Source organism: Mycoplana azooxidifex, assembly GCF_014196765.1.
GTDB lineage: Bacteria > Pseudomonadota > Alphaproteobacteria > Rhizobiales > Rhizobiaceae > Mycoplana > Mycoplana azooxidifex.
The window spans coordinates 223,293-279,943 of record NZ_JACIEE010000001.1; the positions used below are offsets into that span (position 1 = coordinate 223,293).

A 56,651-nucleotide genomic window follows, 5' to 3' on the forward strand; every position below is an offset into this window, starting at 1 on the left:
GTTCTTCGTCCTTGGCGAACTTGGCTTCGAAGGCCTTTTCGCGATCCTGCATGGCGGTCATGTCGAGACTCCCGTATATTTGAATCTGTTCCCAATGGGACTGCCGACCCATAAAACAAATGCGTGTCGAAAGTGCAACGTGAAGTTTGAGGCATGACTTGCGGAATGCCAAGGCCCTGAAATAAGGGGATCGGACGACTGGCCGATTGTGAAACCGGTACAATTCGTTTATGGACCCGGAAAGAATTGATACTGCGCTACCCAAGGGCGCCAACTACAGAGAAAAATCCATGAACCGTCGCCGCCGTATTTACGAGGGCAAGGCCAAGATTCTCTACGAGGGTCCTGAGCCGGGCACGCTGATCCAGTTCTTCAAGGACGACGCCACCGCCTTCAACAAGAAGAAGCATGACGTCATCGACGGCAAGGGCGTGCTCAACAACCGCATCTCCGAGTACCTCTTCACCCATCTGAACAAGATGGGCATCCCGACCCATTTCATCCGCCGCCTCAACATGCGCGAGCAGCTGATCAAGGAAGTCGAGATCATCCCGCTCGAAGTGGTGGTGCGCAACGTCGCAGCCGGCTCGCTGTCCAAGCGCCTCGGCATCGAGGAAGGCACCGTGCTGCCGCGCTCGATCATCGAGTTCTACTTCAAGGCCGACAACCTCGAGGACCCGCTGGTCTCCGAGGAACACATCACTGCCTTCGGCTGGGCCAGCCCGCAGGAACTCGACGACATCATGGCGCTCGCCATCCGCGTCAACGACTTCCTCTCCGGCCTGTTCCTCGGCGTCGGCATCCAGCTGGTCGATTTCAAGATCGAATGCGGCCGGCTCTACGAGGGCGACATGATGCGCATCATCATCGCCGACGAGATCTCGCCGGACAGCTGCCGCCTCTGGGACGTCAACACCCAGGAGAAGATGGACAAGGACCGCTTCCGCCGCGACATGGGCGGACTGCTGGAAGCCTACCAGGAAGTGGCAAGGCGCCTCGGCATCATCAACGAGAACGAGCCGATCCGCGGTACGGGTCCCGTTCTGGTCAAGTAGTTGTGGCGGAAATTCCCGCCGGCCCGTCAGGGCCGCATATGGACGCGTTTGAAGAGGAACACATGATCAAGGCACGCGTAACGGTCACGCTGAAGAACGGCGTCCTCGACCCGCAGGGCAAGGCGATCGAAGGCGCGCTCGGCAGCCTCGGCTTCGACGGCGTCGGCCATATCCGCCAGGGCAAGGTCTTTGACCTCGAGCTGCAGACCGCCGACCGCGCCAAGGCCGAAGCCGACTTGAAGGACATGTGCGAGAAGCTTCTGGCCAACACGGTAATCGAGAACTATACTATCGCCCTCGCCTGATGGTTGAAGGAGCGGACGAATGGCCGAGATTGACGGTGATCTGATTTATGAACTGCTGAAGAAGATGCATGTTCGGATGGACAAGCTGGATGGCAGCATGTCCGATCTTCGAAGCGAAATGATCAACATGCGCGGCGTAATGGTCTCCATGCAGCAGGACGTTCATCAGATCTACATGCGCCTCGACCGCGTTGACCAACGCCTAGACCGTATCGACAACCGCCTCGAATTGCGTGAACTCGCAGAGGCCCAGGCAAAGTTTGAGCCACACCCATGAAGTCAGCCGTCGTCCAGCTTCCAGGCCTGAACCGTGACCGCGACATGATCGCGGCGCTGACCAAGATCGGCGGCAAGGCGCCCGTGACCGTCTGGCAGACGGAGACGGAGATCCCGGCCGGCGTCGACCTGATCGTCATCCCCGGCGGCTTCTCCTATGGCGACTACCTGCGCTGCGGCGCGATCGCGGCCCGGATGCCGGTGATGCAGGCGATCAAGGCCAAGGCGGATGCGGGCGTGAAGGTCCTCGGCGTCTGCAACGGCTTCCAGATCCTGCTCGAGGCCGGCATGCTGCCAGGCGCGCTGATGCGCAATGCCTCGCTGAAGTTCGTCTGCCGGGAGATCAGGCTGGAGGTGGCGAACGCCGATACGGCCTTCACCAGCGCCTACGCCCAGGGCCAGGTCCTGCGCTGCCCGGTCGCCCATCACGACGGCAACTATTTTGCCGACCCCGAGACGATGGCGAAGATCGAGGGCAACGGACAGGTCGTGTTCCGCTATGCCGAGGGCACCAACCCGAACGGTTCGATGAACGACATCGCCGGCGTGATCAACGAGAAGGGCAACGTGCTCGGCATGATGCCGCACCCGGAAAACCTGATCGAGGCCGCTCATGGCGGTTCCGACGGACGCGGCCTGTTCGCCTCCGCCCTCGACGTCATCGCCGCTTAACCATCAGCCTCTATCAAGGGCGCCTGTCCCGTCTGAAAGTCCCTTCATGCGCCCCTTTTCCCTCTCCGCGGCCCTCAATGCGGCTGCCGTTACGACCGTCTCCGTCCTCGTCGTCGCCTGCCAATCAGCCCCGCCCGCGCCCAAGGCGAATTCGGCAGCACTTCCGACGATGGAACGGATCGCGCTCGGCGCCAATTCCTGCTGGTTCAAGTCGGGCGATGCCGCCTTCAAGACCTATCGCCTCGCGCCGGAACTGAACTCCTTCTCCGGCAAGCCGCGCATCCTCGTCGTCCCTCGCCGTTCGCCCGAATCCCGCCCGCTCCTCGTCGTGCAGGCGGAAGGCCACCCGGCAAAACTCAGCGCCTTCGGCCCGCTGATGGACGAACCGGTATCCGGCCGCGTTGCCGCCGACGTCAAGCGCTGGGCGGCAGGCGGCACCGGCTGCAGCTGATCCGGCGCCCCGCCTCCGTATCCACCCATCTTCCTTCACAACAGTAGCCCGGCGCCGGGAACCTTTCCCGACGCGATCTCGTTTACCGCCTTCATGACCATTCAGATTCTGCACAATCCCCGCTGCTCCATCTCCCGAAACGTCCTGGCCAGGATCCGCGACACCGGCCAGGAGCCGGAGATCGTCGAGTACCTGAAGAACCCGCCGACACGGGAGGAACTGCTCGGCATCCTGATGGCGATGGAGGCCGAACCGCGCGACATCCTGCGGACGAAGGAGCCGCTGGCCCGCGCGCTCGGCCTGCTCGACCCGCAGCGTTCCGACCGCGAGATCATGGACGCCATGCTGGCCAACCCGATCCTGATCGAGCGGCCGATCGTCATGACGAGGAAGGGTGCCCGCCTCTGCCGCCCGGTAGAGAAGCTGGACGAGATCCTCTGAGCTTTCCCGCTACGCCACCTTGTTGAAGCGGGCATTTTCCTGTCGCGCCGTGCTGCCGCTTGCGCTAAAGAAACCGCAAAGCCCTCACCTCACGGACAAGACGAGAGACGATGACCATCTCCAACAGCCGCCCTATCACCCCGGAGCTTATCGCCGCCCACGGGCTGAAGCCGGATGAGTATGAGCGCATCCTGTCACTGATCGGCCGCGAACCGACGTTTACCGAACTCGGTATCTTCTCGGCCATGTGGAACGAGCATTGCTCCTACAAGTCGTCCAAGAAATGGCTGCGCACGCTGCCGACGAAGGGCCCGCGCGTCATCCAGGGTCCGGGCGAGAATGCCGGCGTGGTCGACATCGACGATGGCGACGTCGTCGTCTTCAAGATGGAGAGCCACAACCACCCCTCCTATATCGAGCCCTACCAGGGTGCTGCCACCGGCGTCGGCGGCATCCTGCGCGACGTCTTCACCATGGGCGCGCGTCCGATCGCCGCCATGAACGCACTCCGCTTCGGCGCGCCTGACCATCCCAAGACCCGCCACCTGGTATCCGGCGTCGTCGCCGGCGTCGGCGGCTACGGCAACTCCTTCGGCGTTCCCACTGTCGGCGGCGAGGTCGAGTTCGATCCGCGCTACAACGGCAACATCCTCGTCAACGCCTTTGCCGCAGGCCTCGCCAAGTCCGACGCGATCTTCCTGTCCGAGGCCAAGGGCGTCGGCTTGCCCGTCGTCTATCTCGGCGCCAAGACCGGCCGTGACGGCGTCGGCGGCGCGACCATGGCGTCGGCCGAGTTCGACGAATCCATCGAGGAGAAGCGCCCGACCGTTCAGGTCGGCGACCCCTTCACCGAGAAGTGCCTGCTGGAAGCCTGCCTGGAACTGATGAAGACCGGCGCGGTCATCGCCATCCAGGATATGGGGGCTGCCGGGCTGACCTGTTCGGCCGTCGAGATGGGCGCCAAGGGCGACCTCGGCATCGAGCTCAACCTCGACCTCGTGCCGGTCCGCGAAGACCGTATGACGGCCTACGAGATGATGCTGTCGGAAAGCCAGGAGCGCATGCTCATGGTCCTGGAGCCGGAGAGGGAAGAGGTTGCCAAGGCAATCTTCGTCAAGTGGGGCCTCGATTTTGCGATCGTCGGCCATACCACCGACGACCTGCGTTTCCGCATCCTCCATCAGGGCGAGGAAGTGGCGAACCTGCCGATCAAGGATCTGGGCGACCAGGCCCCCGAATACGACCGTCCGTGGCGCGAGCCCGGCAAGCCGGCGCCCCTGCCCGCTTCTCTCGTCGCCGAGCCCAACGACTACGGCCTGGCGCTGCTGAAGCTCGTCGGCTCGCCGAACCAGTCCAGCCGCCGCTGGGTCTACGAGCAGTACGACACGCTGATCCAGGGCAATTCGCTGCAGATCCCCGGCGGCGACGCCGGTGTCGTCCGCGTCGAGGGCCATCCGACCAAGGCGCTCGCCTTCTCCTCAGACGTCACCCCGCGCTACGTCGAGGCCGATCCGTTCGAGGGCGGCAAGCAGGCGGTCGCCGAATGCTGGCGCAACATCACCGCAACCGGCGCCGAGCCGCTGGCGGCCACCGACAACCTCAATTTCGGCAACCCGGAAAAGCCGGACACGATGGGCCAGTTCGTCAAGGCCATCCAGGGCATCGGCGAGGCCTGCCGCGCGCTCGACTTCCCGATCGTCTCCGGCAACGTCTCGCTCTACAACGAGACCAACGGCGTGGCGATCCTGCCGACACCCACGATCGCCGGCGTCGGCCTCCTGCCCGACTGGTCGACCATGGCCAGGATCGGCGGCGCCAACGCGGGCGACCAGATCGTGCTGATCGGCGCGGACGGCAGCCATCTCGGCCAGTCGGTCTACCTGCGCGACGTGCTCGGCATCGTCGATGGCCCGGCGCCGGAAGTCGATCTCGTGATCGAGCGCCGCAACGGCGACTTCGTCCGCTCGGCGATCCGCAACGGCCAGTTCTCCGCCTGCCACGACATATCCTCCGGCGGCCTGGCGGTAGCACTTGCCGAGATGGCAATGGCTTCGGGCAAGGGTATGGAGATCAGCCTGAAGGATTGCAACGGCCCGGCGCATGCGCTGCTCTTCGGCGAGGACCAGGCGCGCTATGTCGTCGCCATGCCCGCCGACATGGCGAACTTCCTCTGCGCCAATACGGAAGGGGCCGGCGTGCCGTTCCGGCGGCTCGGCACGGTCGGCGGCACCGACCTCGTCATCGACGATCTGCTGCGGGTGTCGATTGAACAATTGCGCGACACCCATGAATCGTGGTTCCCTGATTTCATGGATGGCAGCTCGAACGCCGCAGCCGCCGCCGAATAGAACAAGAAAGGGAGCACGCAATATGCCCATGGCACCAGGTGAAATCGAAGACATGATCAAGGCTGGGATCCCCGGAGCCAAGGTCACGATCCGCGATCTGGCAGGCGATGGGGATCACTATGCCGCAGAGGTCGTCGCGGAAGCCTTCCGCGGCAAGACCCGCGTCCAGCAGCACCAGATGGTCTACAACGCGCTCAAGGGAAACATGGGCGGCATCCTGCACGCGCTCGCCCTCCAGACCTCTGCGCCGGAGTGAGACGCCCCCGATGGCCAGCCTGATCGAGGATTTCGTCTCCGGAGTCGTCAGCAGCGCCCTCAAGGAGGTGCTGAAGAAGACCGGCGTGAAGAAGACCACCAGGCGCACGCGCCGCCGCACGACGAAAGCCAAGTCCGGCGGCCTCATCGCCGACATCGTCGAGGCGGCGCTGAAGAAGAAGCCCGCCCGCAAGCAGGTCAGCCGCCGCCGGACCGGCGCCTCCCGCAGCAGACAGCGCCGCACCGGTTGATCCGGCGGCCGATCATCAGCACAATTGATGGAACAATTCAGCGCAGGGTGATGGAAAATCGCCTTGCGCATGCTATCTAGGGGCAACGCAGTCCGGACCTTGAACCCGGACGGGAAAGGAACCGGACTATGAGTGGCATCAACGATTTCATCGACAACGAAGTCAAGAACAACGACGTCGTCGTCTTCATGAAGGGCACCCCGCAGTTCCCGCAGTGTGGGTTCTCCGGCCAGGTGGTGCAGATCCTCGACTATGTCGGCGTCGACTACAAGGGCGTCAACGTTCTGGCAGATGCCGACCTGCGCCAGGGCATCAAGGACTATTCCAACTGGCCGACCATTCCCCAGCTCTACGTCAAGGGCGAGTTCGTCGGCGGCTGCGATATCGTCCGCGAGATGTTCCAGTCCGGCGAGTTGCAGTCGCATCTGCAGGCGCAGGGAATTGCGGTCAAGGGCGCCGCCTGACGCCCCAGCCGCATCACATCATCAAATCGTTACAAGGCGCCGCTACCCACGGCGCCTTCTCTCATTTTTTGGAATTTCATCATGACTGCTATTTCACCCGAGGCGTCCAGACGCCTCAACGGCATGGGCAAAGGTGAGTTCATCGGCCTCATGGCGATGTTGATGGCGCTGAATGCGCTCGCCATCGATATCATGCTGCCAGGCCTGCAGGAGATCGGCGCCAGCCTCGGCGTCGTCAACGAGAACCATCGTCAGTACGTCATCTCAGCCTATCTGATCGGCTTCGCCTGTGCCCAGCTCTTCTACGGACCGGTTTCCGACCGCTTCGGTCGCCGCATACCGATGTTCGTCGGCCTCGGCATCTACATCGTCTCCGCACTTGCAGCCGTCGTCGTGCCCTCCTTCACAGCCCTGCTGGTGCTGCGCTTCGTCCAGGGCATCGGCTCGGCGGCCATGCGCGTGATCACCATCTCGATCGTACGCGACATCTATGGTGGCCGCGCCATGGCCGAGATCATGTCGCTGATCATGATGGTCTTCATGGTCGTTCCGGTGCTGGCACCCGGCACCGGCCAGGTCGTCATGCTCTTCGGCGACTGGCACCTGATCTTCATCTTCATGGGCGTCATCGCCGCTGTGGTCGGCGCCTGGATGTACCTGCGGCTGCCGGAGACGCTGGCGCCGGAAGACGTCCGCCCGTTCACGCCGGCGTCCATCCTGGGAGGGTTCAAGATCGTCCTGACCAACCGGGTGGCTCTCTGTTACACGCTGGCGAGCACCTTCATCTTCGGCGCGCTGTTCGGCTTCATCAATTCCGCCCAGCAGATCTATGTCGGCGTCTACGGACTCGGCGTCTGGTTCCCCGTGGCCTTTGCCGGCGTCGCCGCCTTCATGGCCCTTTCGTCCTTCGTCAACTCCCGCCTCGTCGGCCGCTTCGGCATGCGTCGGCTTTCCCACGGGGCACTGCTCGGCTTTCTCGCCGTCAACGGCCTCTGGCTGGTGCTGACGCTCACCGCGCAAGACCACCACCTGCCCTTCGCCGCCTTCATCGTGCTGTTTGCCGTGTCGATGTTCCAGTTCGGCTGGATCGGCTCCAACTTCAACTCACTCGCCATGGAGCCGCTCGGCCATGTCGCCGGCACCGCCTCCTCCGTGCTCGGCTTCATGGGGACTGCCGGCGGCGCCGTCATCGGCGGCCTCATCGGCCAGTCCTTCAACGGCACTGCCGTGCCGCTGGTCTCCGGCTTCTTCATTCTGTCGATCATCGGCCTGGTCTTCGTGCTGATCGCCGAGCGCGGCAAGCTGTTCCAGCCACACAATCCGGCGATCTGAGCCTTGCGGCAGACAGATATGAAAAGGGCCGGACGATCGCTCGTCCGGCCCTTTGTCTTGCGCATGTCGTAGTCGCAAAACCGCTGCACACTTTTGCGCGACATGCTTTATTCTCGCGCCGCCGCTCAGTCGACGACGAACACCTCGCGCCGCATCATCTCCCAGCTCTCCCGATCCGGCGCCAGCAACAGCCCGCCCTCGACATGGCGGGGCTCGTACGCCGAACCGTCGAAGCGGGCGGCGAAGGCACCGGCCTCCTGGCTGATCAGCGTGCCGGCCAGGTGATCCCAGGGCATCAGCTTGTTGTACATCAGGTAGTGCACGTGGCCGGCGGCGAAGGTGCGGTATTCGTGCGCGGCGCAGCGATAGTTGGAGGCGAAGGCGACCTTGGCGAGGTTCGCCATCACGCCGGCGCGCTTTTCCGGCGAAAGGAAGCCGGTGGAGGCCATGCCGGTCATGTCCTCCAGCGCGACCGGGGCGGCAGCCTTCAGGCGGACGGCGGGACGGTTCCCACCGGTCTGCCAGGCGCCGGCGCCCTTTTCCGCCAGCACGAAGTCGTCGCCCATCGGATCGTAGATGACGCCGGCGATCGTCTCGCCGCCGGCGATCACGGATGCCATCACGCCGAAGAGCGGCACGCCGGCTGCAAAGTTGAAGGTGCCGTCGATCGGATCGACCACGACGGCGAGGTCGGCCTCGGCGAGCTTCGGCAGCAGCGCCGGATCGGCGGCGACGCTTTCCTCGCCGACGAACAGGGCGCCCGGCAGAACCGCGTCCATGCCCGCCTTGATGAAGCGTTCGGCGGCCTCGTCTGCCTCGGTCACGAGGTCGATCGCGCTGGTCTTGATGCGGACGTCGCCGTCGGCGAGCGCGCGGAAGCGCGGGCGGATCTCGACCTCGGCCGCCTGGCTGAGGAGGAAGGCAAGGGCATTGATGTCAAAGCTGGTCGTCATTTGAAGGCACCGTCGTGAGGGAGGAAAAATCGAAGAGTGCGGGATCGAGCAGGTGCGACGGGTTCACATGCGAAAGCGCCCGCAGCATCGTGTCCTTGCGGCCCGGCATGCGCGCCTCGATGTCGGCGAGCATCGCCTTCATCGCATTGCGCTGCAGGCCGTCCTGCGAGCCGCACAGGTCGCACGGGATGATCGGAAACCGCATGGCGGCCGCGAACCTGGCAAGGTCGTCCTCGGCCGCATAGGCGAGCGGGCGCAGCACCATCAGGTCGCCCTCGTCGTTGACGAGCTTCGCCGGCATCGAGGCGAGCCGGCCGCCGTGGAAGAAGTTCATGAAGAAGGTCTCGAGGATATCCTCGCGGTGATGGCCGAGCACCAACGCGTCGCAGCCCTCCTCGCGGGCGATGCGGTAGAGATTGCCGCGCCGGAGCCGCGAGCACAGCGAGCAGTAGGTCGCCCCCGCCGGAACCTTCTCCTTCACCACCGAATAGGTGTCGCGATACTCGATGCGGTGCCTGATCCCGATCGAGGACAGGTAGTCGGGCAGGATGTGCTTCGGAAAATTCGGCTGGCCCTGGTCGAGATTGCAGGCGATCAGTTCCACCGGCAGCAGGCCGCGCCATTGCAGGTCCATCAGCAGCGCCAGCAGGCCGTAGCTGTCCTTGCCGCCCGAGACGCCCACCAGCCAGCGCGTCTGCCCCTTCAGCATGGAAAAGTCCTCGAACGCCTGACGGACCTGCCGCAGCAGCCGCTTGCGCAGCTTGTTGAAGGAGACCGACTGCGGCGCGTCAGTAAACAGCGGATGGCGCTGGCCGCCGTCGTCGGCATCGTCGTCGGTCTTGAGCGCAAGCGTCATCGGAACTTCCGTGGTCACATCGTCGAGGTTGCAATGCCCCGAACGGGCGGCACAATCAAGCACCAAAAACCGACCAGCCGGTGCGGGCAGCCAGCATTTCCAGCGCGATCGTGCCAAGAGCGGAATTGCCGACATCGTTCAGGCCGGGCGACCAGACGGCGATCGAAGCCTTGCCGGGTGCGATCGCCAGGATGCCGCCGCCGACACCGCTCTTGCCCGGCAGACCGACATGGTAGGCGAAATCGCCCGAACCGTCATAGTGCCCGCAGGTCAGCATCAGCGCATTGATGCGCCGCGCCCGCTGGGGTGAGACGACGCGGTGGCCGGTCAGCGGGTTGGTGCCGCCGGCAGCGAGGTAAAGCCCCGCCCTGGCGAGCTGCCGGCTCATGGCGATCGCGCACTGGTGGAAATAGACGCCGAGCACGTGCTCGACCGGATGGATCAGCCGGTCGAAGGAGCGCATGAAATTGGCGAGTGCGGCATTCCTGTAGCCCGTCGCCGCCTCCGAGCGGGCAACCTCGCCGTCGATGACGATCTCCTCCTCGTCGGCAAGATACCGCACGAAGCGCAGGATTTCGCCGATCGCTTCCTTCGGCGGATGGCCGGCAAGCAGGAGGTCGCTGATCGCGATCGCCCCGGCATTGATGAACGGATTGCGCGGAATTCCCTCCTCCCGTTCGAGCTGTACGATGGAGTTGAAGGCAGAGCCCGAAGGCTCGCGTCCCACCCGCTTCCAGATCGCATCGCCATGCTTTCCGAGCGCGATCGTCAGCGTGAACACCTTCGAGATGCTCTGGATGGAAAAGGCGGCATCCGCATCGCCGGCAAGATGGACGGCACCGTCCACGGTCACCACGGCCAGGCCGAACCGGTCGGGCGCCACCCGCGCCAGCTGCGGAATATAGTCGGGCAGCCGCCCCTCGCCGAACCGCGGCGAAAGTTCGCGGTGGATATCGGCCACGATCGTCTGCAGGTCAGGCATGCGCGATCCTCCGGCAACAACTCCCTAAAGACGAAAAAGCCGCCCGTTTCGGGGCGGCTCTCGCAATCGGCAGGCTCGCGCGGAAATCAGCGCGAGTAGAATTCGACGACCAGGTTCGGTTCCATGACGACCGGGTACGGAACGTCGCCCAGGCCCGGGATACGTGCGAAGGTCGCAACCATCTTGTTGTGGTCGACTTCGATGTAGTCCGGAACGTCGCGCTCGGCGAGCTGGACCGATTCCAGAACCGTCACGAGCTGCTTGGACTTCTCGCGCACTTCGATGACGTCGCCGGCCTTGCAGCGGTAGGAACCGATGTTGACGCGGACGCCGTTGACCTTGACGTGGCCGTGGTTGACGAACTGGCGGGCAGCGAAAACCGTCGGAACGAACTTGGAGCGGTAGACGATCGCGTCGAGGCGCGATTCCAGCAGACCGATCAGGTTCTCCGAGGTGTCGCCCTTGCGGCGGTTGGCTTCGTCGTAGATCGAGCGGAACTGCTTCTCGCGCAGGTCGCCGTAGTAGCCCTTCAGCTTCTGCTTGGCGCGCAGCTGCACGCCGAAGTCGGAGAGCTTGGACTTGCGGCGCTGGCCGTGCTGGCCCGGACCGTATTCGCGGCGGTTGACCGGGGACTTCGGACGCCCCCAGATGTTTTCGCCCATGCGGCGGTCGATTTTGTACTTCGATGCAGCGCGCTTGCTCATCGCATTTCCTTTCAGACAGTTACACCGGTCTGTTGCCAGACCGGATCAAGGAAACACGCCCTCCTCTGAATGCCGTTTTCGGCTTTCTGACAGATGTCTCACGATACGCGACCGGAGAAACCACGGGACATGTCAAATGAAACACCGGACATCTCTGCCCGGCGTTGAGCGGGTGAATAGGAGGATTGCCCGGCAAAGTCAATGCGTAATACCAACCCGCGTTGGTGCAAAGGTATAGAAATCGCCTTATTCCGCAGCCGGCCGCAGCGTCTCGGTCAGGTCCGGCCCGTTTGCGTCGCCGGGCGCGGTCTCGCAGGCGAGGTCCGGGAAGGCGACGATCCTCAGCCCGGCCGCATCGCTGTGCACCACGATCAGCCCCTGCTCCTCGAAATAGCCGAGCAGGCGCCGGGCCCGGCGGGCGGAGTGCGTGCCGTAGGCGCGCGCGATCATCGCGTCGGACGGGCACGGCAGGCCGCGGACGGCCGATTGCGCCACGAGCAGGAACACGCCCTGCAGATCCTCCGTGACGGAACGGGAAAGCTCCAGCGCGGTCGTCCAGACCTCAGTAGCGGCAGTCGCGGCATCGACGCCGGAGCGGGCCACCGCCATCTTGCGACGGAAGGCCGGCAGCGACAGCGGTGCGCCGGGCACGCGGCGGATCCGGCAGCGCACGAGGAAATCCTGGAACAGTTCCGCATCCGCCCGGAAGGCAGCACCCGGATTGTCGAGAATCTCGGAGAGCACGTGATCGAGCAGCGCCTCGCGCTCCTCCGCCGGCATTTCCGGCGCCGCCGGCCGCGCGGGTTCCAAGGATAGCGGTTCCGGCCGCGCGCGGGAAAGTTCGGCGAGAATGTCGGTGGTCGGGCGCGGCTGCGGGGCGACGCGGCGCGTAAGCGGGCGCGTGAACTCTTCCGGATCCGGCGTGAAGATCAGGTCCTCGACGTCCTGCGGCGCCTCCGGCAACGGCATCAATTTCGGGCTCGTCGAGCGGGCCGATGTCTCGACTACGCCGATCGTTACCGACAGCGGCCGCCGCGACAGCGCCGGGCCGAGCGCCACGAAGGAGCCGCGCTTCAGATCGCGGAACATCTCCGCCTGCCGGCGGTCCATGCCCAGAAGATCGGCCGCGCGCGCCATGTCGATGTCGAGGAAGGTGCGGCCCATCAGGAAGTTGGAGGCTTCGGCGGCGACGTTCTTGGCGAGCTTGGCGAGCCGCTGCGTGGCGATCACGCCGGCAAGCCCGCGCTTTCGGCCGCGGCACATCAGATTGGTCATCGCGCCGAGCGAAAGCTTACGCGCCTCCTCGCCGACGTCGCCCGCGACCGACGGCGCAAACATCTGCGCCTCGTCGACCACGACGAGCACCGGATACCAGTAGTCGCGGTCGGCGTCGAACATGGCGTTGAGGAAGATGCCGGCCGTGCGCATCTGCTGCTCGACCTCCAGCCCCTCGAGCGACAGCACGCAGGAGACGCGGTGCTGGCGGATGCGGGTGGCGATGCCGACGAGTTCCGCATCGCTACGCTCGCCCTCGACCACGACATGGCCGAACTTGTCGGCGAGCGTGACGAAATCGCCTTCCGGATCGATGATGCACTGCTGCACCCAGGGCGCGGACTGTTCCAAAAGCCGCCGCAGCAGGTGCGACTTGCCCGAACCGGAATTGCCCTGGACGAGAAGACGGGTGGCCAGCAGTTCCTCGATATCGAGCGTGGCCGGCGCGCCGCCCTGCGCCGTTCCCATGTCGATGCCGACCTTCATGCGACCCTCGTGCCCAACCAACCGATTCGTCCGGCAGCAAGGGCCGGGAAATAAGCGCGACACCTAGCACGAAAACGTCACGGCACGGACGTTCGAATTGCGCCTACCCACAGGAAGCTGCGCCTGCCCTGCCCCGCCCCCCTAGGCAAATTCGCCGGAGCCGTACTTCAGCCGGTCGATGTCGAGAATGCCGCCGGATTGAAGCTGGTCCATGCTGGCCTTGACGGAGCGGATGCGATCCTCGTGGTCCGCGATGCCGAACTGCATCAGTGCCCGCTCCGGATTGGACGACTCGATCGCCGCCTTGAGCTTCGGGTAGGCGCCACGACCGGCCCGGCCCTGGTGGAGAACGTCGAAGACCCACATCGCATAGCGAAGCTTCCGGCCGACGATGGGAACGCCGTTCTGCGCTGCCCGCTTCGTCTTCCGCCTGGCGATCTCGATCGTCAATCCGATCTGCAGTTCCCTGTGCTCCTCCGATTCCATCATGCCGAAGATGGCGCGGGCAGCACTGACGACCTCAGCGTTGTCGATGGTGGAAAGGTCCGGATTGAGATAGGCCATGAAGTGCCTGAGTTCGCGATCGGTAACGACCTCCAGGTTTCTGGTGCCACCGGACGGCAGCGTCTGGTGCACCTTGCCGCCGACCAGCGTCAGGTCGGGGAAGTAGCGTCCGGCATCCGGAAGCGCCAGCAGCCGCCGGTACAGGACGATCAGGTTCTCGTCGGGCGTATGCGCCGCCAGTTGCGAGAAGCCGATCGTGAAGCGTGCCCGGTCATAGGTATTGATGCAGGCGAAATGCGCCTTCGATTCGCCGATCGCGGTCGGCCAGATGAAATGCGCCCACTGGCCATGCCGGGTCGCCGCGTCGTTGTTGTCGTAAACGCCTGCCGGCGTCATCGAGAGATCGTAGATATTTGTCAGGCCGATATTGCGTTCATACCTGACCTGCCGGCCGATGAAGACCTTGGTGCCGTTGGCCTTCGCATAGTAACGGGTCTTGCCGCCGTCGACTTCCTTGGAGATCTCGAAGGACAAGGGTGCGCCGTCGTCTTCGGCATCCGGGCGCGGGCGGAGAGGCCCGGATTCGTCGTCGCCGTCATCCACCTCCGCATCGTCGTCTTCCGCCGCGGGTGTTGCGATCGCCGGCACGCCGCCGTCCAGATAGGGAAGATCGATACCGAGCGCGTCAGCCGTCATCGGCCCGACAATGCCGTCCGCATCCTCGGTGCCGAGGACCCGCTTCTGGAATGTCATCAGCGCGTTGAGGCTGTCGAAGCCGAATTCGCCATCGACGTCGCCCGCGTCATATTCAAGCGCGTTCAGCTTTGCCTGCATCGAGCGAACGATCTCTCCCTGCGAGCCGAAGCGAAGGCTCTGGCGCATCTGCTGGCTCCCGACGACGGCCATGCTCTGCGCCTCGTAACCGCTGAAGAGCGCGTAGCGGAAGTTGCCCTGATCCGCCGCGTAGGCATTGTCGAGGAACTGCTTCCAGGGCCCCTCGTCCCGGCTCGCCGCACCTCTCTTCGTGCATTTCGGGAACCCGGCCACCACCTGGCAGCCGACGCTGGAGTAGCTCGGTGACGCCGGTCCGTTGCTCCAGCCGCAATGGAGGTTGTCCCAGGCGATGAAGCCGGAGCGCATGTCCACGAAGTCGGCCGTATCGTAGTCGTCGTCGTCTGCCGTGCGCCACACGGGGAAGAAGCCGTGCTGGCGGAAGGCGCGATGTCCTGTGGGCTTGCCGGGCTTGTGGATGCCCTTCCGGTAGGTGTAGCAGCCGAGCATCAACTGGTTGGCTCCGTAGCCGCCATGCGGAATGCGGCTTCTGACATAGGCCCCATCAGGCACCGTGCTCGCGGGAAAGACGGCAAAGCCGTGGCCGGGCTTCCACTGGCCGAGCGTGCAGCGCATATGCGTGTAATCCACGTCGTGAAGGTTCATTTCGTGGCTGCTGGCGAAGTCGGTTCCGTTATAGTTGACAGGCAGGCAGCCGCGGAGACCGAAAAAGGCCATTCCACCGGAAGGAATGGGATAGTTGCATCGCTTCCACATCAATTCGATCGACGTCTCAGTCAAATTGAACATGACGAACCCCCAATATCGCGCGTGATATAGATTTGACGAAATATAATAGATCATTTATAGAGCATCAATATTGGGTGAATTTGACTTTCTGAAATGAAAACAAAGACTATATCACAAATAATTACGTATGATCCCGCAAAACACCCGAAGTGATTACGGAATACATCGAAAAGATCCGCCAGTAATACTGAATAAAAGATCTGATAGGCGCGTCTCGCGGCGTCAACAGACGCCCAGGCGCCCTACACCCGCAGTCCGAAGCCCTGCATCAGCCGGCGCGTGGCGAAATCGGGGTTGCCGGAGGTGAAGACGGCGATGTCCTCGCCCGCTGCGGTCCCCTCCGACGCGATGCCGTCGAGGGGCGGCACGAGCCGCCGGGCCTGGCGCGCGATCGCCTCCGCCGGGTCCAGCCAGTCGACCGGCCAGGGCGCAAGCCTGCGGAACAGGTTGGCCATGAAGGGATAGTGCGTGCAGGCGAGCACGACGATGTCGGTCTTCCTGCCTTCCTGCTCCAGGAAGCACTGGGCGATCTCCGCCCGCACGTCGTCGTCGGACAGCGCCTCGCCGCGGATATAGGCTTCCGCCATGCGCGCGAGGTTTTCCGACCCGACCAGCCGCACGTGGCACTGGCTGGCAAACGACTGGATCAGGTCGCGCGTATAGGCCCGCTTCACCGTGCCCGGCGTCGCCAACACCGAGACCAGCCCGGATCGCGTGCGCTCCGCCGCCGGCTTGATCGCCGGAACGGTGCCGACGAAACGCATCTGCGGGAAGGCGGCGCGCAGGTCGGCACCGACCAGCGTAAAGGCGGTGTTGCAGGCGATGACGCAGATCTCGGGGTCGTGCTCGGCCAGCAGCCGCTCGAACAGCGCCACGATCCGCACCTTCAGCGCCCCCTCCTCCCAACCGCCATAGGGAAAGCCCGCGTCGTCCGCGACATAGGTGAAATGCCGCTCCGGCATCATCACGCGCGCCTCGCGCAGCACCGTCAGCCCGCCGATGCCGCTGTCGAACACGAGGATGGGCTTGGCACTACTCGTCGTCACGCTCAGCCTTCGGCCTTCTGTTGCGGGTGCGGTTGGGTGAGGGCGTGCCGCGCGGGGATTCGCGCGTAAAACGATCGAGACAGGAGATGATGCCGCGCAAGACCTGGATTTCCGAGCCGGTGAAGGAAGGACGCGTGAGCGCCGAGCGCAGGTTTTCGATCAATTTCGGCTTTTTGGCGGCCGGCCGGAAGTAGCCGCGCGCATCGAGCGCCTCTTCCATATGGTCGAACAGGCCCTGCAACTCGTCCTTCTTGGCCGGGCGCTGCGGCAGGGCGGAAAAGGCGGTCTCCTCGATCGAGCCGGTCCCCGTCTTCATCCACTCGTAGCTCATCAGCAGAACCGCCTGGGCGAGGTTCAGCGAAGCGAAGGCGGGATTGACGGGAAAGGTCACGAGTTCGTCGGCGAGCGCGATCTCCTCGTTGGTCAGCCCCGTGCGCTCGCGCCCGAACAGGATGCCGGTCGCCTCGCCCGCCCGGAAGCGCGTGCGCAGCGTCTCGGCCGCCACCACGGGCGAGCGGACCTCCTTGTAGCCGTAGCGGTCGCGGGCGGTGGTGGCATAGACGAAATTGAGGTCGGCGACGGCCGCCTCAAGCGACGAGTACACCTTTGTTGCGGCGATCACGTGATCGGCCTTGCTCGCAGCCGAGATCGCCTTCTCGCTTGGCCAGCCGTCGCGCGGATTGACGAGGCGCAGTTCGGCCAGCCCGAAATTGGCCATGGCGCGCGCAACCATGCCGATGTTCTCGCCAAGCTGCGGATGGACCAGAATGATCGCCGGCCCCTCCGCTATCAGTTCTCGCTCGCTGTTCGTTCCCGCCATCGCCTTCAGACCGCCACGTTTCTCTCCGGCAGCGACCGGGCTGGCTTGTTGCAGCCCGGGCCTGCCGCCACAAGACGGGTCCCTGCCATATCCCGCACAAAAAGGAAAGGAAGCGCTACTCCGGAGAGACGTCTTCCTCTGTTTCGCCGTCCTGCGGTGTCGGGTTGGCTCCCTCCCTGGCGATCGCCTGCATCTCCGTCTTCAGCGAGCCCGGGTCGCCGTCCTGCGGGCGCAGGATGTCGTCGATCACCGCCTTGCCCTCTTCCTCGACCACGTTGAAGTCGACCTCCGCCGGCTTCCAGTCCGGCTCGCGCTCGCCGAAGCAATGGGTGTTGTCGAAGGTGGTCCTAACGGTCGTCACACCGCCCGCCGGCGGCTGCGCCTCGATCTTGAGGTCCTTGATCGTGCAACCGTCCTGGCCCATGGCGATCACGTCGTAGTCGAACGGCGAACCGCCGTCCTCATAGGCCGGATACTTCGCGGCCTCGCGATACTTGGCGGCGAAGTCCTTGCTGTAGAGCCGCGGCAGGAACTCGTCGTTGAAATAGTCGACATAGGCCGGCGGGTCGTCGTTGTCGTCGGCGACGTCGGCCCAGTTCTTCGTCACCGTCTCCATGATCTCGCGAACGGGCGCGGTGGCGTCTGCGGCAAACGCAAACGACGGCAGGACGACGAGGGTGGCGGCAAGGCACAGGCGTATCATGAAAATCTCCCGAGCAGGTCGGATCAGAGGGCCGGACGGCCGGTAACAGGGAATCACTTCGGCGTGAGACAACACCGGCAATGGGGACAAATTCTGGCGACGCGAATCATGCGCCGACGGTGCAAGGGCAGCGACCACATTCCAGCCCGGCGGGGAAGCGAAAATTATGCCCGCCGGCGCCCGCTCGGCTTTGCCTTCCAGCCCTGCAATGCTATAGGCGCACACGATCCAACCTTCACGAAACGGGGCAATCCGCCCTCATCAGGCAGCGAGGCATTCCATGGCAAAGATCAAGGTCGCAAATCCGGTCGTCGAGCTCGACGGCGACGAGATGACCCGCATCATCTGGCAGTTCATCAAGGACAAGCTGATCCACCCCTACCTCGACGTCGACCTGGAATACTACGATCTCAGCGTCGAGAACCGGGACGCCACCGAGGACCAGGTGACGATCGATGCCGCCAAGGCGATCAAGAAGCACGGCGTCGGCGTGAAGTGCGCGACCATCACCCCGGACGAGGGCCGCGTCGAGGAATTCAAGCTGAAGAAGATGTGGAAGTCGCCGAACGGCACGATCCGCAACATCCTCGGCGGCGTCATCTTCCGCGAGCCGATCATCTGCAAGAACGTGCCCCGCCTCGTGCCCGGCTGGACCAAGCCGATCATCGTCGGCCGCCACGCCTTCGGCGACCAGTACCGCGCCACCGACTTCAAGTTCCCCGGCAAGGGCAAGCTGACGATGAAGTTTGTCGGCGAGGACGGCAAGGAGATCGAATATGACGTGTTCGACGCCCCGTCGGCCGGCGTCGCCATGGGCATGTACAACCTCGACGATTCGATCACCGAATTCGCCCGCGCCTCGCTGAACTACGGCCTGCAGCGTAAGGTGCCGGTGTATCTGTCGACCAAGAACACCATCCTCAAGATCTATGATGGCCGCTTCAAGGACATCTTCCAGGAAGTGTTCGACAAGGAATTCGCGGAAAAATTCAAGGAAGCGAAGATCTGGTACGAGCACCGCCTGATCGACGACATGGTCGCCTCGGCGCTGAAGTGGTCCGGCGGCTATGTCTGGGCCTGCAAGAACTATGACGGCGACGTCCAGTCAGACATCGTAGCACAAGGCTTCGGCTCGCTCGGCCTGATGACCTCGGTGCTGATGACACCTGACGGCCAGACGGTGGAAGCCGAAGCCGCCCACGGCACGGTCACCCGCCACTACCGCCAGCACCAGAAGGGCGAGGAGACCTCGACCAACTCGATCGCCTCGATCTTCGCCTGGACCCGAGGCCTCGCGCACCGCGCCAAGCTCGACAACAATGCCGAGCTCGCCAGGTTCGCCGACACGCTGGAGAAGGTCTGCGTCGACACCGTCGAGGCCGGCTTCATGACCAAGGACCTGGCGCTCCTGATCGGCCCCGACCAGCCCTGGCTCTCCACCACCGGCTTCCTCGACAAGATCGACGAGAACCTGCAGAAAGCCATGGCGGCCTGATCGGCAGGGCAGATCGCCACAACGGCATCCGAAGGACCCGGCCTTGCGCCGGGTCTTTCTGTTTTCCGCCCGGGAAATTGGCCGCTCCCCATCTTGCGCGGCGAGCGATGCGGGTATATACCCGAGACATGCCGAACGATACGTGTCACTGTATCCTGCTGCGCAAAGCCTCCCGCAAGGTCTCCTCCTACTACGACGAGGCCCTGGCGCCACTCGGCGTGAACATCGGCCAGTTCAGCCTGCTGAGGAACATCAACCGCATGGCGCCGGTGTCGCTGACGGATCTCGCATCCCGGGTCGAACTCGACCGATCGACCGTCGGCCGCAACGCCAAGGTTCTCGAACGCATGGGGTTGATCGCGATCGGCCACGGCAAGGATCAGCGCGAGGCGATGCTGGTGGTCACCCAGACGGGACAGGCGACCCTCAAGCAGGGCGCGCCCCTCTGGGATGGCGTTCAGGACGATATCGAAGCCCGGCTGGGTCCGGACAAGACCAGGCAGTTGCAGGAACTGCTCGCAGCGCTTTAGTTATTTGGCAAGAAACGGGTATATACCCCGATAAAAGCGGGCACTTACCCGTAAATTCCGCCCGCATACGGCGATCAGGAAAGGGACTTTGAACATGCTCTCCACAAGCCTAGCCAGATGGATGGCCGGACGGAACCTTCACTACGGCTGGGTGGTCGCCGCGACCACGTTCCTGACCATGCTGGCGACCGCCGGCGCCATGGGCTCGGCCGGCGTGATGATACAGCCGCTGCACCAGGAATTCGGATGGGACATCGCCGACATTTCCACCGCCATGGCGGTGCGGCTGGTGCTCTTCGGCCTGCTCGGCCCCTTTGCGGCCGCCTTCATGAACCATTTCGGCATCCGGCAGGTCGTCTCGACAGCACTTGCCCTGATCATGAGCGGCATTGTCGCATCCTTCTTCATGACGGAGGTCTGGCAACTCCTGCTCCTGTGGGGCGTCGTGATCGGCGTCGGTACGGGGATGACGGCGCTGGTGTTGGGCGCGACCGTTGCCAGCCGCTGGTTCTCCAAGCGGCGCGGCCTCGTCGTCGGCCTGATGACGGCGAGCAACGCCACCGGCCAGCTCGTCTTCCTGCCGGCGCTCGCCGCCCTGACGGAAGCCTATGGCTGGCGCATGGCCCTGACGCTCACTGTGGCCGTCATCGCGCTCGCCATGGTGCTCGTCCTGCTCCTCATGCGCGACCATCCCGCCGATGTCGGCCTGCCCGCCTATGGCGAGACGGCGGTCGTCAAGCCGCCGAAGCAGGACCACAAGCTGCTCGCCACCCTCGCCTCGCCGCTCATCACCTTGAAGAGCGTCTCCGGCAATCCCGTCTTCTGGGTCCTGTTCGGCACCTTCTTCGTCTGCGGCCTGTCGACCAACGGCCTCATCCAGACCCACTGGATCTCGATCTGCGGCGATTTCGGCATGGCAGCGGTGACGGCCGCAGGTACGCTGGCCGTGATCGGCATCTTCGACTTCTTCGGCACGATCTTCGCCGGCTGGCTGTCCGACCGCTACGACAACCGCTTCCTGCTGTTCTGGTTCTACGGTCTGCGCGGCCTCTCGCTGATCTATCTCTCGTTCTCGGGCTTCAGCTTCGTCGAACTGTCGGTCTTCGCCGTCTTCTACGGCCTGGACTGGGTTGCGACGGTGCCGCCGACCGTGAAGCTCGCTGCAGAGAACTTCGGCCGTGAGAAGGCGGGCCTCGTCTTCGGCTGGGTCTTTGCTGGCCACCAACTGGGTGCCGCCACCGCCGCCTTCGGGGCCGGCTATTTCCGCAGCGACTTCAACACCTACATGCCGGCCCTCCAGATCGCCGGCGTGATGTGCATGCTTGCGGCGGTCTCGGTCCTGCTACTCAACCGGCCGGGTTCGGTGAAGCTGGCTCCGCAGGCCGGCTGACATCCCGCCGGCAGGAAGCCTCGAAACGGCAGGCGGCCGTGCGCCGCCCGCCTCCCCGGTCGATCAGTTGCCGGGCTTGTTGCGGATCGCAGCGTCGATCTGCTTCTTCACGGCGTCGAGATTGAACGAGGCCGGGTCCTGCATCGGCGGGTAGTCGATCGCCGTGAGCGCGAGCTTGCCGACCTCCTGCTGCACGCTGACGAAACGCCAGAACTCACGGGCGAAGAAGTCGTTCATGTATCCCCCGCCCAGGTCGTTGAGGCTCTGCCCGCCGATCGACGGGGTCCGCTCGAACGGGTCCTGGCGGATGTTCACCATCGTCGGCATGTCGGTCGTCACCTTCGCCCCGGGCCAGCCCTGGGGCTGCTGGAAGAACTGGAACTTGAAGTTGTCGATCCGGACCGCGCCCAGCTCAGGACCACCGAAGTAGAAGAACTCATGCCGGGCAGACGGGCCTTTCCCCGTCAAGAGATCCAGCTGGTTGTATCCGTCGAGGTGGTTCTTGTAGGTCCGGTCGCCGAGCTGCACGCCCTTCAGCAACTGGTCGGTGATGTCGGGGTTGCCGGCAGCCGCCACGAGCGTCGGAAACCAGTCCAGCGCGGAAAAGATGCCGTTCTCGACCGCGCCGGCCCTGACCTTGCCCGGCCAGCGGATGATGGCCGGGGCCCGGAAGCCGCCCTCCATCACGGTTCCCTTAGTGCCCTTGAACGGGGTCATCCCGCCGTCGGGCCATGTGAACACCTCCGCGCCGTTGTCGGTCGTGAAGATCACGATCGTATTGTCGGCCTCGCCGGCATCGTCGACGCACTTCATGATGGCACCGACGCTGTCGTCGAGCTGCGCCATGCCCGCCTCCTCGAGGCCGTAGTTGCTGTCGCTGTTCATCTGGGCCTGGTACTTCGGCGACAGGAAGGTCCAGACATGCATGCGGGTGGTGTTGTGCCAGACGAAGAAGGGCTTGCCGTCCGTCTTCGCCTTGTCCATGAAGTCACACGAAGCCTTCACCAGAACCTCGTCGAAAGTCCCCATGTCGTATTTCGCCTTGGGCATGATGTCGTGCATGTTCGGCACGTTGGACATGTCCGGATACGGTGCCAGCGGCCCTTCGTCGACGATCCGCTGCTTGCCGACCTTGCCCCAGCGCGGCTGCTCGGACGTGTCGTCGGTATCCGTCGCAAAGCTGTGCACCAGATTGCGCGGGCCGACCTTGTCCCGGTAGGACTGGTCGTTCGGGAACGAATACCAATAGGGGTCCGACATGGCGTCCAGGTGGTACAGGTACCCGAAGAACTCGTCGAAGCCATGCAGTGTCGGCAGAAACTTGTTGAGATCGCCGAGGTGGTTCTTTCCGAACTGTCCCGTGGCGTATCCCTGCACTTTCAGCGCCGCGGCGATGGTTGCAGCCTTGTCGGGCATGCCCACGTCCGCGCCCGCCTGGCCCACGGTGGTCAGCCCGGTGCGAAGGGGTATCTCGCCGGTGATGAAACTCGCCCGGCCAGCAGTGCAGCTCGCCTCGGCGTAGTAGTCGGTGAACATCAACCCTTCCGACGCCAGCCTGTCGAGGTTCGGCGTCTTTCCGGACATGATGCCGCGATGGTAGGCGCCGATGTTGAACCACCCGACGTCGTCGCCCATGATGACGACGATATTGGGTTTCGGCTCTTGAGCGGCAACGGGCGCGTTCAGGGCAAATGCGAATGTGGACGATAGCAGTCCCATGCAGATATTGCGCAAGGCACTCATGTTTCACCCTCCTCCTGGGTTCGCGCAGGCAAAGACGTTCTCGGGCATGCCTAAGAATGCGAAATGGAGAGAAACTTTCGGAATACAGGCCCCGCCCGGGCCTATTCATGTCGCGTCCGAGACGTGCCGTCGGACCGCACGGAATTTACCACGAAACAATGCCCAGCAGCCAGCGCTCCGTGCGCGCGGCGACTATTACTCTGGATATCGCCGGGCGGCCGACAGCCACGCCGGCGCCCCATTGCATCGGTTGCCAGCGAACAGCAAATGCTGGCGGAGCACCGGCAATTTCAGTATAGCGCCTGCCAACACCTCCTCATAAAATGCATGTCTCGGGGTTGAAGCCTCGGCCACGCGCCCTATCATAGTCAGTCGATATGACTGAAAAAAATGAGACTGAAACCCTTCCACGAATAGCCCTCGTCTCGACGCACGGCTATGTTGCAGCTAATCCTCCGCTGGGCGCCGCCGATACAGGCGGACAGGTCGTCTATGTTCTGGAACTTGCCAAAAAACTTGGCCGTCTCGGATTTCTGGTAGACATATACACGCGGCAGTTCGAGGATCAGCCGCAGTTCGACGAGGTCGATGACCGGGTCCGCGTCGTTCGCATCCCCTGCGGCGGCCGCGACTTCATTCCCAAGGAATACCTGCACACCCACCTGATGGCCTGGTGCGAGGCGGCAATCCGCTACATCAGGGCGAACAAGCTCGAGTATTTCTTCATCAACAGCCATTACTGGGACGCCGGCGTTGCCGGCCAGCGCCTGTCCGAGGCGCTGTCGGTGCCGCATATCCATACGCCGCACTCGCTCGGCATCTGGAAGAAGCGGCAGATGGAGACCGACTATCCGGACAAGGCCGACACCTTCGAGAGCGAGTTCAACTTCTCCGAACGCATCAAGCACGAGCTGATCGTCTATCGCAGCTGCAACCTCGTCATCGCCACGACGCCGATCCAGCTCGACATGCTGGTCAACGACTACGGGCTGAAGCCGGAACGGGTCCACATGATCCCGCCCGGCTATGACGACAACCGCTTCTTCCCCGTCTCGTCCGCTTCGCGCGAGATGGCGCGACAGCGCTTCGGCTTCCAGGGCAAGACCGTCCTGGCACTCGGCCGGCTTGCGACCAACAAGGGCTACGACCTGCTGATCGAGGGTTTCTCGGTGCTGGCCGAGCGGGAACCGGAAGCGCGCCTGCACCTTGCTGTCGGCGGCGAGACGCTCGACGAGCAGGAGACGGCCATCCTCGACCAGCTCAAGCAACTGGCACGCGATTGCGGGCTCGAGGACCGGATCGACTTCTCCGGCTTCGTCGCCGACGACGACCTGCCCGACTACTATCGCGCCGCCGACCTGTTCGTGCTTTCCAGCCGTTACGAGCCGTTCGGGATGACGGCGATCGAGGCGATGGCAAGCGGGACGCCTACGATCATCACCGTCCATGGCGGCCTGTTCCGCTCGGTCAGCTACGGCCGCCACGCGCTCTTTGCCGATCCGTTCGACAAGCATGATCTCGGCATCACCATGATGAAGCCGCTGAAGCATCCCCGCCTCTACAACCGCCTGTCGCGGATGGGAGCCCACAAGGCCCGCAGCCTGTTCACCTGGACGGGCATCGCCCAGCAACTCATCGCGCTCGTCGAAGGCCGGCCGATGCGCCAGGCGCTCGACTCCGACGACTGGGCCGAGCCGTGGAACGACGGGGATTGAGACCGTGATCCGCCTCCTTTCCTCCGACCTGGACGGGACCCTGCTCGGCGACCGGCGGGCTACGCAACGCTTCCGCGCCTATTGGGAAGGGCTCAACCCCGCCACGTGCCCGTTCCTCGTCTACAACAGCGGTCGCCTGGTCGATGACATCGAGGCGCTGCTCGCCGTCTCTGACCTGCCGCACCCCGACTTCGTCATCGGCGGAGTGGGGACGATGATCGGCCGGCTGGACGACGATCGGAAACGGCGTTTCGGCGCAACGCTGGGCGCGCCCTTCGACCGCGAGGCACTCATGCACGTGATGCGGCAGGTGGACGGTATCCGGCTGCAGGACGACGCTTTCCAGCATGCCCACAAGCTGAGTTGGCATCTGCACGGCGCCGGCGACGAGCGCATCTCCGAACTGGAGGAGAGCCTGACCGAGGCCGGCATCGAGGCGCGTCTCGTCTATTCGAGCGACCGCGATCTCGACGTGCTGCCACGCACGGCGAACAAGGGCGCTGCCCTCGCATGGCTCTGCCGGGAACTCGCCATCGACCTCGCCGAGGTTGCAGTCGCCGGCGACACCGGCAACGACCGCGACATGTTCACGCTGCCTTCCGTCCGCGGCATCGTGGTCGGCAACGCGCTGGACGAACTGCGGCGTCTTGCGGCGGACGAACCGCGCCACTATCAGGCCCGGCGCGCCTGCGCCGACGGCGTCATCGAGGGCCTGGAGCATTTCGCGGCACACGGGCGCACGACACCGACAAGGGCTGGCGGACGATAGGGTAGGCGACCGCCGGAAAAGGCACCACGCGGTGGTGGAGCCCCGGATCCGACCGCCGATGTTCCCGGAAAACTACAGCGCTACGGATACGTTGGCGACGCCAGTATTAGAATCGGCATCGCGCATGCGCCCGGCCACCTGCAGGAGGCTTTCGGCAGGCCCGGCTGCGCTGACCCGGTTTCGGCCCTCTGCCTTCGCCCGGTAGAGCGCGCAATCCGCAGCAGCTACCAGATTGTCGATGTCGCCGCCGCACAACAGCGCCGAGGCGACCCCGATGCTCACGCTCACCGAAATCAGGGCGCCGTAGTGGCCGATCGATAGCGCGGCGGTATCTTCCCGCAGCAGGTCGGCAAAGGCCACCGCCTCGTCGAGGTCCCGGTCGGGCACGAACAGCGCGAATTCCTCCCCGCCGAAGCGGCCGAAGACCATGCCGTCCTCCAGCCGCGCCGTCACCGCCGCAGCAAAGCGGCACAGCACCTTGTCGCCGGCCTGGTGGCCGTGGGTGTCGTTGACTGCCTTGAAGTGGTCGAGATCGAGCAGCATCAGCACCCCGCCCGGGTGCCGGGGCGAAAGGGCGCCGGCCGCCTCTGCCATGAACGCGCCCCGGTTGAGCACGCCCGTCAGCGCATCGGAACGCGCCGCCTGGCGGAACACGAACTCGCTGCGCTCCTTGAGAAGGATCAGGATGGAGACCGCGACGACCAGCGTATGCACGAAGATTTCCAGCGCAAACGCCGCAAACCAGAACGAGACGGCAGGACTACCGCCGTCGGAGACCGGCGCCAACAGGGCAAACGGGATGCGCGCCGAATAGAACACCGCATGCGTGGCGAGCAGCAGTGCGATCACCCGCCGCGACGGCAGGGCTTCTCGCCCGCGTCCGCGCAGCAGTTCACGCGCCATCGCCAGCGAGTAGGCCGAAACGATCACCGACATCAGGATGATCCGAAGGCTCATGTCGGCGGCGAACTGGTCGGAGAACGCATAGGCAGCGACCCAGGCGGCGGGTCCGGCCGCAATCGCCAGCCGCGAAACGCGCTGGTCGTCGAAAGCGCGAAAGCCGGCCCAGGTCAGGCTGTAACCGAGCGCCGCCAGCGCATTGCCGAGACCGATCGAGACCTCCGGCGCAAGAATGCCGCGCAAGCCGAGAAGCACGCTCGCAGCCGAACCGACCCACATCGCGACGCACCAGTAGCCGGTGGCAACGGACTTGTGGCCGGCAAACCAATGGAAGGCCAGGAAAATGGCGACGACGAGCGTCGACAGGAAAGTGCAGACCATCAAGGTCGGCAGGCTGATCAGGTTGTCGAGCAAGAATCACACCCCTTCGGTGGCCGGAAAATAGCACCGAACACTGAAGACTTCGCAAATGAAAATAACGGGATGCCTGCGCCCGCTGCCCTCGGCGGGCAACCAGTGTCGCCAACCTCGAACACCTTGGGATCATGGGGCCTGGCGACTGCGGTGGTTCACGAGTGTTCTTGGAGCTCGACCACGCCGGTACACGGATGTCGTGCGCTGACCGTACCGCCGCTACCGGCGGCAGATGACTGAAGGTAAGGTACGCACGGCAGGCGTTTGCGCGCACCTCCGGTGAGCCAGCCCGCGAAGGGTCGAGGCTCCACTGTGACAGACACCCTGTCTCGCGAAAAGTGCCGAATGCCGGGCCACGATCGCCGGATCGCGGCGGCATGCTGGCCGATCCCGTCGCTTCAGCCGATCGCGACAGGCCGCGCCGGAACGGCGCTTCACGCCGGCCGTTCAGCCCGCGAGCGCGGCTGCGACCTGCTCGACGGCCTCGCTGGCGCGCTGGCCGTCCGGCCCACCCGCCTGCGCCATGTCCGGCCGTCCGCCGCCGCCCTTTCCGCCGAGGGCTGCCGAAGCGACCCGAACGAGGTCGACGGCATTGAAGCGGCCTGTGAGATCGTCGGTGACGGCGACGACGGCGCTGGCCTTGTCGTCGGCGGAAACGCCGACGAAGGCGACCACGCCCGATCCGAGACCCTTCTTGCCCTCGTCCGCCAGGCCCTTGAGGTCCTTCGGCTCGACCCCGGTGACCACCTTGCCGAGGAACTTGACGCCGGCGATCTCGCGAACGGCATCGCCGCCATTGCCGCCGCCGCCGCCGAGCGCCAGCTTCTTCTTGGCCTCGGTCAGCTCGCGTTCGAGCTTGCGCCGCTCGTCGAGCAGCGCGTCGACGCGAGTAAGCACCTCGCCCGGCTGCACCTTGAGGCTTGCCGCCAGCGTCTTCACCCGCTCGTCCTGCTCAGCCAGATAGGCGCGCGCGGCCTCGCCCGTCAGCGCTTCGAGGCGCCGCACGCCGGCTGCGACGGCACTTTCGCCGACGATGCGCACCAGCCCGATCTCGCCTGTGGCGCCGACATGCGTGCCGCCGCAGAGCTCGACCGAATAGGCCTTGCCGGCCTTGGCGCCGCGGATGCCGGTACCCATCGACACGACGCGGACCTCATCGCCGTATTTCTCGCCGAACAGCGCCATCGCGCCTTCGGCGATCGCGTCGTCGACGCTCATCAGCCGCGTCGTCACGGCCGAGTTCTGCACGATGATCTCGTTGGCCATTTCCTCGACGACCTTCAGTTCCTCGGCCGTCATCGGCTTGGGATGCGACACGTCGAACCGCAGCCGCTCCGGCGCCACCAGCGACCCCTTCTGGGTCACGTGGGTGCCGAGCACCTCGCGCAGCGCCTCGTGCAGCAGGTGCGTCGCCGAATGGTTGGAACGCAGGCGGCCGCGGCGGGCATGGCCGACCTCGAGCGCCACCGCATCGCCGACCTTGATCGAGCCCTCGTCGACGACGGCGCCGTGGACGAAAAGGCCGTCGGCCTTCTTCTGGGTATCGGTCACCGTCAGGCGGCCGTGGTCATGACTGATCGTGCCCGTATCTCCCATCTGGCCGCCGGATTCGCCATAGAACGGCGTCTGGTTCAGCACGAGCTGGACCTTGTCGCCGGCCGAGGCCGCCTCGACCGCAGCACCGTCGCGCACGATCGCCTGCACGACGCCCTCCGCCGTCTCCGTGTCGTAGCCCAGGAACTCGGTCGCACCGTGCTTCTCGCGCAGTTCGAACCAGATCGTCTCGGCGGCGGCATCGCCGGACCCGGCCCAGCTCTTGCGGGCCTCCGCCTTCTGCCGCTCCATCGCATCCGAAAAGCCCGAAAGGTCGACGCCGATACCGCGGTTGCGCAACGCATCCTGGGTCAGGTCGAGCGGGAAACCGTAGGTGTCGTAGAGCTTGAATGCCGTCTCGCCGTCGAGAATGTCCCCCTTGTGGAGGTTACCCGATGCGTCGGAGAGCAGCGACAGGCCGCGTTCGAGCGTCTTGCGGAAACGGGTCTCCTCCAGCTTCAGCGTCTCGGAGATCAGCGCCTCCGCCCGCAGAAGCTCCGGATAGGCTCGTCCCATCTGCTGCACCAGCGCCGGCAGGAGCCTCCACATCAGCGGATCGCGCGAGCCCAGCAACTGCGCGTGGCGCATCGCCCGGCGCATGATGCGGCGGAGCACGTAGCCGCGGCCCTCGTTCGACGGCAGGACGCCGTCTGCGATCAAAAAGGCCGAGGAGCGCAGGTGGTCGGCGATCACGCGGTGGCTGGCGCGACGCTCCGGGTCGTTGGCATCGACGCCCGTCGCTTCCACCGAGGCCGCAATCAGCGCCTGGAACAGGTCGATGTCATAGTTGTCGTGCTTGCCCTGCAGAAGGGCAGCGACCCGCTCGAGCCCCATGCCGGTGTCGATCGACGGCCGCGGCAGGTCGACCCGCTCTTCCTTCGTCAGCTGCTCGAACTGCATGAAGACGAGGTTCCAGATCTCGATGAAGCGATCCCCATCCTCTTCCGGCGAGCCGGGTGGGCCGCCCCAGATATGGTCGCCATGGTCGTAGAAGATCTCCGAACACGGGCCGCACGGGCCGGTATCGCCCATCGCCCAGAAATTGTCGCTGGTGGCGATACGGATGATGCGGCTGTCGGGCAAGCCGGCGATCTTCTTCCACAGGTCGAACGCCTGGTCGTCGGTATGGTAGACGGTGACCAGCAGTCGGTTCTTGTCGATACCGAATTCCTTGGTGATCAGCCCCCAGGCGAGCTCGATCGCGCGCTCCTTGAAATAGTCGCCGAACGAGAAGTTACCGAGCATCTCGAAGAAGGTGTGATGGCGGGCCGTATAGCCGACATTGTCGAGGTCGTTGTGCTTGCCGCCGGCGCGCACGCATTTCTGTGCGCTCGCCGCGGTCGAATAGGGGCGCTGCTCGAGCCCGGTGAAGACGTTCTTGAACTGCACCATCCCGGCATTGGTGAACATCAGCGTCGGGTCGTTGCGCGGCACCAGCGGGCTGGACGAGACGACCTCATGCCCGTTCTTGCGGAAATAGTCGAGAAAGGCCGACCGGATCTCATTCACGCCGCTCATCTTGCGTCCTATCATACTTGCAGGCGTATGGGCCGAGCCCTGCCTTAGACCACACTTCAACGGGTTCGCCGCCGATCCGGACAGTCACCCGGCATCCCGGATCTGCGCTACCGGTTCCGTCCGTCACGTGCCGCACGGCGCTGCCGCATCCCTCCCCGGTCCCAGACTTCCGGGCCTCCCGGTCATCCAGTCCCCGAGACGACAGACGGTCGATACCACGGGCGCTGGCCGGACAGCCCGCTAGCCTCGGCACCCTGCGTGCCGTGCCCTCGCCTGCTCTTGACCTGCTCCTGCCCGGCTCCCGGACCTTGGAAAACTGATGGCTTTTATCGTTCGCCATCTCCCCTGTCCAGACGAGAAAGCCGGCCTTCGCATGGGCGAAGACCGGCTTTCGAACGGAAATCAGGGAAGCTTGCGCCGATCACATCTCGGCAGCACTGTCGCCGTCGTCATCCTCCGGCCGTCCGGTGTCCAGCAGCTTTTCGGCAATGAGCCCGGCATTCTGCCTGAGCGCCATCTCGATCTCGCGCGCGGCATCGGGATTATCGCGCAGGAACTGCTTGGCGTTCTCGCGGCCCTGGCCCAGCCGCTGGCTGTTGTAGGAGAACCAGGAACCGGACTTCTCGACGATGCCGGCCTTGACGCCGAGGTCGATCAGTTCGCCGGTCTTGGAGACCCCCTCGCCATACATGATGTCGAACTCGACCTCCTTGAAGGGCGGCGCCATCTTGTTCTTGACGACCTTGATCTTCGTCTGGTTGCCGATGACCTCGTCGCGCTCCTTGACCGCGCCGATGCGGCGGATGTCGAGGCGGACGGAGGCGTAGAACTTCAGCGCGTTGCCACCCGTCGTCGTTTCCGGCGAGCCGAACATGACGCCGATCTTCATGCGGATCTGGTTGATGAAGATGACCATGGTGTTCGACTTAGAGATCGACGCCGTCAGCTTGCGTAGCGCCTGGCTCATCAGACGGGCCTGAAGGCCGGGAAGGCTGTCGCCCATCTCACCCTCGATTTCGGCGCGCGGCGTCAGCGCTGCGACCGAATCGATCACGAGGACGTCGATCGCCCCCGAGCGCACCAGCGCATCGGTGATCTCGAGCGCCTGCTCGCCATTGTCCGGCTGCGAGATCAGAAGATTTTCCAGGTCGACGCCCAGCTTGCGGGCATAGACGGGATCGAGCGCATGTTCGGCGTCGACGAAGCCGCAGATACCGCCCTTCTTCTGGGCTTCCGCGATCGTCTGCAGCGCCATGGTGGTCTTGCCCGAGCTTTCCGGGCCGTAGATCTCGATGATTCGCCCCTTCGGCAGGCCGCCGATGCCGAGCGCGATGTCGAGCCCGAGCGAGCCGGTCGGGATGGTCTCGATCTCGACGACACTATCCTTCGCGCCGAGCTTCATGATCGAGCCCTTGCCGAAGGACCTCTCGATCTGAGAAAGTGCCGCTTCGAGTGCCTTGCTTTTGTCCACCGATTTGTCCTCTACGAGCCGCAAAGAGTTTTGTGCCATTTGCTCCACCTTTAGGTTATTGGGGCCAGACAGGCAATGAAGCTGCCGATGGAAGCTATGTACACTTTTTGTTCTCTTTTGGCAACAGCACACCATGCAATTGATTAGTTTCGATATTCCGGGTCGTGTTCTTTTTTCGTTTCCCCGCTCGCTTGCGGCATTGTACCACCATGTCGCCTGCCGTTGCGACGGCAATCGCGCAGCGAATCGGACCGCACGGAAGGACGCACGATGACGGGCAGCAGGATCCTTGCGCTCGGCGGCGCCCATGTCGACCGGCGCGGCCGCATCCATGCCGAGACGGCGCCCGGCGCCAGCAACCCCGGCAGTTGGTTCGTCGAGGCCGGTGGCGGCGCCTTCAACGCGGCGCGCAACCTCGCCCGGCTCGGCCATGCGGTGCGCCTGATCGCCCCGCGCGGCGGTGATGCGGACGGCGAGATCGTCGCCGCCGCGGCCATGGAAGCAGGCGTCGAGGACACACCCTTCACCTTCCTGGACCGAACCACGCCGAGCTACACGGCGATCATCGAGCGCGACGGCAACCTGGTGATCGCGCTCGCCGACATGGAGCTCTACCGCCTGTTCTCTCCGCGCCGCCTCCAGCAGCGCGCGGTCCGCGAGGCGTTCGCCGCGACGGACGCCGTCATCACCGATGCCAACCTGCCGGCCGAGACGGTCGCAGCCATCGCGGACGCAGCGCGCAACAACGCCAAGCCGGCCTTCGGCATCGCGATTTCGCCCGCCAAGGTCGTGCGCTTCAAGGAGAGCCTGCCGAAGCTGTCGGGCCTGTTCATGAACGAGGCGGAGGCGCGCGCGCTGGTCCAGTCCGAGCCCGACGATCCGCGGCGCTGGCCGGACCTGCTGCGGTCTGTCGGACTTGCCTGCGGTGTCGTCACCCGCGGCCGGCATGCCGTCATAGCCTTCGACGAGGCTCAGGCCGTCATGCTGGCCCCGCCACTGCTGGAGGTTCTGGGCGACGTGACCGGAGCCGGCGACGCGCTCGCCTCCGGCTTCATGTCCGCCCAGCTTGCCGGCCGGCCGCTCGGGGAAGCGCTGCGGCAGGGGGCGGCAGCCGCGCTGATCGCCGTCCGCTCGCCGCTGGCGGTGGCCGAGGAACTCGAACCCGACCTGCTCGCCCGCGTCATGGGACTTGTCCCGGACGCCGAAATGCTGTCATGACACCGGTGCGGGCGACAAACGATCGCCCGCACTGCCAGCCGACACGCTCCGAGGATCAGAAGATGACGAGATCAGCCCCTCTCCTGCCGATTGCCTATTCCGACGAGGTCACGGCCGCAAAAGAGCGCGGCGCTCCGCTCGTGGCGCTGGAATCGACCATCATCACCCACGGCATGCCCTATCCGGGCAATCTGGAGATGGCGCGCAGCGTCGAGCGGATCATCCGCGAGGAAGGCGCCGTCCCGGCGACGATCGCGGTGATCGAGGGCGTACTGCATGTCGGCCTCGACGATGCCGAACTCGAGACGCTGGCGCAGACGGCCGGTGCGATGAAGCTGTCGCGCGCCGATCTCGCCTTCGCCATCGCCGAGCGGCGCACCGGCGCGACCACCGTGGCCGCGACCATGATCGCCGCCGCCCGCGCCGGCATCCGCGTTTTCGCCACCGGCGGCATCGGCGGCGTACACCGCAAGGCCGAAGAGAGCTTCGACATCTCGGCCGACCTCGACGAACTTGCCCGCACCGGCGTCATCGTCGTCTGCGCCGGCGCCAAGGCGATCCTCGACATTCCCAAGACGCTCGAGGTGCTGGAAAGCCGCGGCGTTCCGGTCGTCACCTATGACAGCCCCGACTTCCCCGCCTTCTGGTCGCGCGAATCGGGCCTGCCGAGCCCGCTGATGCTGAACAGCCCCGCGGCCATCGCCCATTTCCAGACGGTGCGCGAGCAGCTCGGCATCGACGGTGGCATGCTCATTGCCAATCCGGTCCCGGAAGAGAGCGAGATCCCGCGCCGGGAGATGGAAATATACATCCAGCGCGCCCTCGACCACGCCGAGCGCGACGAGATCACCGGCAAGGCGGTCACGCCCTATCTGCTGGACACGATCTTCCGTCTCACCGACGGCCGGAGTCTTGCGACCAACATCGCGCTGGTGGAAAACAATGCCCGGCTGGCGGCCGAGATCGCCGTTGCCTTGGCCATCTGACGCCACGGCCTCTGTATGACCGGTGTCCGGGTAGAGCCTGACGTCCCCTGAGGGCGGGACGGCCGACCTACCCGTCCAGCATTTCCCGCACCGCCTCGGCAAGCTGCTTGAGCGAGAACGGCTTGGGCAGGAAGCCGAACTTGGCGTCGGCGGGCAGGTTGCGGGCGAACGCATCCTCGGCATAGCCGGAAACGAAGATGAACTTCATGTCGGGATAGAGCTTGCGCAGTTCCGTCAGAAGCGTCGGGCCGTCCATTTCCGGCATCACAACGTCGGAGACGACGATGTCCACCGCCCCGTCGAGCTCCTCCATGATGTCGAGCGCTTCGACGCCGGATCCGGCCTCGTGCACGGTATAGCCGCGCGTCTCCAGCATCCGCTTGCCGCCGCGGCGCACCGCCTCCTCGTCCTCGACGAGAAGAACGACGGCCGAGCCACCGGTGAGGTCGCGTGGCTCCTGCGGGGGTGTTGCCACAGGAGCGGAAGCCGCAGCGGATGCCGCCAGGGCGCCCTCGGCGGCGGGATCTGCCACGACGATCTCCTCGATCTGCCGCGGCATGAAGATGCGGAAGGTGGTGCCCTCGCCGAGCTCCGAATCGACGAAGATGTAGCCGCCGGTCTGCTTGATGATGCCATAGACCATCGACAGGCCGAGGCCGGTGCCTTTTCCGACCTCCTTGGTGGTGAAGAAGGGCTCGAAGATCTTGTCGCGGATCTCCGGCGGAATGCCGGTTCCCTGGTCGACGACGTCGATCTCGACATAGTCCTGCGCCGGCAGCTCGCGGTAGCCGAGGGCTGCGACTTCGCCGGCCGGGACGTTGCGGGTGCGGAAGGTGATCGTGCCCCCGTCGGGCATGGCGTCGCGCGCGTTGACCGCAAGATTGATCAGCACCTGCTCGAACTGGCCGAGGTCGGTCTTCACCGACCAGAGGTCGCGACCGTAGTCGACCTCGATCTTGACGTTCGTGCCCGTCATCCGGTCGACCAGCATGCGCAGGTCGCCGATCACGTCGGTCATCTGCAGCACCGTCGGCCGCATCGTCTGCTTGCGCGAGAACGCCAAAAGCTGGCGCACGAGCACGGCGGCGCGGTTGGCGTTGCGCTTGATCTCCATCAGGTCGGCGAAGCTCGCGTCCGACGGGCGGGCGGAGAGAAGAAGGTGGTCGGACGACAGCAGGATGGCGGTCAGGACGTTGTTGAAGTCGTGGGCGATGCCGCCGGCCAGCGTGCCCACCGCGTTCATCTTCTGCGTCTGGGCCATCTGCTTTTCGAGCGCCTTCTGCTCGGTGATCTCGACCGCAAAGACGATCGCGACCTCTTCCGGCGCCTGGTCGGTCTGGTCGATGACGGCGTTCACGTAGAAGCGGAAATGCCGGCCCTCGTCCCCCGGAAGCAGCGAATCGATCGGCGCGATGTCGCCCTGTCCGTCCTGCGCCGCCTCGAGCGCCGCCTCCAGCCGCAGCCGGTCGCTCGGATGGACGATCGTTTCCAGCCGCGCCCCCCTGTCGATCTCGTCGCGCGAGACCACGCCCGAAAAGTGCTTCAGGAACGGCGCATTGGTACGCAGGATCCGTCCCTCGCCGTCGACAGACGCGATCGCCATCGGCGTGTTGTTGAAGAAGCGGGTGAAGCGCATCGTCGCGGCGGAGGCGGACTGGTCGCCGTCGTCGGCCGCATCGCGGGCAAGCACGATCGTCCGGCTGTCGCCCGGCGCCCCGTCGCGCGCGGCGCTGACCCGGTGGACCAGGCGAACGGGCAGGCTCTGGCCGTTCGACTTGCGCAGGTCGAGGTCGAGCATCTCCGTCTTCTTCGACCCCGCCTCGGCTTGCACCGACTGCACCAGCGCCAACCCCTCGCCGGCGACGAGGTCGCCGATCGAAATCTGCCCGGCGTGGAATTTCGTCAGGTCGATGCCGAGCCAGTCGGCAAGGGTGGCGTTGAGATAGACGATCTCCCCCTTGCGGCCGGCGGAAAAGAAGCCGGCAGGCGCATGGTCGAGATAGTCGATGGCGTTCTGCAGTTCCTTGAAGAAGCGCTCCTGGTCGTCGCGCTCGGAGGTGATGTCGGCGATCTGCCAGACATAGAGCGCGGGACCGCCGCTCTCGCGGCTGGGCAGCACCCGTGCCTTCAGGCGATACCAGCGGGCGCCGCTGCCACCGCCGGTCGCGGGGTTCAGGGGCTTCAGCAGGCGGAATTCCTCAGCACCTTCCTTACCCTCGTGCAGTCCGTTGGTCAGCCGGTAGACCGATTCGGTCGCCTCCCGGTCGCGCGAGAAAAGCGTCTCCAGCGTCTGCGCCTCGCTCTCGCGCGTGGCCCCCGTCAGCGCGCCATAGGCGGCGTTCGCATAGATGATGCGGCCCTTGCGGTCGGTGATGAGCGTGCCTTCGGGCTGGGTGTCGACGAAGGTGCGGGAGAGCTCGTCCGGGCGCGAGGCGGGCATGATCTCGATGAAGCCGATCATCGCCGAGACGAAGAAGAAGATGCCCACCATCGCCAGCACGCCCAAAAGACCCAGCACGAACTCGTTGTCGAGCTGGTTCTTGAAGACGATGAAGGCGCCTGCCGATGCGGTAAGCACGATCGCGAGGAGCACGATCCGCAGGATCACGCCCGGGCGGCTGCTCCGCTCGACGATCGGCGCGTGATACTGAACGTCCTGCCGGATCTTGGACATCAACCTCTCTCTTGGACCGAATTCCTGAAGGCCACGCGACGCGTTAGCCATTTTCAGAATCACTATTAGCGTTTTGAGGGAAACCCAAAAAGCAATGGAATGAAAGCGGAAAGCCCCAATTCACAGGGAATATCCCGGCAGCGCGCCCGGCCTGCCACGAACGGTTGCGCCGCCCGCGCCCAGCCGATACAGGACAGGCCCGTCGCGGTGCTTGTGCAGGCCCGAAAAAAGCCGTCAAATGAACGCAACCTCTCGCCAAGGAGTACACCTTCATGTTCGATGAGATCCTCGCTCAACACGGCACGAAGTTCCTGGTGGCCGCACTGGCCGTTCTGCTCGGCCTGGCTTGCCTGGCGCTGGTGCTCTGGATCGTCCGTCGCCGTCCCTCCTCGCCCTTCATCCGTGGCGGGCGCAACCGGCAGCCGCGGTTGTCGGTGCTGGATGCGGCCGCCATCGACACCCGCCGCCGCCTCGTCCTCGTCCGGCGCGACGACGTCGAGCATCTCCTGATGATCGGCGGCCCGACCGACATCGTCGTCGAAAGCCGCATCGTCAACGCCGCATCGGCCGACCTGCCGGAGCAGGCGCCGGCCGCCCAGCCACAGCACGCCGTCGCCGAACCGGCCGACCAGCCGCAACCCTCCGCCCGGGTCCAGCCGATCCCGGCCGAGACCGCCGAACGCGCTGCCGCCCCGGCGACGCCTGCGCCCAAGGTCTCCATCGAGCCGCCGCCGGTCGTGCCCATCTCGGTGCCCGTGCCCGCCGCCGCTATGCGCCAGACCGCAGCAGCGCCGGCCGAACCGCCGGCCCCGCCCGCAAGCCGCATTTCCTCGATGGGCAGCGTGCTCTACGGAGGCGAGACCGCCTCGTCCACAATCCCTGGCGCACCATCGATCCGCCCTGCGCCGCCGCAGGAGCTGCCGGTCGCGCGCGCCGTACCAACCGCGACCCCGGCGCCGCCCTCGCCCGTCGAACGCGATGCCATCGATGCGCTCGATCGTGCCCGCGACCGGGTGCTGACGAACCCGGTCGGCATCGGCAGCGAACAGGTTGCCGCCGCAGGTGAGCCCGCCAAGGGCCCCGCCGGACTGCCGCAGCGTAACGTCCCGGACAACGCAGCCCTTGTCAGCGAATTCGAGAAGATGCTCGAGGCCGAGATCGCGACGTCCCCGGCCCGTCCCGGCGCCGCTGCCTTGCGAATCGAGCCGGCCGGCGAACAGCCGAAGACCCGCGAGGAGACCGAGGCGGAGATGAGCAGGCTGCTGGGCGAACTCTCCGCCAACCGCAAGTCCTGAGGACCCGCCCCGGCGGCCCGCTGGCAACGCGCGCCCTCAGGCGCGAGAGCTCCGTTTCGCCCATAAAAAAGGCCCGCCGAACAATGCCGGCGGGCCAAATGTCTCAATCGACGCCAACAATGGCGGCCAGACCAGCTCCGAGCCATAACACTCACCCGCGGCGGCATCGCCGCCCCGGATCATGACCTTCGGCGACGATCACTCGTCGCGGTAGACCTTCTCGCGGCGCTCGTGGCGTTCCTGAGCCTCGATCGACAGGGTCGCGATCGGACGGGCGTCCAGCCGCTTCAGGCCGATCGGCTCCCCGGTTTCCTCGCAGAAGCCGTATGTGCCTTCGTCGAGCCGTTGCAGCGCCGCGTCGATCTTCGAGATCAGCTTGCGCTGCCGGTCGCGGGCCCTCAGTTCGATGGCACGGTCGGTTTCGGAGGAAGCCCGGTCCGCGAGGTCCGGGTGGTTGGCACTTTCTTCGGCCAGATGGTCGAGCGTCTCGCGCGCTTCGCGCAGAATGTCGTTCTTCCATGCGTGAAGCTTCGCTCGGAAGTATGCACGCTGGCTGGCACTCATGAACTCTTCGTCTTCATTGAGGACAAAGGTACTAAGATCGATCTTCTCACTCAACGCGATTCTCCTGAAGAACATCTCAAGGGCGCTGTATATCCCTCTGAATGAGCCGATTCAAGCCTGCCAAAACTTGCACACCGAAATTTGAATCTGCCCTGTTTGGAGACTATCCGGCTAATATTTCATCAACATAACGACCATGCGTACGAGCCCTCCCTCGGGCAGCCCGAAGCGTCGCTCCGTCCGGTGGCTTCCGGGCTGCCGGCAGCTTCTGCGCTAGCGCATCTCATCGTGCCCGCCTCCGTTGCGGGATAATCCAAGCAACGCGCGGGCTGCTTTCCCAAGTAACGGATGAGCGGCCAAATTGGTTGCTTGGCTTGCCTCGCCGGCGAATTCGGTTGATCTTTGCCGCGCGGCCATGGAAAACGGCAATGCAGGAAGCATTTCGCGACGAAGGGGGCTCACGCTTGGCAACGGTGACGACTGGGGTCTATCGACTTTACCTCCTTCGGCATGCCCGGGCCGGCTGGGCCGCACCCGGAAGTTCCGATTTCGACCGGGCGCTCGACGATCAGGGCTATGCGGAAGCCGAACTGATCGCAGCCGAGATGGCCGACCAGGGCTACCAGCCCCAGCTCGTCGTCTCCTCCACCGCCGTTCGCTGCCGCGAGACCGCCGAGCCGCTGCGCCGCGCCTTCGGCGAGGACCTGCCGATCGAATATGTCGATACGCTCTACCGCGGCTCGGTCGATACCTATGCCGAGGTTGCCTTCGCCGAGAGGACGGAGGCCTCGATCCTGATCGTCGGCCACAATCCGATGGTGGAGGAATTCTTCCGGCTGGTCGTCGGCCAGCCGATCGCCGATGCCACCGCCCCGAACGGCTTCCCGACCGCGGCCCTGGCGACGATCGACTTCGATAGAAAGCCGAGCGACAGGGACTACACCGGCGGCAGGCTCTCCTGCTTCATGACGCCGCGCTCGGGTCTTTGAGGCACGGCATCTTGCCAATTTCGCCGCCTCGTCTTTTTCCGGCCGGAGCCGAGACCTATATCGCAACTGGACCTGACCGACGCGGGAAATGCGATTGCCGACCCTGACCACCTTTGCAGACGATGCGCGGATCGCCCTCGACAATCTCGGCGATCGCGCCGCCAGCTTCGTCAATCCCACCATCCGGCTCGGTGTGACGGGCCTTTCGCGCGCGGGAAAGACGGTGTTCATCTCCTCGCTCGTCCACAATCTGCTGAACGGCGGCCGCCTGCCCCTGTTCGAGCCGATGCGCTCGGGCCGGATTTCCCGCGTCCGGCTGGAACCGCAGCCGGACGATGCCGTGCCTCGCTTCCAGTACGAGGACCATATCCGCGCGCTGATCGGCGAGCGCCTGTGGCCCGATTCGACCCGCGCGATCTCGCAGTTGCGCATCACGCTGGACTACGAGAGCGCCAGCGGCTGGAACCGGCTGTGGTCGCCCGGGCGCCTCTCCGTCGATATCGTCGACTATCCCGGCGAATGGCTGCTGGACCTGCCCTTGCTGGGCCAGGACTATCGCGAATTCAGCGCCGCCACGATCGCGCTGGCGCAATCGGGCATCCGCAAGCTCCTCTCCGCCGGTTGGCGTGCAGCAAACGGCCTGCTCGATCCGCGCGCAGCAGCCGACGAGGGCGATGCCCGCCGGCTGGCAGAGACCTTCACCGCCTATCTGAGGGCCTGCAAGTCCGACGAGCGCTCGCTCTCCACGCTGCCACCGGGCCGCTTCCTGATGCCAGGCGACCTCGAGGGTTCGCCGGCACTGACCTTTGCGCCTTTGCCGAACCTGCCGGAAGGCCGCGCGCCCAAGGGGTCGCTCTGGGCGATGATGGAGCGGCGCTACGAGGCCTACAAGACGCATGTGGTCAAGCCGTTCTTCCGCGAGCATTTCGCCAGACTCGACCGCCAGATCGTGCTGATCGACGCACTCCAGGCCGTCAATCGCGGTGCCGAGGCGGTGCAGGACCTCGAACGCGCGCTCGGTGACGTCATGGCCTGCTTCCGCCCCGGCGCCAACGGTTTCCTCTCCTCCTTCCTGACCCGGCGGATCGACCGCGTGGTGGTGGCGGCAACCAAGGCCGATCACCTGCACCACGAGAACCATCCACATCTGGAGGCGCTCACCCGGCGCCTCGTTGATCGCGCCATCGCCCGCATCGGCCTTTCCGGCGCCGACGTCGAGGTCATGGCGCTCGCCTCCGTGCGCGCCACCCGCGAGGCGACGGTCCGACAGGACGGAGCGACGCTGCCCGTCATTGTCGGCACGCCGATCGCAGGCGAGACCATCGACGGCGAGACCTTCGACGGCAACCGCAAGACGGCCATATTTCCCGGTGACTTGCCGAAGAATCCGGATTCACTTTTTCAAGCCGTTGAACAGGATTCGCAGGCCTCGCTCGCCCCCACCCTCAATTTCGTCCGCTTCCGTCCGCCGGAAATGGAAGCACCCGGCGGCGAGCTCAAGCTCTCGATCCCCCACATCAGGCTCGACCGCGCGATGCAGTATCTGATCGGAGACCGGCTGGCATGAACGACAAGCGTCCCAACGGCAGGCGCCCAGCAGCCTTCCAACTGCCCGACGAGCCGAACACGCCGGAACGTCCCGCCCGGACGGTGCCGCGCACTCCCGCACAGTTCGGCGAGGGCGTCGTGCTCACCTCCGACGCGGACGATCCCTTTGCCACGACGACGATCGATCCGGCCCTGCTGCCCGTGGTCGAGGAGGCGCAGCCGCGCCGCCGGCGGCTGACGCTCGGCGGCATCGCCGCGACCGCGTTCGGCATCCTGGTTTCGCTGGCGCTCGGGCTCTGGCTGGACAGCCTGATCCGCGATCTCTTCGCCCGCAGCGACTGGCTCGGCTACCTGGCCGCCGGCGCTGCCGCGATCGGCGTCGTCGCGTTGTTGGGCGTCGTCGTGCGCGAGCTCTTCGGCCTGCGTCGGCTGGCGGTCGTCCAGGACATCAAGCAGGACGTGCTCGAGGCGGCCGCCTCTCCCGCCGCAGCCCCTGCCCGCAAGGCAATCGCGCGCCTCCTGCACCTCTTTGCCGGTCGCCCGCAGACCGCGCGCGGCCGCACCCGGCTGAAGGAGACCGAAGGCGACATCATCGACGGCCCGCATTTGCTGGACCTTGCGGAGCGGGAAATGCTCGCGCCGCTCGACCGCGAGGCCCGGGCGCTGATCCTCGGCGCATCGAAGCGCGTCTCGATCGTCACGGCCGTGTCGCCGCGCGCCCTCGTCGACCTCGGCTACGTCCTCTTCGAAAGCAGCCGGCTGATCCGGGCGATGGCCGAGCTCTATGGCGGCCGGCCGGGCAGCCTCGGCATGCTGCGGCTGATGCGCGACGTGATCGCCCATCTCGCCGTGACGGGTTCGATCGCCGTCGGCGACAGCCTCGTCCAGCAGGTGCTCGGCCACGGCCTCGCCTCGAAACTCTCCGCCCGCCTCGGCGAAGGCGTGATCAACGGCCTGATGACGGCGCGCATCGGCATTGCCTCCATGGACCTGTGCCGGCCGATGCCGTTCCGGGCGCTGAAGCGGCCGGGGATCGGCGATTTCATCTCCGACCTCGCTCCGGGCGCGCTCGGCGGCAAGGGCAAGGACCCGTCGTAACGCCGCGATCACAACGGTGGAGAAGCTTTCCGCCCCGCGCCAAAACGGGTCGTCGGGCACAGACATGAAACCCTTCATTAACCATTTTAGCGCAATTCTGGTCCCAACCAACAGACCAGCCCGTCAAGGATCGTTCATGTACTCGCGCACCTCTTTGATCGCCCGCGGCATTGCAGCGGCACTCCTCGCCGCAACCACCGTCGCAAGCCCGGTCCAGGCGGCCTCGAACGACAAGGCCTTCTTCGACCAGGTCGGCGGCACCTGGCAGGGCCCGGGCGAGATCGTCGCCGGCAAGTACAAGGGCACGAAGTTCACCTGCAATCTCAGCGGCGATCCGGCGACAGTCGGCGGCGAGGGCATCAAGCTCGACGGCCACTGCCGCGTCGGCGTGTTCAAGCAGCCGATGTCGGCGCTGATCACCCGCGCCGGCGGCACCTACAAGGGCAAGTTCCTCGACGGCGCGGCCGGCAAGGGCCTGGACATCCTCTCCGGCAAGGTCTCCGGCGACAAGGTCGTCGTCGCCATCAACCGGCAGAAGCTGAATGGTGCAATGATCGCCCGCCTGCAGGACGACAACACCATGAACATCACCATCTCGGTGAAGGTCGAGGACAAGATGATCCCGGTCATCGGCCTGTCGCTCAACCGCAAGGTCGACACGATGGCGGTCGGCTCCATCAAGTAGAACGGGTATCGGCGGATCGCTTTTGCGGAACCGCTAACCGGCCCGCCACCAGTTGCCGTCGTCGCTGACGCGCTCGATGCCCTCGACTTCCGCCGCTTCCAGCCAGGACGACACCGCCCTGCCCCGCACAATCGCATCCGGCGCGATATCGGCAAGCGGCATCAGCACGAAGCCACGTTCGGTCATGCGCGGATGGGGAATTTCCAGCGTTTCGCCGGCCTGCACCAGTTCGTCATAGGTCAGGATATCGATGTCGATCGTGCGCGGGCCCCAGCGCACGATGCGCTCCCGCTTCATCTCCCGCTCCATCGAAAGGCAGGCCTCCAGCAGGTCTTTCGGCGAAAGCCCGGTCTCGACCAGCGCACAGGCGTTGAAGAACCAGGCCTGGTCGGTCTTGCCCCATGGCGGGGTCCGGTAGAGGCGAGAGACCGCAGTCACCGCGCAGTCGGCACGGGCATCGAGTCCGGCCAACGCCTGGCGCATCGCGGCCACGGGATCTCCGATGTTACCCCCGAGCCCCAGCGCCGCACGATGGCGGAGCGCGTCAGACGGCATGGTGGTCGACCGTCACCTGCACATAGTCGAGCACGCCCACGACGGGCGCATTCGGCTTGCGGACGGAGATCCTGGCGCGCCGGATCTGCGGAAAGCGGGCACAGAGCGCAGTTGCGATCTCCTGGGCCAGCGCCTCGATGAGGAAACGCCGACGTCCCGTCACGATCGCCTCTATTTCCTCGAAGGCGACGCCGTAGTCGACGGTCGAACCGATCTGGTCGTCGGAAAGCGGCTTGGACGGCGACACCTCCAGTTCGGCATCCACGAAGAAGCGCTGGCCGAGAAACTCCTCGGCGTCGTGCAGTCCATGCCGGGCGAAGAAGGCGCAGTTCTTCATCGTGATCGTGTAGGTCGTGGTCATTGCCGATATGTCCTTCAATCGCCGGCGCGCGCGGCGCGTCCGAGCCGCGCCTCCACCATAGCATCTGCCATGAGCAGCGCATCCCTGTTGAATGCGACATCGTGCACCCTGAAAATCGCCGCGCCCGCGACCCGAAGCAACGCCGTCGTCGCCGCCGTAACGACGTCGCGCTCGACGGTATCCCGCCCCGTCAGCGCTCCAATGAAGCGCTTGCGCGACGTGCCGGCAAGGAGCGGCCTCTCGAAGCGCTGCAACTCCTCGAAGCGCGCCATCAGCGCGATGTTCTCCTCGTTATCCTTGGCAAAGCCGAAGCCGGGGTCCAGCACGATCGTCTCGTCGGCGACGCCGGCGTCATGGGCGATCGCGAGCGAGGCCTCCAGGAAGGCGAACTGGTCCTCTATGACGTCGGGCAGCTTCTCCCGGTCGCGGCCGGTGTGCATGATGCACAGGCCAGCCCCCGTCTCGGCTGCAACGGCGGCAATCGCCGGCTCGCGCTGGAGTCCGTGCACATCGTTGACGATGTGCGCGCCGGCTGCGACCGCCAGCCGGGCCGTCTCGGCGCGATAGGTATCGATGGAAATGACCGCCTCGCCGTCCCGCGCCAGCGCCTCGATCACCGGCAGCACCCGGTCCTGCTCCTCGGCGGCGGAGACCACGGACGCTCCCGGCCGGGTCGACTCGCCGCCGATGTCGACGATGTGCGCGCCCTGCGCAAGACAGAAGCCGGCATGCTCGATCGCCTTCGCCGCTGTGTCGTGCAAGCCGCCGTCGGAAAAAGAATCTGGCGTCACGTTGACGATCGCCATGATCAGGCCTTGAGGCCCCAGTAGCAGGCTGCGACCGTGCGCAAGCGACCATCGGAACGGGGCGAAGGCAGAGTACATGGGACCATCCATCGACAGCGGGCGCAGGCACCGCAAGATCGTGCCGCGCCACATGACAGGGCTATGCCCCAACCTCGTGGCGAGTTCAACCGCCTTTGCAGCCCGTGCCGCAGGCGGTTTCATCCCCGCATTAATCCATTTCGCAACAAACTAGCCTAGACTTGGACCGGACCAGTCCGCAAAATGGAGCGGACCTCGAGGAAGACAATGCCAGCCATCGCCAAGACGCTCCTTCTGCTCCTGATGATTTCAGCCACGGCAGCAACCGCCCACGCGGAAACCCTCACCAACAAGACGTTTTCCTATTTCTCCGTGGGCGGCAAGACTGCGGCGGAACTCGACGACGAACTGAGCAAGCGCGGCCCGAAGATGAAGAACACCGGATCGCGCCATCCCGGCGCCACGCGCATCCGCTTCGGCGGTTCCGTCACCTATGTCAAACGGGGCGGGAAATGCTATGTCGGCGATGCCAAGGTAACGCTGTCCACCAACATCATCCTGCCGCGCTGGAAACATCGCCGCACCGCCGGCAAATCGCTCGCGCTGATCTGGGACACGCTCTCCAGCGACATCAAGCGGCACGAGGAACGCCACGCCGAGATCGCCCGCAACCATGCGCGCGACCTGGAGAAGCAGTTGAAGGCCCTGCGCCCGGACAAGGACTGCGACCGCCTCCAGGAGAAGGTGGATCGCGTCACGGCAGCGGCGGTGGAGGCGCATGACAAGGATCAGGCCCGCTTCGACCGGGTCGAATCACACAATTTCAACGAGCGTATGCTTCGTCTCCTCACCCACAAACTCGAGCGATCAAAATAGGTCCGGCCGAATCAGCAAGCACGCCCGATGTAAATCTCAACGGTTGCTTAATAGAATCGCCTCCACCACGCCAAGTGAATGGTGAATTCTAGCGATGGCGCAGCGCCGGGAATCGGCTTATCTATATTGCAACTTCATGACAGGATCTGGTGACAGTCGTTCCTGTCGGAATTCGGAAATTCAGCAGTTTCTCCTGGCGCGTCCCCTTTGTGCAGCAGGTGTAACCTCCCACGCCCGCTAGCGATGCGCCCTCCTTGCCTCGCTTGTCCTTCGGACCGGCGAGGCATTTTTTTCGCTCCCCAAGCAGCGGCCGTCGGTCGTAAGGCCGATCAGCCGCGCCCGAGCCGCTCGCGCACGCGCTTCGACGTGGTGGAATATTCGACGGCAGATCGTTTTCCGCCGGTGAGATGCCTGCGGATTTCCTGCGTCGCCAGCGCGGCCTCGTGGAAGCCGGACAGGATCAGCTTCACCTTGCCGGGATAGTCGCAGGCGTCGCCGATCGCAAAGAGACCCCTCTGCGCAGTCTGGAAGGTTGACGGATCGATGCGGATGCCGCCGCGGCTCCGCTCCAGCGGCCATTGCGCCACAGGTCCGGGAACAAGCTCCGCCGCATCCGCGGAGACGCCCGGCGGCATGTCGAACATTCCGAGCCCGGTCGCAAGGATCACGCAGCCCGCGTCAACAAGCGTACCGTCGTCGAGGTTGACCCGCCACGGGCCGCCATCCGTCGCGACTAGATCGACGACCGAGCGCCCGAAGGTGAAGCGGGGCTCGCACGGCGCGGCCTGCCGCACCAGCCGTTCCGTCAGTTCGCCGCCGCTGATTTCGGGAAAGCCGGGGACGTCGTAGATCGGCTTGTCGGGGTAAAGCACTGCGCACTGGCCGCCGGCGCGGTCCAGGCGGTCGACGAGATGGCAGCGAAAGCCGTAGATGCCGAGCTGGAAGATCGCAAACAGGGCAGCCGGGCCGGCTCCGACGATCAGGACATCGGCATTTCCGCGGTTCGACATCCCATCACCCACTAACGCCACAGACCGAAATGGCCGGCAGACGCGGTTCTGCGATCAGCCCTGGCGCTCGGGTACGTGGACCACGAGCCCATCCAGCGCATCGGACATCTTGATCTGACAGCTCAGCCGCGAGGTCGGGCGCACGTCGTAGGCGAAATCGAGCATGTCCTCTTCCATCGCCTCCGGTGTGCCAACCGCCGAGGTCCAGGCATCGTCGACATAGACATGACAGGTGGCACAGGCGCAGGCGCCGCCGCACTCCGCCTCGATCCCAGGGACGGAATTGCGCACCGCATTCTCCATCACCGTGGAGCCGTTGGCGACCTCCAGTTCATGAGAAGTGCCATCGAATGCGACGATCGTAAGCTTGGTCATCGTGAATTTCCGGAACGGTTGTTCAATATCTGCGTCGAACGCCCTCTGGCGCACGCCTGCACGTTGCCGGTTACTTCCAACAATTCCCATGGACAGTCAACAGCGCCCAACAGCGCCACGGACGATGGCACGTCCCCTCCCTTTGCTGCGTTCCCGGCCCGCCGGCACGAAGACGACGCGCGATCCGGCAAGGTCAGTGGCCCAGGCCGGTGATGAATTCCTCCGCCTCTGCGACCGCAATCCGCAGGGTGGCCAGCGCGTCGGCATCCGCCGGCCGGACCTCCAGCGCTTGCGCCGCACGGGCGACACCGTCGGCGCCGACACCGCGTGCGGCCCCCAGCAGACGGTGGGCGACCGCCTTGCGGGCCCCCTCCTCTCCGCCGGCACCCAGTTCCGTCAGGCAGCGGCCGGCCTGCTGGACGAAGAGGTCGAGCACCTCGCGCGCCACGTCCCTGTCGCCCATGGTCTGGCGCGACAGGTGTTCAAGATCGATCGGCTGCGGTTTCATCGGCTTTGCCCTCCCCGGGGGCGGATTGCATGGCCAAGGCAAAGCGCCGGGCCGGACCGCGCCGGCCCGACAATGTGTATCGCCTGGGGTGGCAATTGTGGTCCTGAGACCTGCTGCCGGAAGTAAATACCGCTCCGATCGCGACCAGTTTCGCCAACTATGGTTAACGGTAACCCAAATGTGGGATTTTCCTGTCTTTCCGCTATGATACCCGGCTGGTTACCATTAACTTTCTGTTAGGAACCATATGCACCGGCGGGCCTGTCAATTGTGTGGAACACGGGAATGTGTCACTACGATACGATCAGGGACGGTTTGTGCCGAACCGGCGGCCGGTCCTGGTGGATAACCGCGTCCTGGGGTAACGCGCCTTTAGGATTTGGGGTTATCAAACGCGTTTGGAGTAGGAAGTGACGGTTCCGCCTCGCAGTCGGCATGATGCCCCTGCACTGGCGCCGTCGCGATCGGAAGGCAATTCGGTAACCTGTGCTGGCGGCAGGCCGATCCGGAAAGCGTCCGTACAATGTAACGAGGCGTATTCGCATGGCGACGAAGAAAACCACAGAGTCGATCGACGACACCGCTTTCCAGGCCCTTGAGGAAGCGCTGAAGATCGACTTCGACGATCTCGCACCGGCGACTCCAACGAATGCCGCCAAGGAAGCGGCGGCCGCCAGCAGCCCCGAAAGCGGCGCGAGGCCGGCCGCGCGCGCAGCCGCACAGCCCGAGAAGGCCGACAAGCCAGAACGCAAGAGCGCCATCCCCGAGCCCGCGCCGAAGAGCCCGGCCTTCACGCCGGCCAACGACGCCTCGCGCAAGTCGCCTGCCGCCATCCTGCGGACGCTGGAGATGCGCTCCAGCCGATCGGCCATCCGCATGGCAGCGATCATATCGGTGCTCTGGGTGATCGGCGGCCTCGGCGTCGCCAACCTTCTCTATGCGCCGCAGATCTGGCAGATCCGCTCCGTCGCCGACCTCGTCGCCCTTCCGGGCGCGATCGGCATGCTGGTCGCGATCGTCATGCCGATCATGCTCTTCTTCGCCTTCGCCACGATGATCTCCCGCGCCCAGGAACTGCGCAACGCGGCCCGCTCCATGGCCGAGGTCGCCCTTCGCCTGTCGGAGCCGGAAACTGTCGCTTCCGAGCGCATCATGTCGGTCGGCCAGGCCGTCCGCCGCGAAGTCTCCGCCATGAACGAAGGCATCGAGCGCACCATCGCGCGCGCCACCGAGCTTGAGACCCTGGTCCATTCCGAGGTCAACGCGCTCGAGCGCAGCTACGCCGACAACGAGATCCGCGTGCGCACGCTGGTTCAGGAACTCGGGACCGAGCGCGAGGCGATCGTCAACCACTCCGAGCGCATCCGCACCACTATTTCGGGAGCCAACGAGCAGCTGCGCCACGACCTGGAGAGCGCGAGCGAGAAAATCGCCACCCGCATCGCCACCTCCGGCGAGGCCTTCGCCTCGATGATCGACACCCGTGCCGCCATGCTGATGGAAAAGTCGGACGGCGCCACGCAGACGATCGGCGCCATGCTTTCCGCCCGCACGGATTCGCTGCTGTCGACGCTCAATTCGTCCGGCTTTGCGCTGGCGAACGAATTCGACAGCCGCCTTGAAGGATTGTCCGAGGCGCTCGAACGGCAGGGCCAGACGCTGCTGAACCAGTTCGAGACCCGCGCCTCGTCGCTGGACGCGAATACGGAAAAGCTCAACGCGGCGCTGAACGAGCGCGCCCGCCAACTCAACGAGACCCTGATCGCCCGCACGCGCGAGATCAGCGAGAGCCTGACGGTCGGCCAGCACGCCATCAACAGCGGCCTCGACGACGTCATCCAGACGATGAACGCGACGCTGGACGAAAAGGGCGCGCAGTTCCGCCAGAACCTCAAGAATGCCACCGACGACACGATCATGGACCTCGACCTGCGGTCCGGCTTCTTCGACGAGCGGCTGCAGGCGACGATCGGCCATGTTGCCGGCGCCTTCGACCAGCGTCTGTCCGATTTCGCCGAGGCGTTCGACCAGCGCGCCGGCTCGCTCGACACCAAGCTGATGGAGAGCCTCGGCCGCCTGAACGAAACCGTCAGCGGCGGCAACGAGGCAATCGAGGGCATTCTCAACAGCAGCATCGAGAGGATCGGCGCCACGCTGACCGACCAGGCCTTCGCTCTGACCACGGCGCTGGGCACCGGCCAGGAAGTGTTCGAGAGCGCCGTCATGGACCATGCGGCGGCGATCCGCGGATCCGTCGACGGCGCGCACGACCAGATGCGCGGCGTGATGTCCGACGCAGAAAAGCGCCTGCACGGTTCCCTGAGCGAAGCGCAGGAGAAGATGCAGTCGGCGCTGAACCAGCGTGCCGACGCCCTGATCGGCGGCCTGTCGCAAGCCCAGGAGCGGCTCGAGAGCGGCTTCGTCACGCGTGCCGACCAGCTCGTGGCGACCATGGCGGCAAGCGAAGAGCGCCTGATCGACACGCTCGACACCCGCACGCTCGGCTTCGCCGTCAGCCTCGACTCGGCCCAGAGCCGCATGGAGGAGGCGCTCGCGACCCGGGCCGACGAGATCACCTCGTCGATTGCGGCCAGCCACAACCGGATAGACACCGCCCTGTCCGAACGGACGACGGCCCTGTCCACGATGCTCACCGAGACGAGCGGCGCCCTCGAAAGCTCGGTCCGCACCGCGGCCGATCGCGTCGAAGGCGTGCTGACCGAAGGCACCCGGCAGATCGGCGGCGTGCTCTCCGGCCAGGTCGCGGAATTTGCCGATGCGTTCTCCGGCCGCGCTGCCGAGATCGCCGGCACGCTGTCCGAGCGCGCCACCGAACTGGCAAGCTCGCTCGTCTCCACACACGACCAGATCCGCTCGACGCTGGACAACCGCATCGATGCGATCAACGTCGCGATCAACGAGGGCCAGCGGCAGCTGTCCGATACGCTCTCCGACCAGGCGACGGCCATCGGCACCTCGATCGCCACCAGCGCCAGCATGCTCGAGATGAGCCTCGAGCAGCAGGAAGAGAACTTCCGAAAGGCGATCGATACCAGTGCCGCCGCCCTCGACAAGCGCATGCGCGACGGCGCCGGCGCCATTGCCGATCGCCTCAGCGCCACCTCCGACGAGATCGCCCATGCGGCCGATACGTTCGGCAGCCGCATGGACGCGACGCTGAACACCGTCAACACTCGCCTCGACGATACCGGCAGCCGGATCGAGAGCAATCTCGGCGCGCTCGAAGGCCGCATCCAGCATAGCGTGGAACATGTGGCCGGCCTCGTCGACTCCGCCGGCAACCGTATCGCCGAAACCCTCTCGGATCGCATCGGCGACCTGGAACGGGCTGCAAGCGACGCCTCCGAGAGCATCGGCACCGCCGTCTCCGGCAGCGTCAGCGAACTCGAGCGCGCCTCCCGCGCCTCGGCCGACGCAATCAGCCTCGCCGTCTCCAGCAATGTCGATCAGATCGAACGCGCCTCGATGGAAACGGCCAACGCCCTCGGCCTTGCCGTCTCCACCAGCATCGGCACGCTGGAGCATGCAAGCGAGAACGTCGTCGACCGGATCGCCTCGACGCTGTCCGGCCGCACCGCCGAGATCGACCGCGTCACGGAAGAAGCAGCCAATCGCATCGCCGGCACGATCGACGATCGCACCGGCCGGATCGAGGAACGCCTGTCCACCATGGACAAGGCGCTGTCGATCGGCCTGGAGAACGTCCACAGGACCATCGACGGCAAGGCGGCCGGCCTGGCGCATACCCTGCGCGAGGCGGTGACCCAGGCGGCGCAGGACATGGATGCCGAAGCCGCTCGCTCGGCCCAGACGCTCGCCAAGACCGGCGAGGACTTTGCAAGCCTGAGCACGTCGCTGCGCGGAGCGGTTTCCCGCGCCGCCCAGGACATGGGCACCGAGGCGCAGCGCGCCGCCGAGACCATCGCCAAGACCGGAGAGGCCTTCACGGATGCCCTCACCGCGCGCAACGAGGCCTTCGCCCGCTCCGTCGAGGAGACCACCGGCAACACGCTCAGCCGCTTCGCCGAGGTCGAGGGTCGCCTTGAAGGCCACGGCCAGACCATCCGCGCCGGCCTTTCCGACGTGGAGAAGGCGCTGGACGCCCGCGGCAACGCGATCCGCTCGACGCTCGATGAACGCACGCGCGAACTCAACTCGATGCTGTCGAGCCGTTCGGCCGAGCTCGGCCGGCTGATCGAGGAGAAGGCAAAGCCGATCATCGAGGAATATGCGGCGACGGGCCGCGAGGCTGCGGACCGCATCACGGCTGCCGCGCAGGAAAACGGCGAGCGCCTGCGCTCGGAAAACGCCGCCCTGCTCGAAGCGATCTCCACCCGCACCAACGATACGCTCGGCGCCATCGCCAGCCGGACGCAGGAGGCCGCCAGCGCGCTGCAACAGGTCGAATCCGACCTGCAGGGCAGCGTCCTCAGCCTCATCGAACGCCTGTCCGGCAGCAACAACGCCATTTCGACCCTCGTCCACGAGGCAACGGCCAACCTGTCGAAGGTCGACGAGAAACTCAGCACCTCCAGCGATCGTTTCACCGCCTCCGCCGACATGGTATCGACTGCGTCGCGCCTGCTGGAAGGCAGGATCGATCGCCTGTCGGACATCTCCAGCGGCACGCTCTCGCAGATCGGCGGCATCGTCGGGCGCTTCGAGGATCACTCCAAGCTCCTGTCGCAGGCCTCCGACCTTCTCGGCGCGGCCCAGTCCAATCTCGTCAGCACGCTCGAGGAACGGCAGGACGCGCTGCGTAACCTGTCCGTCGGCCTCGTCCAGCGCTCCGAAGACATCGAGAACGCCATGCGTTCGCTCGAGGGCATGGTCGAGGGAGCCTTCTCCCGCGCCGAACAGCGCTCGAGCCAGGTCGCAACGAACCTGCGCAGCGGCATCCAGGCATCGTTCTCTGATGTCGGCCGCCTGCTGAGCGAGACGGAAGAGCGCGCCCAGTCCGCGTCCGACTCCCTGCGCGACACCCTGTCGCGTGCCGGCGAGGAGGCCGGAAAGGCGGTCGAAGGCGCCTTCGCCAATGCGGAGGAGCGCAGCCGCGAGGTTGCCAACCGCCTGCGCGGCAGTGTCGGCGCGACCCTCTCCGACGTCGACCGGCTCGTGGCCGAGACCAGCCAGAAGTCCGACGCCACGACCCGCCAGATGGGCGAGACGCTGCGCCAGGCAGTCGAGGAAGCGCTCGGCAAGTTCTCGGGTGCCACCGACGAGATCCGCCGCGCGGCCACCGATATCCGCCGCGAACTCGACCAGACCCGCACCGAGCTGAAGCGCGGTGCCTTCGACCTGCCGGAAGAGGCAAAGGAGAACGCGGCCAGCATGCGCCGCGCCGTCGCCGAGCAGATCAAGGCGCTGCAGGATCTCTCCGATATCATCGGCAAGTCCGCCAACAGCCTCGAGGTCTCGCGTCCGGCCGAACATCGCCCCACCGCCGCCCAGGCGGTGGCCCAGGCAATCCAGCAGGTATCGCAGCCGGCGCCCCAGCCACAGCGCCAGGAAGAGAGCGCGCCTGCGCTGCGCGGCACGCTCGGCATCGAGCGCCCGGCGGCCCCCACGATCCGCGAGGCTCAGCCGGCCCGCGAGGTTCAGACGGCCCGCGAGGCCCAGCCGGGATCGCAGGTCACCGAACAGGCGCGTGCGCCCGAAGGCGGCGGCTGGATGCGCGACCTGCTGCGCGGTGCCTCGCGCGAGGAGCAGCAGTTCGCCCAGCCGCGGGCGGAGAACCAGCCGCAGCGCAGCACTGACACGCGCAACCCGCACCACGTCGTCGAATCGCTGAATTCGCTGTCGGTCGACATCGCCCGCGCCATCGATCACGACGCCTCGGTCGACCTGTGGCGGCGCTACCAGCGCGGCGAGCGCGACGTCTTCACCCGTCGCCTCTATACGCTCAAGGGCCAGCAGACCTTCGACGAGATCAAGCGCAAGTATGAGCGCGAGCCGGAGTTCCGCACCGCCGTCGACCGCTACATCAGCGACTTCGAGAAGCTGCTCGCCGACGTGGCCCGCAACGACCGCGACAAGGTCCTGACGCAGTCCTACCTGACGTCGGATACCGGCAAGGTCTACACCATGCTCGCCCACGCGGCCGGCCGCTTCAACTGAAGTGAGCCAAGTTGAGATTGCAGAACGGCCGCGAAAGCGGCCGTTTTCGTTGGGCGACAGGATGCTTCTGTCAGGGGGATCCGCTCCAGCCGCGGCGCCGACCCGATAGCGCGATCCGGCCGCCCGGGTCCGAGGATCCCCCGCTACCGCCGCTTGCGCGCGGCACCCTGCCGGGCAATTCGCTCCTCGTCACCAGGGGGCACGCACCGGCGAGCTTCTTCAGCGTCATCAGCGGAAACGTGATCTGCGCCAGTGCGTCGATGAAGGCCGGCTTTTCGTCGCGGGAAAAGCCGACGACGGCGTTTCCGTTCGCCAACAGCTTCCGCGCGCAGGTGATCAGGATCTCGCGCGCGCCGAGGCAGAGGTAGAAGTGGTCCGGCAGGTAGTCGATGGTACGCGAATGCAGGACGGCACCGTTCTCCGAAATCCGGACGATCCGCACCTGCATGCTGTGGAGCGACTTCAGCCCCGGCGCCGGAAACAGCGCCCTGGCGACGAGGTTGACCTCGCGATAGTGCTTGCCGGCCTCTTTTTCGGGATAGAGCGCAGCGAGATAGTGGCGGGCCTTGGGGTTCTCAATCACCGAATTGATCCATCGACAAACAAATTCTTTAACAATCGATGAATGGCGTACGCGTGCACCGGGCCGACTTCAAGTGCAAGAAATAGCAGTATGCACACGAAGGTTGCATTCCCGCGCTGCCTCCGGACCTGCCATGCGACTCCATCCGCCCTGACGGCATGTGCGCCCTGCGAAGGAATGCCGCAGCCACAGCGTGCAGAAGCGGCCGCTCCGTTGCGCTATATCAGGGGCGTTTCCGGAGCGCTCCTCGCATTTTCCAGGAGGAGCCAGAAGCTTCCGGACCAGGAGAAAAGACTATGAGCATGATCCTTCGTTCCTTGGCGGGCGCACTTGTCATCACCGCCGCCCTTGGCGGTTACGCCGCCGCCGCCGACTTTGAAATCAAGATGCTGAACAAGGGAGAGAGCGGGGCGATGGTTTTCGAACCGGCATCCCTGAAGATCGCCAAGGGCGACACCGTCACCTTCGTTCCGACCGACAAGTCCCATAACGCCGAAAGCGTCAAGGACCTCATCCCCGAGGGCGCCAAGCCGTTCAAGGGCAAGATCAACGAAGCGATCAAGGTCACCTTCGACGTGTCCGGCGCCTATGTCGTCAAGTGCGCGCCGCATGTCGGCATGGGCATGATCGCGCTCGTCGTGGTCGACGACGCCCCCGCCAACGCCGAGACCGTCAAGACGGCGAAGCTGCCGAAGAAGGCGCGCGACCGCCTCGACGCGGAAATCGCCGCCGCGGGGTTCTGAGGGCCGCGCTCCAGGCAGGGCAAACATGGCGGCCGAAACCGCACGCTTCCCAGCCTGCCTGTCAACGATCTCCGGCCCCAGGGCCGGCGATCATCGATCCGGCACCTATCCTTGCGCAGGGATGAACGGCACGGATATCAGGGACAAATGGTTTCCACGCACCGGAACGGCACTGGCCGCGCCGTCAGATGGAATTGAGCGTCCAGGCGACGATGTCGGCGGTCACCTTCGCAAAGGCCGTGTCGAGGCCGGCGACGAAGGCCGTATTGCCGGGACCGGTCACCGGCGCCGTGGCGCGGAAGACCTGCTGGGCCCGCACGGTCCCGTTGCGGTCGTTGACGATCTTGGCGAAGATCTCCACCACTGCAGTCGCAGGACCGCTCGTGCTGACCTCGAAGGTGCGCAGCGTGGTCACGACCTGAAAGTCGATCGCCAGCCCCTCGCCCGGCTTGCCGACGCCGCCGAGCTTGCCGCTCGCCTCGAAGGCCTGCACGAGCTTCGACTGCACGATCTTCGGCAGCGTATCGCCCCATTGGGCCTTGCCCAGATACTGGATTTCGGAAGTCGTCGGCCGGACCACGACCTGGTCACTGCCGAGCGCCTTGAGCGCCGTCGGCTCCGTCACCAGGATCTGGCGGTTGCGCGCCGACGGCCCCTCGACGACGGGCACCGACGTCAGGGCGAACGTATCGTTCACCGCCTTGGTCCCGCATGCGGACAGGACCGCTGCCGTCACCAATGCGACGGCGACTTTCGTCGCCCATCCGTAACCCCGCAACGCCTTGTCTGAACTCGTCATGCTGTGCGAATCTCTCCGATGTGCAATCTGTAGCAGCGGCGCGCGGGGCTGTCACCGCTCCCGGACGGCACAAATCGCAAGGAAAGCCAATCGCTTCGAAGGTTGTGGAGTTGCCGCCACAGTCGCGCACCCGCGGAGCATCGAAAGGTCGCGCCGCTGGAACGAACCGGCGTTGCGGCAGACGCTTGCGGGCGGATTTCGCCCGGCGGGGTGCGACTGTCGCCGCGCGTTATCGCCGGGTCCGGCCGTCGTACTGCTTGACGGTCTCGCCACCGAAGATCAGCCGGCTCGGGTTCTTGTCGAAGTCGGTGATCGTGTTCTGCAGGCTCTGGACCGTCTGCCGCGTCTCGTTGACGAGCGCCTCGACGTTGCGCAGGCCGCCGCCGGAGAAGCGCTGCAGGTTGTCGGCGATCGGGCCGATCCTGGCATTGAGCGAATCCGCCGCCCGCTTGAACGATTCCAGCGTGGCCTTGGCCTCTGCGACGAGCGACTGCGTGTTGCCCTCGCCGAGGAAGCCGTCGAGCTTGGCCAGCACGCCGTCCACCCGCGTCGAGGCCGCGTTCAGCTTGCTCGCCATCTGGCGAACGTCGGTGATGGTCTGGTCGATGTCCTCCTGGCGCGCACCGAGCCTGTCGGCCACCTGCCGGATCGAGGAAATCGCCTCGCGGGCATCGGCGCTTGCCGCGTTGATGTCGTTGATCGTCAGTTGCACCTTCTGGGTATCGACGGCAGCCACCAGCTTGTCGACCTTGTCGAGCATGGTGGTCGCGTTGCGGCCGACGGTCTCGAAAGTGTCGGCCGTGCGCTTGAAGCTTTCGATCGTCCCCTTCACTTCCCCTGAGGCTGCGGCGAAGTCGGAGGTCACCTTGTCGACGTTCGAGACCACGCGGTCGATCTTCTTGGCGTCCACCGCCTTGATCAGCGAATCGATCGCCGCCATCGTCGTATCGAGCCGCCCGGACACACTGCTGAACGTATCGGACAGACCGCCGACGCTCTGCAGGAATTTGTCGATATTGTCCGAATTGCGCGTCAGCGCGTCGGAGAATTTCTCGGCATTGCGGATCGTGTTCGTCAGCGGACCACGGGCATCGGCGACGAAGCCCTGCACGTCGGAAATCGCGCTGTCGGCGCGCTTGAGGATCTTGTCGGCGGTGGCGAGCAGGTTGGTGACGCTCGACTGCTCGGCGATCAGCACCGCCGTGCCTTCGGATTCCAGCGCCATCTTGAGGATGTTCTGGTCTTCGGCCCGACCGCCGGACAGTTCGATATAGGCAGCTCCGGTGAGCCCCTGCACCTCTAGGACCGCCGAAGTCGATTGCTTGACCGGCGCCTCGGTCGACACTTCCGTCAAGGCGATCGAATAGCGCGGATCGTCGGAATCGATGGCGAGGCTGCGCACGGAGCCGACGGGAATGCCGTTGAAGCGGACCGGAGAGCCGACGCTGAGGCCGTTCGCCGAGCCGGGGATGCGGATGGCGAGCGGCGCCATCTCGCCGCTGCGGCCGTATTGCGACATCCAGT

General features: G+C 65.3%; 51 protein-coding genes (2 of these 51 cut by a window edge). 26 read left to right on the plus strand and 25 right to left on the minus strand.

What is annotated here, in order from left to right:
- Positions 1-61, minus strand: the beginning of a protein-coding gene (locus GGQ64_RS01095) for a DUF1476 domain-containing protein (RefSeq protein WP_183797991.1). 254 nt of this gene lie to the left of the window's left edge; 61 of the gene's 315 nt are visible here — the first part of the coding sequence; it begins with the start codon at positions 59-61; the stop codon falls past the left edge of the window.
- A gap of 229 nt (positions 62-290) precedes the next feature.
- Between GGQ64_RS01095 and purC the strand changes: the two genes are divergently transcribed.
- The 11 genes from purC to GGQ64_RS01150 all read left to right on the plus strand — a co-directional run bounded on the left by purC (position 291) and on the right by GGQ64_RS01150 (position 7,850).
- Positions 291-1,055: a phosphoribosylaminoimidazolesuccinocarboxamide synthase gene (gene purC / locus GGQ64_RS01100; protein ID WP_097140942.1), complete on the plus strand. Its 765-nt coding sequence runs from the start codon at positions 291-293 to the stop codon at positions 1,053-1,055.
- Between the two features lie 62 nt (positions 1,056-1,117).
- A complete protein-coding gene (gene purS / locus GGQ64_RS01105) occupies positions 1,118-1,360 on the plus strand; it encodes a phosphoribosylformylglycinamidine synthase subunit PurS (protein WP_183797993.1) in 243 nt (80 codons plus the stop codon).
- Between the two features lie 19 nt (positions 1,361-1,379).
- The gene (locus GGQ64_RS01110) at positions 1,380-1,637 is read left to right on the plus strand and encodes a hypothetical protein (RefSeq protein WP_183797995.1); all 258 of its coding nucleotides are present in this window, start codon (positions 1,380-1,382) and stop codon (positions 1,635-1,637) included.
- The gene (purQ, locus tag GGQ64_RS01115; RefSeq protein ID WP_183797997.1) at positions 1,634-2,308 is read left to right on the plus strand and encodes a phosphoribosylformylglycinamidine synthase subunit PurQ; all 675 of its coding nucleotides are present in this window, start codon (positions 1,634-1,636) and stop codon (positions 2,306-2,308) included. Before GGQ64_RS01110 ends, purQ begins: the two co-directional genes overlap by 4 nt.
- Before the next feature lie 46 nt (positions 2,309-2,354).
- A complete protein-coding gene (locus tag GGQ64_RS01120; RefSeq protein WP_183797999.1) occupies positions 2,355-2,759 on the plus strand; it encodes a hypothetical protein in 405 nt (134 codons plus the stop codon).
- A gap of 93 nt (positions 2,760-2,852) precedes the next feature.
- Entirely contained in the window at positions 2,853-3,200 is a 348-nt protein-coding gene (arsC, locus tag GGQ64_RS01125; RefSeq protein ID WP_183798001.1) for an arsenate reductase (glutaredoxin), read from the plus strand.
- A gap of 110 nt (positions 3,201-3,310) precedes the next feature.
- Positions 3,311-5,548 carry a phosphoribosylformylglycinamidine synthase subunit PurL gene (gene purL, locus GGQ64_RS01130; RefSeq protein ID WP_183798002.1) on the plus strand — a complete coding sequence of 746 codons (2,238 nt, stop codon included), beginning with the start codon at positions 3,311-3,313 and terminating at the stop codon, positions 5,546-5,548.
- Between the two features lie 22 nt (positions 5,549-5,570).
- Positions 5,571-5,804 carry a BolA/IbaG family iron-sulfur metabolism protein gene (locus GGQ64_RS01135; RefSeq protein WP_112599856.1) on the plus strand — a complete coding sequence of 78 codons (234 nt, stop codon included), beginning with the start codon at positions 5,571-5,573 and terminating at the stop codon, positions 5,802-5,804.
- 10 nt (positions 5,805-5,814) lie between these two features.
- Complete coding sequence (locus GGQ64_RS01140; RefSeq protein ID WP_183798004.1) at positions 5,815-6,054, plus strand: hypothetical protein; 240 nt, start codon at positions 5,815-5,817, stop codon at positions 6,052-6,054.
- Between the two features lie 128 nt (positions 6,055-6,182).
- A complete protein-coding gene (grxD, locus tag GGQ64_RS01145) occupies positions 6,183-6,518 on the plus strand; it encodes a Grx4 family monothiol glutaredoxin (protein WP_183798006.1) in 336 nt (111 codons plus the stop codon).
- Positions 6,519-6,641: 123 nt separating this feature from the next.
- On the plus strand, positions 6,642-7,850 hold the full coding sequence (locus tag GGQ64_RS01150; protein WP_183799091.1) for a multidrug effflux MFS transporter: 1,209 nt from the start codon (positions 6,642-6,644) through the stop codon (positions 7,848-7,850).
- Between the two features lie 125 nt (positions 7,851-7,975).
- Here GGQ64_RS01150 and GGQ64_RS01155 read toward each other — a convergent pair whose 3' ends face one another.
- From GGQ64_RS01155 to GGQ64_RS01195, 9 genes are all read right to left on the minus strand, one after another.
- Positions 7,976-8,803 carry an inositol monophosphatase family protein gene (locus tag GGQ64_RS01155; protein WP_183798008.1) on the minus strand — a complete coding sequence of 276 codons (828 nt, stop codon included), beginning with the start codon at positions 8,801-8,803 and terminating at the stop codon, positions 7,976-7,978.
- Positions 8,787-9,659 (minus strand): tRNA 2-thiocytidine(32) synthetase TtcA, encoded by an 873-nt coding sequence (gene ttcA, locus GGQ64_RS01160; RefSeq protein ID WP_183798010.1) that lies wholly within the window; start codon positions 9,657-9,659, stop codon positions 8,787-8,789. The genes GGQ64_RS01155 and ttcA overlap by 17 nt, the downstream gene beginning before the upstream one ends.
- A 55-nt stretch (positions 9,660-9,714) precedes the next feature.
- Entirely contained in the window at positions 9,715-10,641 is a 927-nt protein-coding gene (locus tag GGQ64_RS01165) for a glutaminase (protein ID WP_183798011.1), read from the minus strand.
- An 86-nt stretch (positions 10,642-10,727) separates the two neighbouring features.
- Complete coding sequence (rpsD, locus tag GGQ64_RS01170) at positions 10,728-11,345, minus strand: 30S ribosomal protein S4 (protein WP_183798013.1); 618 nt, start codon at positions 11,343-11,345, stop codon at positions 10,728-10,730.
- Positions 11,346-11,591: 246 nt separating this feature from the next.
- The gene (locus GGQ64_RS01175) at positions 11,592-13,106 is read right to left on the minus strand and encodes a helicase HerA domain-containing protein (RefSeq protein ID WP_183798015.1); all 1,515 of its coding nucleotides are present in this window, start codon (positions 13,104-13,106) and stop codon (positions 11,592-11,594) included.
- Positions 13,107-13,247: 141 nt separating this feature from the next.
- Positions 13,248-15,047, minus strand: a complete 1,800-nt coding sequence (locus tag GGQ64_RS01180) for a peptidoglycan-binding domain-containing protein (RefSeq protein WP_183798017.1) — start codon at positions 15,045-15,047, stop codon at positions 13,248-13,250.
- Between the two features lie 386 nt (positions 15,048-15,433).
- A complete protein-coding gene (gene murI / locus GGQ64_RS01185) occupies positions 15,434-16,237 on the minus strand; it encodes a glutamate racemase (RefSeq protein WP_183798019.1) in 804 nt (267 codons plus the stop codon).
- A complete protein-coding gene (locus tag GGQ64_RS01190) occupies positions 16,224-17,057 on the minus strand; it encodes an RNA methyltransferase (protein WP_183798021.1) in 834 nt (277 codons plus the stop codon). Before GGQ64_RS01190 ends, murI begins: the two co-directional genes overlap by 14 nt.
- Positions 17,058-17,172: 115 nt before the next feature.
- Positions 17,173-17,760: a hypothetical protein gene (locus tag GGQ64_RS01195; RefSeq protein WP_183798023.1), complete on the minus strand. Its 588-nt coding sequence runs from the start codon at positions 17,758-17,760 to the stop codon at positions 17,173-17,175.
- A 280-nt stretch (positions 17,761-18,040) separates the two neighbouring features.
- Here GGQ64_RS01195 and GGQ64_RS01200 point away from each other — a divergent pair, with 280 nt between their 5' ends.
- The 3 genes from GGQ64_RS01200 to GGQ64_RS01210 all read left to right on the plus strand — a co-directional run bounded on the left by GGQ64_RS01200 (position 18,041) and on the right by GGQ64_RS01210 (position 21,175).
- Positions 18,041-19,255 (plus strand): NADP-dependent isocitrate dehydrogenase, encoded by a 1,215-nt coding sequence (locus GGQ64_RS01200; protein ID WP_183798025.1) that lies wholly within the window; start codon positions 18,041-18,043, stop codon positions 19,253-19,255.
- A 128-nt stretch (positions 19,256-19,383) separates the two neighbouring features.
- Positions 19,384-19,785: a MarR family winged helix-turn-helix transcriptional regulator gene (locus tag GGQ64_RS01205; protein WP_183798027.1), complete on the plus strand. Its 402-nt coding sequence runs from the start codon at positions 19,384-19,386 to the stop codon at positions 19,783-19,785.
- 94 nt (positions 19,786-19,879) lie between these two features.
- A complete protein-coding gene (locus GGQ64_RS01210) occupies positions 19,880-21,175 on the plus strand; it encodes an MFS transporter (protein ID WP_183798029.1) in 1,296 nt (431 codons plus the stop codon).
- A gap of 63 nt (positions 21,176-21,238) precedes the next feature.
- Here GGQ64_RS01210 and GGQ64_RS01215 read toward each other — a convergent pair whose 3' ends face one another.
- Entirely contained in the window at positions 21,239-22,918 is a 1,680-nt protein-coding gene (locus GGQ64_RS01215; protein ID WP_183798031.1) for an arylsulfatase, read from the minus strand.
- 377 nt (positions 22,919-23,295) lie between these two features.
- Between GGQ64_RS01215 and GGQ64_RS01220 the strand changes: the two genes are divergently transcribed.
- A complete protein-coding gene (locus GGQ64_RS01220) occupies positions 23,296-24,633 on the plus strand; it encodes a glycosyltransferase family 4 protein (RefSeq protein WP_183798033.1) in 1,338 nt (445 codons plus the stop codon).
- A gap of 4 nt (positions 24,634-24,637) precedes the next feature.
- Positions 24,638-25,402: an HAD-IIB family hydrolase gene (locus tag GGQ64_RS01225; RefSeq protein WP_183798035.1), complete on the plus strand. Its 765-nt coding sequence runs from the start codon at positions 24,638-24,640 to the stop codon at positions 25,400-25,402.
- Between the two features lie 72 nt (positions 25,403-25,474).
- Here GGQ64_RS01225 and GGQ64_RS01230 read toward each other — a convergent pair whose 3' ends face one another.
- From GGQ64_RS01230 to recA, 3 genes are all read right to left on the minus strand, one after another.
- Complete coding sequence (locus GGQ64_RS01230) at positions 25,475-26,716, minus strand: GGDEF domain-containing protein (RefSeq protein ID WP_183798037.1); 1,242 nt, start codon at positions 26,714-26,716, stop codon at positions 25,475-25,477.
- Positions 26,717-27,163: 447 nt separating this feature from the next.
- Complete coding sequence (gene alaS / locus GGQ64_RS01235; RefSeq protein ID WP_183798039.1) at positions 27,164-29,827, minus strand: alanine--tRNA ligase; 2,664 nt, start codon at positions 29,825-29,827, stop codon at positions 27,164-27,166.
- A gap of 421 nt (positions 29,828-30,248) precedes the next feature.
- Positions 30,249-31,337: a recombinase RecA gene (recA, locus tag GGQ64_RS01240; RefSeq protein WP_183798041.1), complete on the minus strand. Its 1,089-nt coding sequence runs from the start codon at positions 31,335-31,337 to the stop codon at positions 30,249-30,251.
- Between the two features lie 231 nt (positions 31,338-31,568).
- Between recA and GGQ64_RS01245 the strand changes: the two genes are divergently transcribed.
- Together GGQ64_RS01245 and GGQ64_RS01250 are read left to right on the plus strand one after the other, a co-directional pair.
- The gene (locus tag GGQ64_RS01245; RefSeq protein WP_183798043.1) at positions 31,569-32,516 is read left to right on the plus strand and encodes a carbohydrate kinase family protein; all 948 of its coding nucleotides are present in this window, start codon (positions 31,569-31,571) and stop codon (positions 32,514-32,516) included.
- A 62-nt stretch (positions 32,517-32,578) separates the two neighbouring features.
- The gene (locus GGQ64_RS01250) at positions 32,579-33,502 is read left to right on the plus strand and encodes a pseudouridine-5'-phosphate glycosidase (protein ID WP_183798045.1); all 924 of its coding nucleotides are present in this window, start codon (positions 32,579-32,581) and stop codon (positions 33,500-33,502) included.
- A gap of 67 nt (positions 33,503-33,569) precedes the next feature.
- Here the strand turns inward: GGQ64_RS01250 and cckA are convergent, their stop codons facing one another.
- Positions 33,570-36,227 (minus strand): cell cycle histidine kinase CckA, encoded by a 2,658-nt coding sequence (gene cckA / locus GGQ64_RS01255; RefSeq protein ID WP_425488473.1) that lies wholly within the window; start codon positions 36,225-36,227, stop codon positions 33,570-33,572.
- Positions 36,228-36,448: 221 nt separating this feature from the next.
- Here cckA and GGQ64_RS01260 point away from each other — a divergent pair, with 221 nt between their 5' ends.
- Positions 36,449-37,471 (plus strand): flagellar biosynthetic protein FliO, encoded by a 1,023-nt coding sequence (locus tag GGQ64_RS01260; protein ID WP_183798048.1) that lies wholly within the window; start codon positions 36,449-36,451, stop codon positions 37,469-37,471.
- A 198-nt stretch (positions 37,472-37,669) separates the two neighbouring features.
- Here the strand turns inward: GGQ64_RS01260 and dksA are convergent, their stop codons facing one another.
- Positions 37,670-38,089, minus strand: coding sequence for an RNA polymerase-binding protein DksA (gene dksA / locus GGQ64_RS01265; RefSeq protein ID WP_183798050.1), 420 nt, complete (start codon positions 38,087-38,089; stop codon positions 37,670-37,672).
- A 374-nt stretch (positions 38,090-38,463) separates the two neighbouring features.
- Between dksA and GGQ64_RS01270 the strand changes: the two genes are divergently transcribed.
- The 4 genes from GGQ64_RS01270 (at position 38,464) to GGQ64_RS01285 (ending at position 42,355) form a co-directional block, all read left to right on the plus strand.
- Positions 38,464-39,024: a SixA phosphatase family protein gene (locus GGQ64_RS01270; RefSeq protein WP_183798053.1), complete on the plus strand. Its 561-nt coding sequence runs from the start codon at positions 38,464-38,466 to the stop codon at positions 39,022-39,024.
- A gap of 88 nt (positions 39,025-39,112) precedes the next feature.
- Positions 39,113-40,591 (plus strand): YcjX family GTP-binding protein, encoded by a 1,479-nt coding sequence (locus tag GGQ64_RS01275; protein WP_183798055.1) that lies wholly within the window; start codon positions 39,113-39,115, stop codon positions 40,589-40,591.
- Complete coding sequence (locus GGQ64_RS01280) at positions 40,588-41,670, plus strand: YcjF family protein (protein WP_183798057.1); 1,083 nt, start codon at positions 40,588-40,590, stop codon at positions 41,668-41,670. The genes GGQ64_RS01275 and GGQ64_RS01280 overlap by 4 nt, the downstream gene beginning before the upstream one ends.
- 136 nt (positions 41,671-41,806) lie before the next feature.
- Complete coding sequence (locus tag GGQ64_RS01285) at positions 41,807-42,355, plus strand: hypothetical protein (protein WP_183798059.1); 549 nt, start codon at positions 41,807-41,809, stop codon at positions 42,353-42,355.
- Between the two features lie 33 nt (positions 42,356-42,388).
- On the opposite strand, the gene folK is transcribed toward GGQ64_RS01285, so the two are convergent.
- The 3 genes from folK to folP are packed head-to-tail and all read right to left on the minus strand — an operon-like array spanning position 42,389 to position 44,155.
- Positions 42,389-42,910: a 2-amino-4-hydroxy-6-hydroxymethyldihydropteridine diphosphokinase gene (folK, locus tag GGQ64_RS01290; protein ID WP_183798061.1), complete on the minus strand. Its 522-nt coding sequence runs from the start codon at positions 42,908-42,910 to the stop codon at positions 42,389-42,391.
- Positions 42,900-43,271, minus strand: coding sequence for a dihydroneopterin aldolase (folB, locus tag GGQ64_RS01295; protein WP_183798063.1), 372 nt, complete (start codon positions 43,269-43,271; stop codon positions 42,900-42,902). Before folB ends, folK begins: the two co-directional genes overlap by 11 nt.
- Positions 43,272-43,285: 14 nt before the next feature.
- Positions 43,286-44,155, minus strand: a complete 870-nt coding sequence (folP, locus tag GGQ64_RS01300; protein WP_183798065.1) for a dihydropteroate synthase — start codon at positions 44,153-44,155, stop codon at positions 43,286-43,288.
- Between the two features lie 207 nt (positions 44,156-44,362).
- Between folP and GGQ64_RS01305 the strand changes: the two genes are divergently transcribed.
- Positions 44,363-44,971 (plus strand): DUF922 domain-containing Zn-dependent protease, encoded by a 609-nt coding sequence (locus tag GGQ64_RS01305; protein ID WP_183798067.1) that lies wholly within the window; start codon positions 44,363-44,365, stop codon positions 44,969-44,971.
- Between the two features lie 329 nt (positions 44,972-45,300).
- On the opposite strand, the gene GGQ64_RS01310 is transcribed toward GGQ64_RS01305, so the two are convergent.
- From GGQ64_RS01310 to GGQ64_RS01320, 3 genes are all read right to left on the minus strand, one after another.
- Complete coding sequence (locus tag GGQ64_RS01310) at positions 45,301-45,981, minus strand: NAD(P)/FAD-dependent oxidoreductase (RefSeq protein ID WP_183798069.1); 681 nt, start codon at positions 45,979-45,981, stop codon at positions 45,301-45,303.
- Between the two features lie 54 nt (positions 45,982-46,035).
- Positions 46,036-46,356, minus strand: a complete 321-nt coding sequence (locus tag GGQ64_RS01315) for a 2Fe-2S iron-sulfur cluster-binding protein (protein WP_183798070.1) — start codon at positions 46,354-46,356, stop codon at positions 46,036-46,038.
- A gap of 193 nt (positions 46,357-46,549) precedes the next feature.
- Complete coding sequence (locus tag GGQ64_RS01320) at positions 46,550-46,864, minus strand: Hpt domain-containing protein (RefSeq protein ID WP_183798071.1); 315 nt, start codon at positions 46,862-46,864, stop codon at positions 46,550-46,552.
- Between the two features lie 543 nt (positions 46,865-47,407).
- Between GGQ64_RS01320 and GGQ64_RS01325 the strand changes: the two genes are divergently transcribed.
- Positions 47,408-53,002, plus strand: coding sequence for an apolipoprotein A-IV repeat region-like domain-containing protein (locus GGQ64_RS01325; protein ID WP_183798073.1), 5,595 nt, complete (start codon positions 47,408-47,410; stop codon positions 53,000-53,002).
- 70 nt (positions 53,003-53,072) lie between these two features.
- On the opposite strand, the gene GGQ64_RS01330 is transcribed toward GGQ64_RS01325, so the two are convergent.
- Positions 53,073-53,585, minus strand: coding sequence for a hypothetical protein (locus tag GGQ64_RS01330; RefSeq protein WP_183798075.1), 513 nt, complete (start codon positions 53,583-53,585; stop codon positions 53,073-53,075).
- A 296-nt stretch (positions 53,586-53,881) separates the two neighbouring features.
- Here GGQ64_RS01330 and GGQ64_RS01335 point away from each other — a divergent pair, with 296 nt between their 5' ends.
- A complete protein-coding gene (locus GGQ64_RS01335; RefSeq protein ID WP_183798077.1) occupies positions 53,882-54,328 on the plus strand; it encodes a pseudoazurin in 447 nt (148 codons plus the stop codon).
- A 184-nt stretch (positions 54,329-54,512) separates the two neighbouring features.
- Here the strand turns inward: GGQ64_RS01335 and GGQ64_RS01340 are convergent, their stop codons facing one another.
- Both GGQ64_RS01340 and GGQ64_RS01345 read right to left on the minus strand, forming a co-directional pair.
- On the minus strand, positions 54,513-55,127 hold the full coding sequence (locus GGQ64_RS01340; protein WP_183798078.1) for an ABC-type transport auxiliary lipoprotein family protein: 615 nt from the start codon (positions 55,125-55,127) through the stop codon (positions 54,513-54,515).
- Positions 55,128-55,356: 229 nt separating this feature from the next.
- On the minus strand, positions 55,357-56,651 hold the 3' portion of the coding sequence (locus tag GGQ64_RS01345; RefSeq protein ID WP_183798080.1) for an MlaD family protein. It continues 76 nt past the right edge of the window; the window shows 1,295 of its 1,371 coding nt (coding positions 77-1,371); its start codon lies off the right edge, out of view; it ends in the stop codon at positions 55,357-55,359.

What these genes read in the sequence shown, in the direction of transcription:
- purC (WP_097140942.1), top strand. Translation starts at nt 291, where the DNA reads ATGAACCGTCGCCGCCGTATTTACGAGGGCAAGGCCAAGATTCTCTAC.
- purS (WP_183797993.1), top strand. Translation starts at nt 1,118, where the DNA reads ATGATCAAGGCACGCGTAACGGTCACGCTGAAGAACGGCGTCCTCGAC.
- GGQ64_RS01110 (WP_183797995.1), top strand. Translation starts at nt 1,380, where the DNA reads ATGGCCGAGATTGACGGTGATCTGATTTATGAACTGCTGAAGAAGATG.
- purQ (WP_183797997.1), top strand. Translation starts at nt 1,634, where the DNA reads ATGAAGTCAGCCGTCGTCCAGCTTCCAGGCCTGAACCGTGACCGCGAC.
- GGQ64_RS01120 (WP_183797999.1), top strand. Translation starts at nt 2,355, where the DNA reads ATGCGCCCCTTTTCCCTCTCCGCGGCCCTCAATGCGGCTGCCGTTACG.
- arsC (WP_183798001.1), top strand. Translation starts at nt 2,853, where the DNA reads ATGACCATTCAGATTCTGCACAATCCCCGCTGCTCCATCTCCCGAAAC.
- purL (WP_183798002.1), top strand. Translation starts at nt 3,311, where the DNA reads ATGACCATCTCCAACAGCCGCCCTATCACCCCGGAGCTTATCGCCGCC.
- GGQ64_RS01135 (WP_112599856.1), top strand. Translation starts at nt 5,571, where the DNA reads ATGCCCATGGCACCAGGTGAAATCGAAGACATGATCAAGGCTGGGATC.
- GGQ64_RS01140 (WP_183798004.1), top strand. Translation starts at nt 5,815, where the DNA reads ATGGCCAGCCTGATCGAGGATTTCGTCTCCGGAGTCGTCAGCAGCGCC.
- grxD (WP_183798006.1), top strand. Translation starts at nt 6,183, where the DNA reads ATGAGTGGCATCAACGATTTCATCGACAACGAAGTCAAGAACAACGAC.
- GGQ64_RS01150 (WP_183799091.1), top strand. Translation starts at nt 6,642, where the DNA reads ATGGGCAAAGGTGAGTTCATCGGCCTCATGGCGATGTTGATGGCGCTG.
- GGQ64_RS01155 (WP_183798008.1), bottom strand. Translation starts at nt 8,803, where the DNA reads ATGACGACCAGCTTTGACATCAATGCCCTTGCCTTCCTCCTCAGCCAG.
- ttcA (WP_183798010.1), bottom strand. Translation starts at nt 9,659, where the DNA reads ATGACGCTTGCGCTCAAGACCGACGACGATGCCGACGACGGCGGCCAG.
- GGQ64_RS01165 (WP_183798011.1), bottom strand. Translation starts at nt 10,641, where the DNA reads ATGCCTGACCTGCAGACGATCGTGGCCGATATCCACCGCGAACTTTCG.
- rpsD (WP_183798013.1), bottom strand. Translation starts at nt 11,345, where the DNA reads ATGAGCAAGCGCGCTGCATCGAAGTACAAAATCGACCGCCGCATGGGC.
- GGQ64_RS01175 (WP_183798015.1), bottom strand. Translation starts at nt 13,106, where the DNA reads ATGAAGGTCGGCATCGACATGGGAACGGCGCAGGGCGGCGCGCCGGCC.
- GGQ64_RS01180 (WP_183798017.1), bottom strand. Translation starts at nt 15,047, where the DNA reads ATGAACCTTCACGACGTGGATTACACGCATATGCGCTGCACGCTCGGC.
- GGQ64_RS01190 (WP_183798021.1), bottom strand. Translation starts at nt 17,057, where the DNA reads ATGGCGGGAACGAACAGCGAGCGAGAACTGATAGCGGAGGGGCCGGCG.
- GGQ64_RS01195 (WP_183798023.1), bottom strand. Translation starts at nt 17,760, where the DNA reads ATGATACGCCTGTGCCTTGCCGCCACCCTCGTCGTCCTGCCGTCGTTT.
- GGQ64_RS01200 (WP_183798025.1), top strand. Translation starts at nt 18,041, where the DNA reads ATGGCAAAGATCAAGGTCGCAAATCCGGTCGTCGAGCTCGACGGCGAC.
- GGQ64_RS01205 (WP_183798027.1), top strand. Translation starts at nt 19,384, where the DNA reads ATGCCGAACGATACGTGTCACTGTATCCTGCTGCGCAAAGCCTCCCGC.
- GGQ64_RS01210 (WP_183798029.1), top strand. Translation starts at nt 19,880, where the DNA reads ATGCTCTCCACAAGCCTAGCCAGATGGATGGCCGGACGGAACCTTCAC.
- GGQ64_RS01215 (WP_183798031.1), bottom strand. Translation starts at nt 22,918, where the DNA reads ATGAGTGCCTTGCGCAATATCTGCATGGGACTGCTATCGTCCACATTC.
- GGQ64_RS01220 (WP_183798033.1), top strand. Translation starts at nt 23,296, where the DNA reads ATGACTGAAAAAAATGAGACTGAAACCCTTCCACGAATAGCCCTCGTC.
- alaS (WP_183798039.1), bottom strand. Translation starts at nt 29,827, where the DNA reads ATGAGCGGCGTGAATGAGATCCGGTCGGCCTTTCTCGACTATTTCCGC.
- recA (WP_183798041.1), bottom strand. Translation starts at nt 31,337, where the DNA reads ATGGCACAAAACTCTTTGCGGCTCGTAGAGGACAAATCGGTGGACAAA.
- GGQ64_RS01245 (WP_183798043.1), top strand. Translation starts at nt 31,569, where the DNA reads ATGACGGGCAGCAGGATCCTTGCGCTCGGCGGCGCCCATGTCGACCGG.
- GGQ64_RS01250 (WP_183798045.1), top strand. Translation starts at nt 32,579, where the DNA reads ATGACGAGATCAGCCCCTCTCCTGCCGATTGCCTATTCCGACGAGGTC.
- cckA (WP_425488473.1), bottom strand. Translation starts at nt 36,227, where the DNA reads ATGGCTAACGCGTCGCGTGGCCTTCAGGAATTCGGTCCAAGAGAGAGG.
- GGQ64_RS01260 (WP_183798048.1), top strand. Translation starts at nt 36,449, where the DNA reads ATGTTCGATGAGATCCTCGCTCAACACGGCACGAAGTTCCTGGTGGCC.
- GGQ64_RS01270 (WP_183798053.1), top strand. Translation starts at nt 38,464, where the DNA reads ATGCAGGAAGCATTTCGCGACGAAGGGGGCTCACGCTTGGCAACGGTG.
- GGQ64_RS01275 (WP_183798055.1), top strand. Translation starts at nt 39,113, where the DNA reads ATGCGATTGCCGACCCTGACCACCTTTGCAGACGATGCGCGGATCGCC.
- GGQ64_RS01280 (WP_183798057.1), top strand. Translation starts at nt 40,588, where the DNA reads ATGAACGACAAGCGTCCCAACGGCAGGCGCCCAGCAGCCTTCCAACTG.
- GGQ64_RS01285 (WP_183798059.1), top strand. Translation starts at nt 41,807, where the DNA reads ATGTACTCGCGCACCTCTTTGATCGCCCGCGGCATTGCAGCGGCACTC.
- folK (WP_183798061.1), bottom strand. Translation starts at nt 42,910, where the DNA reads ATGCCGTCTGACGCGCTCCGCCATCGTGCGGCGCTGGGGCTCGGGGGT.
- folB (WP_183798063.1), bottom strand. Translation starts at nt 43,271, where the DNA reads ATGACCACGACCTACACGATCACGATGAAGAACTGCGCCTTCTTCGCC.
- folP (WP_183798065.1), bottom strand. Translation starts at nt 44,155, where the DNA reads ATGTACTCTGCCTTCGCCCCGTTCCGATGGTCGCTTGCGCACGGTCGC.
- GGQ64_RS01305 (WP_183798067.1), top strand. Translation starts at nt 44,363, where the DNA reads ATGCCAGCCATCGCCAAGACGCTCCTTCTGCTCCTGATGATTTCAGCC.
- GGQ64_RS01310 (WP_183798069.1), bottom strand. Translation starts at nt 45,981, where the DNA reads ATGTCGAACCGCGGAAATGCCGATGTCCTGATCGTCGGAGCCGGCCCG.
- GGQ64_RS01315 (WP_183798070.1), bottom strand. Translation starts at nt 46,356, where the DNA reads ATGACCAAGCTTACGATCGTCGCATTCGATGGCACTTCTCATGAACTG.
- GGQ64_RS01320 (WP_183798071.1), bottom strand. Translation starts at nt 46,864, where the DNA reads ATGAAACCGCAGCCGATCGATCTTGAACACCTGTCGCGCCAGACCATG.
- GGQ64_RS01325 (WP_183798073.1), top strand. Translation starts at nt 47,408, where the DNA reads ATGGCGACGAAGAAAACCACAGAGTCGATCGACGACACCGCTTTCCAG.
- GGQ64_RS01335 (WP_183798077.1), top strand. Translation starts at nt 53,882, where the DNA reads ATGAGCATGATCCTTCGTTCCTTGGCGGGCGCACTTGTCATCACCGCC.
- GGQ64_RS01340 (WP_183798078.1), bottom strand. Translation starts at nt 55,127, where the DNA reads ATGACGAGTTCAGACAAGGCGTTGCGGGGTTACGGATGGGCGACGAAA.